Annotated in this window: 54 protein-coding genes and 1 other RNA gene (1 of these 55 only partly in view); 31 read left to right on the forward strand and 24 right to left on the reverse strand. The window is 64.9% G+C overall.

Going from position 1 to position 56076, the window contains the following annotated elements; translation table 11 throughout:
- A partial coding sequence (locus VI26_RS01205; protein WP_231580935.1) for an efflux RND transporter periplasmic adaptor subunit occupies nucleotides 1-1127 on the reverse strand: 1127 nt, incomplete at its 3' end.
- A 202-nt stretch (nucleotides 1128-1329) separates the two neighbouring features.
- Between VI26_RS01205 and VI26_RS01210 the strand changes: the two genes are divergently transcribed.
- The 5 genes from VI26_RS01210 to murA all read left to right on the forward strand — a co-directional run bounded on the left by VI26_RS01210 (nucleotide 1330) and on the right by murA (nucleotide 5310).
- A complete protein-coding gene (locus tag VI26_RS01210) occupies nucleotides 1330-1977 on the forward strand; it encodes a TetR family transcriptional regulator (RefSeq protein ID WP_048407930.1) in 648 nt (215 codons plus the stop codon).
- Nucleotides 1978-2123: 146 nt separating this feature from the next.
- On the forward strand, nucleotides 2124-3029 hold the full coding sequence (locus VI26_RS01215; RefSeq protein WP_048407931.1) for an ABC transporter ATP-binding protein: 906 nt from the start codon (nucleotides 2124-2126) through the stop codon (nucleotides 3027-3029).
- On the forward strand, nucleotides 3026-3781 hold the full coding sequence (locus VI26_RS01220) for an ABC transporter permease (protein WP_048407932.1): 756 nt from the start codon (nucleotides 3026-3028) through the stop codon (nucleotides 3779-3781). Before VI26_RS01215 ends, VI26_RS01220 begins: the two co-directional genes overlap by 4 nt.
- A 20-nt stretch (nucleotides 3782-3801) precedes the next feature.
- Nucleotides 3802-4050, forward strand: a complete 249-nt coding sequence (locus VI26_RS01225) for a BolA family protein (RefSeq protein ID WP_048407933.1) — start codon at nucleotides 3802-3804, stop codon at nucleotides 4048-4050.
- A 6-nt stretch (nucleotides 4051-4056) separates the two neighbouring features.
- Entirely contained in the window at nucleotides 4057-5310 is a 1254-nt protein-coding gene (gene murA, locus VI26_RS01230) for a UDP-N-acetylglucosamine 1-carboxyvinyltransferase (RefSeq protein ID WP_048407934.1), read from the forward strand.
- A 71-nt stretch (nucleotides 5311-5381) separates the two neighbouring features.
- On the opposite strand, the gene VI26_RS01235 is transcribed toward murA, so the two are convergent.
- From VI26_RS01235 to dapC, 9 genes are all read right to left on the reverse strand, one after another.
- Complete coding sequence (locus tag VI26_RS01235; protein ID WP_048407935.1) at nucleotides 5382-5717, reverse strand: zinc ribbon domain-containing protein YjdM; 336 nt, start codon at nucleotides 5715-5717, stop codon at nucleotides 5382-5384.
- A gap of 74 nt (nucleotides 5718-5791) precedes the next feature.
- On the reverse strand, nucleotides 5792-6601 hold the full coding sequence (locus tag VI26_RS01240; RefSeq protein ID WP_048407936.1) for a VacJ family lipoprotein: 810 nt from the start codon (nucleotides 6599-6601) through the stop codon (nucleotides 5792-5794).
- A 16-nt stretch (nucleotides 6602-6617) separates the two neighbouring features.
- Nucleotides 6618-6911, reverse strand: coding sequence for an STAS domain-containing protein (locus tag VI26_RS01245; protein ID WP_053074164.1), 294 nt, complete (start codon nucleotides 6909-6911; stop codon nucleotides 6618-6620).
- Nucleotides 6911-7540 (reverse strand): phospholipid-binding protein MlaC, encoded by a 630-nt coding sequence (locus tag VI26_RS01250; protein ID WP_048407937.1) that lies wholly within the window; start codon nucleotides 7538-7540, stop codon nucleotides 6911-6913. Before VI26_RS01250 ends, VI26_RS01245 begins: the two co-directional genes overlap by 1 nt.
- A gap of 87 nt (nucleotides 7541-7627) precedes the next feature.
- Entirely contained in the window at nucleotides 7628-8095 is a 468-nt protein-coding gene (gene mlaD, locus VI26_RS01255) for an outer membrane lipid asymmetry maintenance protein MlaD (RefSeq protein WP_048407938.1), read from the reverse strand.
- 11 nt (nucleotides 8096-8106) lie between these two features.
- Nucleotides 8107-8892, reverse strand: coding sequence for a lipid asymmetry maintenance ABC transporter permease subunit MlaE (gene mlaE, locus VI26_RS01260; protein ID WP_048407939.1), 786 nt, complete (start codon nucleotides 8890-8892; stop codon nucleotides 8107-8109).
- On the reverse strand, nucleotides 8885-9703 hold the full coding sequence (locus VI26_RS01265) for an ABC transporter ATP-binding protein (RefSeq protein ID WP_048407940.1): 819 nt from the start codon (nucleotides 9701-9703) through the stop codon (nucleotides 8885-8887). The genes mlaE and VI26_RS01265 overlap by 8 nt, the downstream gene beginning before the upstream one ends.
- A 348-nt stretch (nucleotides 9704-10051) precedes the next feature.
- Complete coding sequence (dapD, locus tag VI26_RS01270; RefSeq protein ID WP_048408028.1) at nucleotides 10052-10873, reverse strand: 2,3,4,5-tetrahydropyridine-2,6-dicarboxylate N-succinyltransferase; 822 nt, start codon at nucleotides 10871-10873, stop codon at nucleotides 10052-10054.
- Nucleotides 10874-10957: 84 nt separating this feature from the next.
- A complete protein-coding gene (gene dapC / locus VI26_RS01275; RefSeq protein WP_048407941.1) occupies nucleotides 10958-12151 on the reverse strand; it encodes a succinyldiaminopimelate transaminase in 1194 nt (397 codons plus the stop codon).
- Nucleotides 12152-12200: 49 nt separating this feature from the next.
- Between dapC and VI26_RS01280 the strand changes: the two genes are divergently transcribed.
- Nucleotides 12201-13115 (forward strand): DMT family transporter, encoded by a 915-nt coding sequence (locus VI26_RS01280; RefSeq protein ID WP_048407942.1) that lies wholly within the window; start codon nucleotides 12201-12203, stop codon nucleotides 13113-13115.
- Nucleotides 13112-13684 (forward strand): GNAT family N-acetyltransferase, encoded by a 573-nt coding sequence (locus tag VI26_RS01285; protein WP_048407943.1) that lies wholly within the window; start codon nucleotides 13112-13114, stop codon nucleotides 13682-13684. Before VI26_RS01280 ends, VI26_RS01285 begins: the two co-directional genes overlap by 4 nt.
- Nucleotides 13685-13696: 12 nt before the next feature.
- Here VI26_RS01285 and VI26_RS01290 read toward each other — a convergent pair whose 3' ends face one another.
- Nucleotides 13697-13918 (reverse strand): SlyX family protein, encoded by a 222-nt coding sequence (locus VI26_RS01290; protein WP_048408029.1) that lies wholly within the window; start codon nucleotides 13916-13918, stop codon nucleotides 13697-13699.
- A gap of 10 nt (nucleotides 13919-13928) precedes the next feature.
- Nucleotides 13929-15242, reverse strand: a complete 1314-nt coding sequence (locus VI26_RS01295; RefSeq protein ID WP_048407944.1) for a Na+/H+ antiporter family protein — start codon at nucleotides 15240-15242, stop codon at nucleotides 13929-13931.
- 324 nt (nucleotides 15243-15566) lie between these two features.
- Between VI26_RS01295 and VI26_RS01300 the strand changes: the two genes are divergently transcribed.
- Together VI26_RS01300 and VI26_RS24190 are read left to right on the forward strand one after the other, a co-directional pair.
- On the forward strand, nucleotides 15567-15863 hold the full coding sequence (locus VI26_RS01300; protein ID WP_048407945.1) for a DUF2325 domain-containing protein: 297 nt from the start codon (nucleotides 15567-15569) through the stop codon (nucleotides 15861-15863).
- Nucleotides 15860-16015, forward strand: a complete 156-nt coding sequence (locus tag VI26_RS24190; RefSeq protein WP_156183693.1) for a hypothetical protein — start codon at nucleotides 15860-15862, stop codon at nucleotides 16013-16015. Before VI26_RS01300 ends, VI26_RS24190 begins: the two co-directional genes overlap by 4 nt.
- Before the next feature lie 16 nt (nucleotides 16016-16031).
- On the opposite strand, the gene rlmH is transcribed toward VI26_RS24190, so the two are convergent.
- From rlmH to VI26_RS01325, 5 genes are all read right to left on the reverse strand, one after another.
- On the reverse strand, nucleotides 16032-16502 hold the full coding sequence (gene rlmH, locus VI26_RS01305; RefSeq protein WP_048407946.1) for a 23S rRNA (pseudouridine(1915)-N(3))-methyltransferase RlmH: 471 nt from the start codon (nucleotides 16500-16502) through the stop codon (nucleotides 16032-16034).
- 73 nt (nucleotides 16503-16575) lie between these two features.
- Nucleotides 16576-16944: a ribosome silencing factor gene (rsfS, locus tag VI26_RS01310; protein WP_048407947.1), complete on the reverse strand. Its 369-nt coding sequence runs from the start codon at nucleotides 16942-16944 to the stop codon at nucleotides 16576-16578.
- A 173-nt stretch (nucleotides 16945-17117) separates the two neighbouring features.
- Entirely contained in the window at nucleotides 17118-17756 is a 639-nt protein-coding gene (gene nadD, locus VI26_RS01315) for a nicotinate-nucleotide adenylyltransferase (RefSeq protein WP_048407948.1), read from the reverse strand.
- 4 nt (nucleotides 17757-17760) lie between these two features.
- Nucleotides 17761-18339, reverse strand: coding sequence for a carbonic anhydrase (locus VI26_RS01320; RefSeq protein ID WP_048407949.1), 579 nt, complete (start codon nucleotides 18337-18339; stop codon nucleotides 17761-17763).
- 252 nt (nucleotides 18340-18591) lie between these two features.
- Nucleotides 18592-19629, reverse strand: a complete 1038-nt coding sequence (locus VI26_RS01325; protein ID WP_048407950.1) for a DUF2804 domain-containing protein — start codon at nucleotides 19627-19629, stop codon at nucleotides 18592-18594.
- Nucleotides 19630-19786: 157 nt separating this feature from the next.
- Between VI26_RS01325 and VI26_RS01330 the strand changes: the two genes are divergently transcribed.
- The 10 genes from VI26_RS01330 (at nucleotide 19787) to VI26_RS01375 (ending at nucleotide 36859) form a co-directional block, all read left to right on the forward strand.
- Nucleotides 19787-20104, forward strand: coding sequence for a metalloregulator ArsR/SmtB family transcription factor (locus VI26_RS01330; protein ID WP_197081340.1), 318 nt, complete (start codon nucleotides 19787-19789; stop codon nucleotides 20102-20104).
- Nucleotides 20101-20532, forward strand: coding sequence for a YeeE/YedE family protein (locus tag VI26_RS01335; protein WP_197081341.1), 432 nt, complete (start codon nucleotides 20101-20103; stop codon nucleotides 20530-20532). Before VI26_RS01330 ends, VI26_RS01335 begins: the two co-directional genes overlap by 4 nt.
- 1 nt (nucleotide 20533) lies before the next feature.
- On the forward strand, nucleotides 20534-20962 hold the full coding sequence (locus VI26_RS01340; protein WP_048407952.1) for a DUF6691 family protein: 429 nt from the start codon (nucleotides 20534-20536) through the stop codon (nucleotides 20960-20962).
- A complete protein-coding gene (locus VI26_RS01345) occupies nucleotides 20959-22650 on the forward strand; it encodes a SulP family inorganic anion transporter (protein ID WP_048407953.1) in 1692 nt (563 codons plus the stop codon). The genes VI26_RS01340 and VI26_RS01345 overlap by 4 nt, the downstream gene beginning before the upstream one ends.
- A 218-nt stretch (nucleotides 22651-22868) precedes the next feature.
- Nucleotides 22869-24305 carry a M48 family metalloprotease gene (locus tag VI26_RS01350; RefSeq protein WP_053074165.1) on the forward strand — a complete coding sequence of 479 codons (1437 nt, stop codon included), beginning with the start codon at nucleotides 22869-22871 and terminating at the stop codon, nucleotides 24303-24305.
- A 312-nt stretch (nucleotides 24306-24617) separates the two neighbouring features.
- A complete protein-coding gene (gene aceE / locus VI26_RS01355) occupies nucleotides 24618-27281 on the forward strand; it encodes a pyruvate dehydrogenase (acetyl-transferring), homodimeric type (RefSeq protein ID WP_048407954.1) in 2664 nt (887 codons plus the stop codon).
- Between the two features lie 120 nt (nucleotides 27282-27401).
- Nucleotides 27402-29045, forward strand: coding sequence for a dihydrolipoyllysine-residue acetyltransferase (aceF, locus tag VI26_RS01360; RefSeq protein ID WP_048407955.1), 1644 nt, complete (start codon nucleotides 27402-27404; stop codon nucleotides 29043-29045).
- A gap of 134 nt (nucleotides 29046-29179) precedes the next feature.
- Entirely contained in the window at nucleotides 29180-30976 is a 1797-nt protein-coding gene (gene lpdA / locus VI26_RS01365; protein ID WP_048407956.1) for a dihydrolipoyl dehydrogenase, read from the forward strand.
- Nucleotides 30977-31290: 314 nt separating this feature from the next.
- Nucleotides 31291-33033: an autotransporter assembly complex family protein gene (locus tag VI26_RS01370; RefSeq protein ID WP_048407957.1), complete on the forward strand. Its 1743-nt coding sequence runs from the start codon at nucleotides 31291-31293 to the stop codon at nucleotides 33031-33033.
- Nucleotides 33034-33046: 13 nt separating this feature from the next.
- On the forward strand, nucleotides 33047-36859 hold the full coding sequence (locus VI26_RS01375; RefSeq protein ID WP_048407958.1) for a translocation/assembly module TamB domain-containing protein: 3813 nt from the start codon (nucleotides 33047-33049) through the stop codon (nucleotides 36857-36859).
- A gap of 17 nt (nucleotides 36860-36876) precedes the next feature.
- Here the strand turns inward: VI26_RS01375 and VI26_RS01380 are convergent, their stop codons facing one another.
- Nucleotides 36877-37827, reverse strand: a complete 951-nt coding sequence (locus VI26_RS01380) for a LysR family transcriptional regulator (RefSeq protein ID WP_048407959.1) — start codon at nucleotides 37825-37827, stop codon at nucleotides 36877-36879.
- A 171-nt stretch (nucleotides 37828-37998) separates the two neighbouring features.
- On the opposite strand from VI26_RS01380, the gene VI26_RS01385 reads away from it, so the two are divergent.
- Nucleotides 37999-39189, forward strand: a complete 1191-nt coding sequence (locus VI26_RS01385) for a M20 aminoacylase family protein (RefSeq protein WP_048407960.1) — start codon at nucleotides 37999-38001, stop codon at nucleotides 39187-39189.
- A complete protein-coding gene (locus VI26_RS01390; protein ID WP_048407961.1) occupies nucleotides 39186-40487 on the forward strand; it encodes an MFS transporter in 1302 nt (433 codons plus the stop codon). The genes VI26_RS01385 and VI26_RS01390 overlap by 4 nt, the downstream gene beginning before the upstream one ends.
- A 37-nt stretch (nucleotides 40488-40524) precedes the next feature.
- Here VI26_RS01390 and VI26_RS01395 read toward each other — a convergent pair whose 3' ends face one another.
- Nucleotides 40525-43704: an EAL domain-containing protein gene (locus VI26_RS01395; RefSeq protein ID WP_048407962.1), complete on the reverse strand. Its 3180-nt coding sequence runs from the start codon at nucleotides 43702-43704 to the stop codon at nucleotides 40525-40527.
- Nucleotides 43705-43810: 106 nt separating this feature from the next.
- Between VI26_RS01395 and rnpB the strand changes: the two genes are divergently transcribed.
- The 6 genes from rnpB (at nucleotide 43811) to purD (ending at nucleotide 49323) form a co-directional block, all read left to right on the forward strand.
- An RNA gene (gene rnpB, locus VI26_RS23010) (RNase P RNA component class A) lies at nucleotides 43811-44274 on the forward strand.
- A gap of 130 nt (nucleotides 44275-44404) precedes the next feature.
- A complete protein-coding gene (gene dusB, locus VI26_RS01400; RefSeq protein ID WP_048407963.1) occupies nucleotides 44405-45448 on the forward strand; it encodes a tRNA dihydrouridine synthase DusB in 1044 nt (347 codons plus the stop codon).
- A gap of 31 nt (nucleotides 45449-45479) precedes the next feature.
- A complete protein-coding gene (gene fis, locus VI26_RS01405; RefSeq protein WP_019100932.1) occupies nucleotides 45480-45716 on the forward strand; it encodes a DNA-binding transcriptional regulator Fis in 237 nt (78 codons plus the stop codon).
- Between the two features lie 74 nt (nucleotides 45717-45790).
- Nucleotides 45791-47368, forward strand: a complete 1578-nt coding sequence (gene purH, locus VI26_RS01410) for a bifunctional phosphoribosylaminoimidazolecarboxamide formyltransferase/IMP cyclohydrolase (RefSeq protein ID WP_048407964.1) — start codon at nucleotides 45791-45793, stop codon at nucleotides 47366-47368.
- Nucleotides 47369-47431: 63 nt separating this feature from the next.
- A complete protein-coding gene (pagP, locus tag VI26_RS01415; protein ID WP_048407965.1) occupies nucleotides 47432-47992 on the forward strand; it encodes a lipid IV(A) palmitoyltransferase PagP in 561 nt (186 codons plus the stop codon).
- Between the two features lie 53 nt (nucleotides 47993-48045).
- The gene (purD, locus tag VI26_RS01420; protein ID WP_048407966.1) at nucleotides 48046-49323 is read left to right on the forward strand and encodes a phosphoribosylamine--glycine ligase; all 1278 of its coding nucleotides are present in this window, start codon (nucleotides 48046-48048) and stop codon (nucleotides 49321-49323) included.
- 222 nt (nucleotides 49324-49545) lie between these two features.
- On the opposite strand, the gene rfbC is transcribed toward purD, so the two are convergent.
- From rfbC to rfbB, 4 genes are read right to left on the reverse strand one after another with little or no spacing between them, the layout of a single operon-like run.
- Nucleotides 49546-50091, reverse strand: coding sequence for a dTDP-4-dehydrorhamnose 3,5-epimerase (gene rfbC, locus VI26_RS01425; protein WP_048407967.1), 546 nt, complete (start codon nucleotides 50089-50091; stop codon nucleotides 49546-49548).
- Nucleotides 50092-50107: 16 nt separating this feature from the next.
- Nucleotides 50108-50995, reverse strand: coding sequence for a glucose-1-phosphate thymidylyltransferase RfbA (gene rfbA / locus VI26_RS01430; protein WP_048407968.1), 888 nt, complete (start codon nucleotides 50993-50995; stop codon nucleotides 50108-50110).
- The gene (gene rfbD, locus VI26_RS01435; protein ID WP_048407969.1) at nucleotides 50992-51918 is read right to left on the reverse strand and encodes a dTDP-4-dehydrorhamnose reductase; all 927 of its coding nucleotides are present in this window, start codon (nucleotides 51916-51918) and stop codon (nucleotides 50992-50994) included. Before rfbD ends, rfbA begins: the two co-directional genes overlap by 4 nt.
- Nucleotides 51911-52972, reverse strand: a complete 1062-nt coding sequence (rfbB, locus tag VI26_RS01440) for a dTDP-glucose 4,6-dehydratase (protein WP_048407970.1) — start codon at nucleotides 52970-52972, stop codon at nucleotides 51911-51913. Before rfbB ends, rfbD begins: the two co-directional genes overlap by 8 nt.
- Nucleotides 52973-53289: 317 nt before the next feature.
- On the opposite strand from rfbB, the gene VI26_RS01445 reads away from it, so the two are divergent.
- The 4 genes from VI26_RS01445 to yedA are packed head-to-tail and all read left to right on the forward strand — an operon-like array spanning nucleotide 53290 to nucleotide 55789.
- On the forward strand, nucleotides 53290-53496 hold the full coding sequence (locus VI26_RS01445; protein WP_048407971.1) for a hypothetical protein: 207 nt from the start codon (nucleotides 53290-53292) through the stop codon (nucleotides 53494-53496).
- A gap of 58 nt (nucleotides 53497-53554) precedes the next feature.
- The gene (locus VI26_RS01450) at nucleotides 53555-54145 is read left to right on the forward strand and encodes an L-threonylcarbamoyladenylate synthase (RefSeq protein WP_082150816.1); all 591 of its coding nucleotides are present in this window, start codon (nucleotides 53555-53557) and stop codon (nucleotides 54143-54145) included.
- Nucleotides 54146-54180: 35 nt separating this feature from the next.
- The gene (gene tolQ, locus VI26_RS01455; protein WP_369799179.1) at nucleotides 54181-54840 is read left to right on the forward strand and encodes a protein TolQ; all 660 of its coding nucleotides are present in this window, start codon (nucleotides 54181-54183) and stop codon (nucleotides 54838-54840) included.
- Nucleotides 54841-54892: 52 nt separating this feature from the next.
- Entirely contained in the window at nucleotides 54893-55789 is an 897-nt protein-coding gene (yedA, locus tag VI26_RS01460) for a drug/metabolite exporter YedA (RefSeq protein WP_231580936.1), read from the forward strand.
- 50 nt (nucleotides 55790-55839) lie between these two features.
- Here the strand turns inward: yedA and VI26_RS01465 are convergent, their stop codons facing one another.
- Nucleotides 55840-56076: the end of a cytochrome b gene (locus tag VI26_RS01465; RefSeq protein ID WP_048407972.1), read on the reverse strand. 291 nt of this gene lie beyond the right edge of the window; only the last 237 of its 528 coding nucleotides appear in the window; the start codon falls outside the window, past its right edge; it ends in the stop codon at nucleotides 55840-55842.

A 56076-nucleotide genomic window follows, 5' to 3' on the forward strand; every position in this document is an offset into this window, starting at 1 on the left:
GCGCCCGGGCGCAGTTTGATGATGTTGTCCACCACCACCTTGTCGCCGGCTTTCAGGCCGCTTTCCACCAGCACGTCCAGGCCCACATCCTGGGACACGGTGATGGGGCGCGGCTGCACCTTGTTGTCGGCGCCGACGACCCATACCATCTTGCCCTGCTGCGAGGTCAGCACCGCGCGCTGCGGCACGGCGATGGCGTTGCTGCGCTTGGCGCCTTGCAGGATCACGCGCACGAACTGGCCGGGCAGGATGCTGCCGTCCGGGTTGGCGAAGGTGGCGCGCGAACGGATGGTGCCGGTGCCAGCGTCCACCAGGCTGTCGGTGAAGTTGAGCCGGCCGCTCTTGTCGTAGGACGAGCCATCGGTCAGCTTCAGCTGCACATTGAAGTGGCCGTTGGCGGCCAGTTTCAACTGGCCGGAGTCCTGCATCTTGCGCAGATTCATCATGTCGCTGTCGGACATGCTGAAGTTGACGTAGATCGGGTCCAGCTGCGACACCTTGGTCAGCAGGCTGCCGTCGGCGGTGGTGGACACCAGGCTGCCCTCGGAGCGGGTTTCCTGGCTGGTCATGCCGGAAATCGGCGCGGTGACGCGCGCGTAGCCGAGGTTGATCTTGGCCTGTTGCACCTGGGCCTGGGCTGCGGCGACCGAGGCCTTGGCGGCTTCAAACGCGGCCAGGCTGTCGTCGCGGTCCTTCTGGCTGACCGCGTTTTCGCGGAACAGCGGAGTGATGCGGTCGTAGTCCTGCTTGGTGCGCGACAATTGCGCCTGCTGCACTTGCAGATTGCCCTGGGCCTGGTCCAGCGTGGCTTTCAGCGGTTCCGGATCGATCTGGAACAGCAGATCGCCCTGTTTCACCGGCTTGCCCTCGGTATAGGCGCGCTTGAGCAGAATGCCGCCCACACGGGCGCGCACTTCCACTTCACGCGAACCGGCGGCCTGGCCGACGAATTCGAAGGATACCGGCACATCGCTGGGCGCGATCTCGATCACGCCAACCGGCATCGGCGGCATGGCGCCGGCGTGTTGGTCGGGTTTCTTGCCGCAGGCCATCAAGCTGGCGGCCAGCGCGGTCAACAACAGCCAGTGCCCGCCTTTCTGGGCGAAGGTGTTTCCTTGCATCTTCATGGGATGTCCTCAGGAATGTGGATGTTAGATAGGAATTGTTATAAATAAAATGTACTGCATTTTTTCTTTGATAGTGGAATTCGATCACGAGTGAGTCGCGACATTTTACATACATGCGTGTACGTATGTAAAATGCTCGTAGCGACGCATTGTGATATGGTGCGGGCTTCCGACAGACCCTTTTAACAGCGATACGTTCAACATGGCACGCAAAACCAGGGAAGAAGCCGAACAAACGCGGTACTTGCTGCTGGATACGGCGGAGCAGCTTTTTAGCGAGAAGGGTGTCTCCAAAACGACACTGGCGGACATCGCCAGCGCGGCTGGACTGACGCGCGGCGCGGTGTATTGGCATTTCCAGAACAAGTTGGACTTGTACCGGGCGATGCTGGATAGGATGGGCGGGCAGTTTGATGACATCAGCGAGCAATTGTTGAAAACGGCACACTCAAGTCCGGCACTAGCCTTGTGGAACCACAGCCACCGGCTGCTGACCATGATAGGGGAAAACCAACAAGTCCGTCGTATTTTACTCATTCTGTTTATGCGGAGCGAGCATGTCGGCGAACTGGCCCCCATCCACGACGAGTGTGTCGCGCATATGCAAGAAACCCGCGAGCACCTGAGCACGGTGGTGCAGATGGCGGTGAACGCCGGGCAGACACTGCCGTATGTGCAGCCGGACACCGTGGCCGAAGTGCTGCAATCCATGCACCACGGCCTGATCAACCGCTGGTTGGCGGATGGCAGCCAGACCAATCTGGGCGAGAATGCCACACAACTGTTGCAATATGTCTACCGTGGAATTTTCTTGCCGGAAGTGATGGAGCAACTCTCCCCTCAAGCCTAGTGTCCGTTTGAGTTGGTTTTCTCGCTCGGCGCAGCGGTAAAACAAATATCAACAGACCTTTTCCAGCGCTATAATTGACCTTTTTTGTCAAACCATTAGCGCCGTTGGCGGCCCTGCCGCGCGGCGTTGTCGGTGTTAGCCCTCTCATGCCCCAGGCTATTGAAATTCAAGCGGTAAGCAAGCGCTATGGCCAGCTGCAGGCGCTGGATCAGGTCAGCTTCACCGTCGCCCCCGGCGAATTCTTCGCCCTGCTCGGCCCCAATGGCGCCGGCAAGACCACATTGATTTCCGCGATGGCCGGCTTGTCGCGGCCGGACAGCGGCAGCATCCGCATCATGGGCCACGACGTGGTCGGCGATTTCCGCGCCGCGCGCAAGGCGCTGGGCGTGGTGCCGCAGGAGCTGGTGTTCGATCCCTTCCTGTCGGTGCGCGAGACGCTGCGCTTTCAGTCCGGCTACTTCGGCCTGGCGCGCAACGACGACTGGATCGACGAACTGCTGTTCAAGCTGGGCCTGGCCGATAAGGCGCACAGCAATATGCGCGCGCTGTCCGGCGGCATGAAGCGCCGGGTGATGGTGGCGCAGGCGCTGGTGCACCGCCCGCCGGTCATCGTGCTGGATGAACCCACCGCCGGTGTCGACGTGGAACTGCGCCAGAGCTTGTGGGTGTTCGTGCAGGAACTGAACCGCGCCGGCCACACCATCGTGCTGACCACGCATTACCTGGAAGAAGCCGAGGCCTTGTGTTCGCGCATCGCGATGCTGAAAAAGGGTCGGCTGCTGGCGCTGGAGAGCAAGGACAAGCTGCTGGCGCACAGCGCGCGCCGCGAAGTGGCGCTGCTGCTGTCCGGCGAGCTGCCGGCGGCGCTGCAAACAATGAAACTACGCGACGAAGACCGCCGCGTGGTGTTGCAGCTGGAGCATCTGGGCCAGCTGGAAGCCGTGCTGGCCGCGCTGCGCGAAGCTGCGGTGGAAGTGCGCGAGCTCAATGTGGTGGAGACGGACTTGGAAAGCGTGTTCGTCAAGATGATGAATGGAGGGCCGCAGCCATGACCGGCTTCATGACCCTGTTCAAGAAAGAACTGGTGCGCTTCTGGAAAGTGGCGTTCCAAACCGTGGCCGCGCCGGTGCTGACCGCGCTGATGTACCAGCTGATCTTCGCCCATGTGCTGTCGCGCCATGTCGAGGCCTACCCGGGCATCAGCTACACCGCCTTCCTGATTCCAGGCCTGGCGATGATGTCGATGGCGCAGAACGCCTTCGCCAACAGCTCCAGCAGTCTGATTCAGTCCAAGATTACCGGCAACATCGTGTTCCTGCTGCTGCCGCCGCTGACCGCGCTGGAGTTCTTCGGCGCCTATCTGCTGGCCGCCATCGTGCGCGGCCTGGCCGTCGGCGCCGGCGTGCTGCTGATCACCGGCTGGTTCGGCCTGCCGCTGCCGGCCCAGCCGCTGTGGGCGCTGACCTTCGCCGTGCTCGGCTGCGGCGTGCTGGGCGCGCTGGGCATCCTGGCCGGCATCTGGGCGGAAAAATTCGATCAGCTGGCCGCTTTCCAGAACTTTCTGATCATGCCGCTGACTTTCCTGTCAGGCGTGTTCTATTCGATCAACAGCCTGCCGCCGTTCTGGTACGCCGCATCGCATCTGAATCCGGTGTTCTACATGATAGACGGCTTCCGCTACGGCTTCTTCGGCCAGGCCGATGTCAGCCCCTGGCTGTCGGCCGGCGTGGTGGGCGGCAGCTTCGCCGTGCTGGCGGGCCTGACGCTCTGGCTGATCAAATCTGGCTACAAACTGCGCCACTGAGCGCATCCACGGGATTTCTCATGATTACTCCGCAACAAGTCAAACAGTATATCGAGGCCGGCCTGGCCTGTACCCATCTGGAAGTGGAGGGCGACGGCCACCACTTCTACGCCACCATCGTGTCGGCGGCTTTCGAGGGCAAGCGCCTGATCGACCGCCACCGCCTGGTCAAGGAAGTGATCGCCACCCGCCTGGCCAGCAATGAAATTCACGCTCTGTCCATCGTCAAGGCCGCTACGCCCGACGAATGGCAAAAACTGCAAGGCTGATCCGTCATGGATAAATTGAAAATCATCGGCAACGGTCCGCTCAACGGCGAGATCCGCGTTTCCGGCGCCAAGAACGCCGCCCTGCCCATTCTGTGCGCCAGCCTGTTGACCGGCGACACCATGCGCTTCACCAATGTGCCGATGTTGCGCGATATCGCCACCACCCAGAAGCTGCTGCAAGGCATGGGCGTGCGGGTGATGACCGACAATGTGCACGAAATGGAAATCACCGCCGGTCACCTGGACAGCCTGGTGGCGCCGTACGATCTGGTGAAGACCATGCGCGCGTCCATCCTGGTGCTGGGCCCGACGCTGGCGCGCTTCGGCGAGGCCACGGTGTCCTTGCCGGGCGGCTGCGCCATCGGCAGCCGGCCGGTGGATCAGCACATCAAGGGCCTGGTGGCGATGGGCGCCGAGGTCAGCATCGAGCATGGCTATGTCAAGGCCAAGGCCCGCCGTCTGCGCGGCGCGCGCATCATCATGGACATGGTGACCGTGGGTGGCACCGAGAACCTGCTGATGGCGGCGACGCTGGCCGAGGGCACCACGGTGCTGGAAAACGCCGCGCGCGAGCCGGAAGTAACCGATCTGGCCAACTGCCTGGTGGCGATGGGCGCCAAGATCAGCGGCATCGGCACCGACCGCCTGGTGATCGAGGGCGTGGAGCGTCTGCACGGCGCCGATTACGCGGTGATGCCGGACCGCATCGAGGCCGGCACCTTCCTGGTGGCCGGCGCGATGACGCGCGGCCACATCGTGCTGCGCAACGCCGCGCCCAAGAGCATGGAGGCGGTGCTGGACAAGCTGGCTGAAACCGGCGCGGTGGTGGAGTGCGGCGACGACTGGATCTCGCTGGACATGAAGCGTCGCCCGCAGGCGGTTAACTTCCGCACCTTGCCGTATCCGGCTTTCCCCACCGATATGCAGGCTCAGCTGATGACGCTGAACTGCGTGGCCGAGGGTGCCGGCGTGGTGACGGAAACCATTTTCGAAAACCGCTTCATGCATGTGCCGGAATTGAACCGCATGGGAGCCAATATCGAGGTGGAAGGCAATACCGCCATCGTCAAGGGCGTGGAAAAGCTATCCGGCGCCACGGTGATGGCCACCGATCTGCGCGCGTCGGCCAGCCTGGTGATCGCCGGCCTGGTGGCCGAGGGCGAAACCATCGTCGACCGCATCTACCACCTGGATCGCGGCTATGAATACATCGAGAAGAAGCTGGGCGCGGTAGGCGCGCTGATCGAGCGCATCAGTTAAGCGCAAGCTTTGCACCGGTAATGAAAAACGCCACGGCTCAGGCCGTGGCGTTTTGTTTTGGCGCGCGGGATTTACGCTTTCTTGACGAACTCGGACTTCAGGCTCATCGCGCCGATGCCGTCGATCTTGCAATCGATGTCGTGATCGCCGTCGACCAGGCGGATATTCTTCACCTTGGTGCCCACTTTCACCACCAGGGAGGAGCCTTTGACTTTCAGGTCCTTGATCACGGTGACGCTGTCGCCGTCTTGCAGCACATTGCCGTTGGCGTCCTTGATCACGCGGGCTGCTTCCGCCGGCGCGGCTTGCTCGCTCCATTCGTGCGCGCATTCCGGGCAGACATACATCGCGCCATCCTGGTAGGTGTATTCGGATTTGCATTGCGGACAGGCTGGCAGATTGCTCATGGCGTTTCCTGTTTGAGAGGTAGATAGAAGAACGCTGCCGGCCTGTTGAGGCGCCGGCAGCGGAGAGAGCGGATTTACTGCGCGGCGGAGGCTGTGGTCTTGGCGACGGGGGCTGCTGCGACCGGCGCCGAGCTGTCCATCTTGCCGCCTGGGGAATCAAGCAGGTCGTCGAGGTTGAAACCGTCCGCCGGCTGGGTCGGATTAGGTAGGCCCAACTGCTGCGCGCGCAACTGCATATAGGCGTCGCGGGTATAGCTGTACGGATCCAGCGCCGCGGTGCTGAGCATCGCTTCCACGCCCAGGTAGCGGGCGCGGGTGTTCACGCCGTACAGGCCGTAGAAGCCCACCGCTTGCCAGGTGGTGTCGTAGAACATCTTTTCCGGGCCGGGGCCGGCCAGCGAGGCGGTCAGGCCGGCGCCGTCGCGCACGGTGGAGGGGCCGAAGAAGGGCAGCACCAGATAGTTGCTGTCATGCCAGCCCCAGGCGGCGAAGGTGTCGCCCAGCGTGGTCTTGTTGTTCTTCAGCCCGGCCTGGCTGGCGATGTCGATCAGGCCGAACAGGCCGAAGCCGGTGTTCATCGCCACCCGCATCACATCGTTCAGCGCTTTTTCCGGCTCGGCGCGCAAGGCGTTGGACAGCGCGCTGTAGACATCCTTGAGGTTGTCGAAGAAATTGCCTACGCCGGTGCGCACCGGTGATGGTGTGATGGCCTTGTAGCCCTCGGCCACCGGCTTGATCACGTAGCGGTCGGCGGTGTCGTTGACCTGGTACATCGCCCGGTTGTAGGGCTCGAAGCGGTCGTAAGGCACGCTGGGATTGCTGGCGCAGCCGGCCAGGGTCAGCGCCAGCGTCAAGCCGGCCAGCGCGGGTTTCAGGGGCGACATAAGTCCTCTCCGCATATCAATCCGCCGCCGTGGCGGACAGCAGCTCCGCCAGCGAGTACAGGTCCAGCAGGGCGCTGAGCCCGCTCGGCCAGTTTTCCAGAGCCAGCGGGTGGCCGGCCGCATCGGCGGCGCGGCGCGCGCCTAGCAACAGGGCCAGCGCGGCGGAGTCGGCGCTGGTGATGCCGGATAAATCCAGCCGCAGCGGCGCTTCACCGGCCAGCTTGGCCAGCGGCGCGGCGAGCGCGCCGCAGCTGTCCATATTCAGTTGGCCGCTGAGACGAGCGCGGCCAGGCGCGGTGTGTTCCAGCATCAGCCGTTGCCCTTGGCCGCCGGTGCGGCGGCTACCGGCGCCGCGTTTTTGTTCTGCAGCAGCTTGATCAGGCCGTCCACGCCGTTCTTGCGCACTTCCTCATTGAAGGAGTTGCGGTAGACGGTGACCAGGCTGGCGCCTTCCACGCTGACGTTATAGATTTTCCAGCCTTGCGCGCCCTTGTTCAGGGTGTAGTCCACCGCCACCGGGCTGGCGTTGCCCGGCAGCGTCACCGCGGTTTTCACCGTGGCGTCGCGGTCGCCGTTGCTCATCACCGGATTGGGCTTGACGTCGACCTGGGCGGTCTTGAAGCGGGTCATGGTGGCGGAATAGGTGCGCACCAGCAGGGTCTGGAACTGCTGGGTCAGTTGGGTGCGCTGCTCGGCGCTGGCCTGGCGCCAGCCCAGGCCCACGGCCAGCGCGGTCATGCGCTGGAAGTCGAACATCGGCACCGCCAGGGTTTCCGCCTGCTGGCGGATCTGCTTGGTGTTCTTGCCGTTGTCCTGCTTCAACACATCCAGAATCTGGCGGGAGGCGTCCTTGATCACATCGGTGGGGGCATCGCCGGCGGCATGGGCCACGGCGGACAGGCCGAACAGCAAACAGCAGAGTGCGAGTAGTTTTTTCATCGTTTTTCCAATCGGTAAGGCTGGCGGGGCGGGGTAGCGCCCGGAGCCAGCCGGTTTTCCAGTGGCGGGATGCCCCGTCAGCGCGCCTTATTTGTCGGCGCTTTTTTCGGTGAAGCCGGTCATGAATTTGCCGATCAATTGTTCCAGCACCATGGCCGAGGAGGTGATGGTGATGGTGCCGCCCGGGGCCAGATTGGTTTCCGAGCCGCCTTGCAGCATGCCGATATATTGTTCGCCCAGCAGGCCGGCGGTCAGGATGGACGCGCTGGCGTCGTCGCTGAGCTGATAGGCTTTATCTATGTTCAGAGTCACGCGGGCGCGATAAGTTTTCGGGTTGAGCCGGATGTCGGCCACGCGCCCGATCACCACGCCGGCCTCCTTGACCGGCGCCTTCACCTTCAGGCCGCCGACGTTGTCGAAGTCGGCATACAGCACGTAAGTCTGATTGGCGCTTTGCGGCACCAGGTTGGCGACCTTGAGCGACAGAAAGGTGACGGCGGCGATGCCCAGCGCCACAAAGATGCCTACCCACAAATCAATAGTAGAGCGTTTCATTCGGGTTTTTCCTAGAACATGAAGGCGGTCAGGATGAAATCCAGCGCCAGAATGACCAATGCGGAGGTGACCACGGTCCGGGTGGTGGCGGCGGAAATGCCGCTGGCCGTCGGAGTGGCGTCAAAGCCTTCGAACACGGCGATCAGGGTGACGGCGACGCCGAAGCACAGGCTCTTGATCAGGCCGTTGACCACGTCGAAGTGCAGGTCGACGTTGGCTTGCATCTGCGACCAGAAGGTGCCGACGTCCAGGCCTATCATCACCACGCCGACCAGATAGCCGCCGAAGATGCCGACCACGTTGAACAGCGCGGCCAGGATGGGCATGGAGATCACGCCGGCCCAGAAGCGCGGCGCCACCACGCGGGCGATGGGGTCCACCGCCATCACGCTCATCGCGTCCAGTTGCTCCGTGGTCTTCATCAGGCCGATTTCGGCGGTCATCGCGCTGCCGGCGCGGCTGGCGAATAGAAGCGCGGCCAGCACCGGGCCCAGCTCGCGCAACAGCGCCAGCGCCACCACCGCGCCCAGCGCGTCGGCGGAGCCGAACTTGGCCAGGGTGCTATAGCCTTGCAGGCCCAGCACCATGCCGACGAAGAGGCCGGACACCAGGATGATGATCAGCGACATCACGCCGGCGAAGTAGATCTCGCGTATGGTCAGCTGCGGCCGCAGCAGGCTCTGCGCGCTGCCGCGCAGGATGGCGACCAGGAAGCGGCAGGCGAAGCCCAGCCGCCAGACCGCGTTGATGGTGAGATGGCCGAGCTTGCGCAGCGGCGCGGTGATCAGATCAAGCATGGCTGTCTCCGCTGAGTCCCAGATCCGCGGCGAGCGAGCGCTCCGCCGGGTAGGCGTAGTGCACCGGGCCGTCGGCTTCGCCCCAGATGAACTGGTGCACCCAGGGCGAATCCGAATTGCGCACCTGATCCGGCGTGCCTTGGGCGACGATTTCGCCGCCGGCGACAAAGAGCACGTGGTCGACGATTTCCAGCGATTTGTGCACATCGTGGGTAACCATCACCGCGGTGGTGCCCAGCGCGTTGTTGAGTTTCTTGATCAGGTGGGCGATCACGCCCAGCGAGATCGGGTCCAGGCCGGTGAACGGTTCGTCGTACAGCATCAGCTGCGGGTCCAGCGCGATGGCGCGCGCCAGCGCCACGCGGCGCGCCATGCCGCCGGAGAGCTCGGCCGGCATCAGCTGCTGGGTGCCGCGCAGACCGACGGCTTCCAGTTTCATGGTCACCAGGTCGCGGACCATGCTGTCCGGCAGCTTGGTGTGCTCGCGGATGGGGAAGGCGACGTTGTCGAACACCGACAGATCAGTGAACAGCGCGCCGAACTGGAACAGCATGCCCATGCGGCGGCGGTGCTGATAAAGCTCGGCGGCGCTCATCTTGGCGATGTTCTTGCCGTCGACCAGCACTTCGCCGGATTGCGGGCGGTTCTGGCCGGAGATCAGGCGCAGCAGCGTGGTCTTGCCACTGCCGCTGCCGCCCATGACGGCGACCAGCTTGCCGCGCGGAATGGCGAGGCTGAGATTTTTCAGAATGGGCCGCTCGCCATAGGCGAAGCTGACGTTTCTGAACTCGATGAAATTGTCAGAAGACACAAAGTTTCCAGATTGCGTGCAAGAAGCCGCGGACGGCTTCGGTTGAAACGGCGGACCCGGAGCGGTGCGATGGCGGTCCGTTCAGGCAAAGCGGTTGTTGGCAGCGCTTGATTATCAGGCCGCTTGAGCCGGATGAGGCGCTGTTGGAAAGCGGCCGCTTTTTTTGCCGATTCTTTTCGAACTGGAGATTTTATAGATTTGTCGTGAAGTAGCCAAATTTCAGAGGTGGAAGCGATGCAAATATGCTGCATTGCAATGAGACCGGCGGACCCGCCGGTCTGCGGCAGAGGCGGACAGTTTCGGGAAAAACTGTCCGCCAGCGCCGGCAGGGCGGCGCCAGGCTCGCGTTTAGACGCCGCGCAGCAACTCGTTGATGCTGGTCTTGCTACGAGTCTGAGCGTCCACTTTCTTTACGATCACCGCGCAGTACAGGCTGTGGCTGCCGTCCTTGCTGGGCAGGTTGCCGGACACCACCACCGAACCCGGCGGCACGCGGCCGTAGCTGACCTCGTCGGTTTCGCGGTCGTAGATCTTGGTGGATTGGCCGATGTAGACGCCCATGGAGATCACCGAGCCTTCGCCGACGATCACGCCTTCGACGATTTCCGAACGCGCGCCGATGAAGCAGTTGTCCTCGATGATGGTGGGGTTGGCCTGCAACGGCTCCAGCACGCCGCCGATGCCGACGCCGCCGGACAGGTGCACGTTCTTGCCGATCTGGGCGCAGGAGCCGACGGTGGCCCAGGTGTCCACCATCGCGCCTTCGTCGACATAGGCGCCGATGTTGACGTAGGACGGCATCAGCACGGTGTTCTTGGCGATGAAGCTGCCCTTGCGCGCCACCGCGCCCGGCACCACGCGGAAACCGGCCTCCTGGAAGCGGGCCGGGTTCCAGTCGGCGAACTTGGTGTCGACCTTGTCGAAGTAGCGGTTGACGCCGTCGTCGGAGAGTTCATTGTCGCGGATGCGGAAGGACAGCAGCACCGCCTTCTTCACCCACTGGTTCACCACCCAGTCGGCGCCCTGTTTCTCCGCCACGCGAAGGCGGCCGGCGTCCAGCTCGGCGATCACCTGGCCGATGGCGGACTTCAGTTCGGCGGAAACGGTGGCGGGCGTGATCTCGGCGCGCTTCTCAAACGCTTCTTCGATCAGGGTCTGGATCGGATGCATGGTATTCAGTCCTTTGGCAATGTGGATGGAAGTCGTCATTCAATTCGCTTTCAAGCGGCCGCGCCGGAGGCGGGCCGTGTGGATTCAGGAGGTCTGGCGTTCGGCGAAGGCGACAATGCGCTCGACGCCGGCCACGCATTCTTCCAGCGTGGCCACCAGCGCGACGCGGACATAAGCGGCGCCGGGGTTGACGCCGTGGGCGTCGCGCGCCAGATAACTGCCGGGCAGCACGGTGACGTGTTCTTCGGCGAACAGCGCCTTGGCGAAGTCTACATCATTCCCGTTCGGCACCTTGGCCCACAGGTAGAAGCCGGCATCCGGGCGCCGCACTTCCAGGCCCATCGCCAGCCGCGGCGTGACCGCGTCGAACTTGGCGATGTATTGCGCCCGGTTGGACTCGACATGATCCTCGTCGTTCCAGGCCGCCACGCTGGCCGCCTGCACCGTCAGGCTCATCGCGCTGCCGTGGTAGGTGCGGTAGAGCAGGAATTTGGCCAAGAGCGCGGCGTCGCCGGCGACAAAGCCGGAACGCATGCCGGGCACATTGGAGCGCTTGGACAGGCTGGTGAACATCACCAGCCGCTCAAAGCCGCGGCCCAGCTTGCGCGCCGCCTCCAGCCCGCCCAGCGGCGGCCGGCCGAAGTGGATTTCGGAATAGCACTCGTCGCTGGCGATGACGAAGCCATAGCGGTCGGACAGCTGGAACAATGTTTCCCAATCGGCCAGCGACATCACCGCGCCGGTGGGATTGCCGGGGCTGCACACGATCACCAATTGGGTGCACTGCCACACCGCTTCAGGTACCTGGCTCCAGTCCGGCTGGAAGCGCTGTTCCGCCAGACAGTTGACATAATAGGGTTCCGCTCCGGCCAACAGTGCCGCGCCTTCGTAAATCTGGTAAAAAGGATTCGGGGATATCACGATAGGTGTTTGAGCGCCGCTGGCGTCTATCACCGTCTGCACAAAGGCAAACAAGGCTTCACGGCTGCCATTGACCGGCAGTATCTCGCTTTGCGCATCCAGATCCAGATCATAGCGTCGTCGCATCCATGCGGCGCAGGCCTGGCGCAGCGCCTCGCTGCCCAGTGTGGCCGGGTATTGCGACAAGCCGGCCAGATTGGCTATCAGCGCCTGCTCCACCAGTTCCGGCGTCGGGTGCTTGGGTTCGCCTATCGACAGATTGATGTGCGGCTTGTCCGCCGGCGGCGTCACGCCGGCGAGCAGCGCGCGCAGGCGCTGGAAGGGATAGGGCTGCAATTGGGCCAGGCGGGGGTTCACGGTGTCTCCAAAACGAGCGCAAACAAACAGAATATCTTAAGAACAAGCGATGACACCTGTAAAACAAAAATTTCTCGCCATCTGCGGCATTCTCACCACCGCATTGGTATGGGGGCTGATGTGGTATCCGTTCCGCAGCCTGAATCAGGGCGGCGTCAGCGTGGCGACCACCTCGCTGGTGGTCTATCTGGTGGCCATCGCGCTGGGGCTGATCACCTTCTTCGATGTCTACCGCCGCCAGTTCCGCTGGCAGCCGGTGCTGCTGTTGCTGGCCGCGGTGTTTGGCTGGTGCAACTACAGCTATACCTGGGCGGTGTCAGAGGGCCAGGTGGTGCGGGTGCTGCTGCTGTTCTACCTGTCGCCGCTGTGGACGGTGTTCCTGTCGCGGCTGATCCTGAAGGAGCGTTTGACCGGCAGCGGCTGGCTGGTGGTGGCGCTGTCGCTGCTCGGCAGCTTCATCTTCATCTACCGCCCAGGCTTGTTCGACGGAGAACTGCCGCTTAGCCACCGTTATGAGTGGCTGGCCTTGTCCGGCGGCATGGCTTTCGCATTGGGCAATGTGCTCAGCCGCAACGCCAGGGGCATTCCGGTGCCGGTCAAATCGGCGTCGATCTGGTTCGGCGTGGCGTCCATAGGCGCGATCAAGCTGGCGCTGGCCGGACAATTGGGCGGCATCCTGGAGATCCCGCCGCAAAGCTGGCTGGTGCTGGGTATTCTGGGCGTGACCCTGTTGTGCACCAGCGTGATATCGCAGCACGGCGTGTCCATTCTGCCGGCGACGCAGACGATGACGTTGATGCTGATGGAGTTGTTGTTCGCTGCGGCGTCGGCCTATCTATTGGCCGGAGAGGCGATGACGTCGCGTGAATGGCTGGGTGGCGCGCTGATCGCCAGCGCCAGCCTATTGTCGGGACGCATGAGCGCCAAGCCGGTGACGGCGCAATTGAAACAGGAGGCGGCATGATTACGATACGAGCGATGAAGGACAGCGATTTCGAACGCTTTTGGCCGGTGTTCCAAGCGGTGGTGGCGGCCAGGGAAACCTATGCCTTCGATCCGGAGCTGACACGGGAACAGGCTCGCGAGCTGTGGCTGCGGCTGCCGCTGCACACCCTGGTGGCGGAGGAGGACGGCGTGCTGCTGGGCTCGTATTTTCTCAAGCCCAATGCCGCCGGCCCGGGCGGCCATGTCTGCAATTGCGGCTATATGGTGGCCGAAGCGGCGCGCGGCAAGGGCGTGGCGCGGCTGATGTGCGAGCATTCGCAGCGCTTGGCGCTGGACAGCGGTTTCCTGGCGATGCAGTTCAACTCGGTGGTGGCCAGCAACGAGGTGGCTGTGGCCTTGTGGCGCAAGCTGGGCTACGAGCAGGTGGGACGGCTGCCGCGCGCTTACCGCCACGCGCGGCTGGGCTTGGTGGACTGCTTGGTGATGTACAAGTGGCTGGGGCCGGAGCCGGCCGACATGCCGGAGCCGGCGCCGTTGATCGGCCGCAAGAATATCGAGGCGGTGGTGTCGCGGCGCCGGGGTGCGTGAACCGCCTGCTCCTCAATAGTGCGGCGGAATCTCGTCGCGCAGGCTGAGGCCGGACGCGGCGTCGTCCGGCTGAGCCTGGCGGAATTGCTGGTAGAGCAGGCGCATTTGCTGCTGCAGCAATTCCATCTCTTTCTGCTGGCGCGCCACGGTGGCGTTCAGCGTGTCCAATAATTCGTCCTGGAAGGCGAGTTTCACTTCCATTTCGGCCAGGCGGGCATCGATTTGATCATCCATGCCGGCCATTCTACAACACCATCGCCGCAATCCAGCCGGCCGCCAGCACCGGCAAGTTGTAGTGCAGGAAGGTGGGCAGCACGGTGTCGCGGATATGGTCGTGCTGGCCGTCCACGTTCAGGCCCGAGGTCGGACCCAGCGTGGAGTCCGAGGCCGGCGAGCCGGCATCGCCCAGCGCGCCGGCGGTGCCGATGATGGCGACGGTGGCCAGCGGCGAGAAGCCCAGGTGCATGCACAGCGGCACGTAGATAGCGGTCAGGATGGGCACGGTGGAAAAGGACGAACCTATGCCCAAGGTCACCACCAGGCCCACCAGCAGCATGGCGAAGGCGGCCACGCCCTGATTGCCGGCGAACAGGCCGGCGCTGGCGCTGACCAGCGCGCCCACCTGGCCGGTGGCTTTCAGCACCTCGGCGAAGCCCTGGGCGGTGATCATGGTGAAGCCTATCATCGCCATCATCTTCATGCCCTCGTTGAACAAGCCGTCCGCATCCTTCCATTTCACCACGCCGACGGCGAGGAACAGCAGGAAGCCCGCCAGCGCGCCCATGATCATGGAGTCGGTATACAGCTGCACCGCGAAGGCCAGCGCGATGGCCAGCAGCGCGGTCGTGAGCGATTTGCGGCTGACCCGGGCATGGGTGCGTTCCACGTTTTCTATCTTGCCCAGCGCGTAGTGGCGCGGCTTGCGGTAGCTGACCAGCACCGCCCACAGCAGGCCGGCCACCATGCCCAGCGCCGGTATCGCCATCGCGTGCATCACATTGAGGCCGCGCACGTCCATGCCGGATTTGGCGATATTACCCAGCAGGATCTGTTTCAGGAAAATATCGCCGAAGCCGACCGGAAACACCATATAGGGCGTGACCAGGCCGAAGGTGATCACGCAGGCGACCAGGCGGCGGTCCAGATGCAGTCGCGCCATCACATAGAGCAGCGGCGGCACCAGCAGCGGAATGAAGGCGATATGGATGGGCACCAGGTTCTGGCTGGCGATGCTGACCACGGCCAGCAGCAGGATCAGCGCCCATTTCAGCCTGCCCTGGGCGCCGCCGCGTTCCAGCCGCTTGATCGCCAGGTCCGCCATCGCGTGCGGTAGGCCGGATTTGGCGATGGCCAGCGCGAAGGCGCCCAGCAGGGCGTAGGACAGAGCCACCGCGGCGCCACCGGTGATGCCGTTGTTGAACGCCTCCAGCGTGCGGGACAGGGACAGGCCGCCGCTAAGGCCGCCAACCAGGGCGCCGATCAACAGGCTGATGACGACGTGGGTGCGCAATAGCGCCAGCCCGAGCATGACCAGGACGGCCAGAAGAACTGCGTTCATTTGTATATACAGATCAAAGGGTTGGGCGAGTGTGCCGAGGGCGCGCAGCCTATCGGGTTTCGGTTTGGCTGTCGATGGTTTTGAGTTTTAGCTCGCCTCGGCGCTCGCCTTCGTCTGGCGGCGGAAGTGAGTCGATTTGTCTTTTCATTTCAGTATTTTATGTGGGCTGACGCCTGGCCTGGCCGCGATTGGGCGCGGTGTGGAATTTATATATTTGTTGGAAATAAAAAACTAATTTTATATATCTTTACTTGCGTGATGAGTCCGGCATAGAGTGGTTGCATGCCAAGGCGGCGAGCGGTGCCGCGCGAGAGGAGGTGGCTGATGAATGCCCTGCTGATAGGCGCGGACAGCCTGGGAAACATTCCGGCGGTTCTGCAAAGCTACAACATCCGGATTTCCCGCCACATCTGCGGGCGCAATGTCGCGCACCAGCGCAAGGCGCCGCTGCCGGGCAAGCCGGATCTGCTGATTCTGCTCACCGATTTCCTGGGACACAATGTGATGCGCAATTACCGCGACAGCGCCAATGCGCAAGGCATTCCCGTGGTGGCCTGCCGTCGTTCCGCCACCGCGGTGGAACTGCGCCTGCAACACGAGGGCTGGAGGAAGCTGTCATGATTTTTTCAGGCAATGAAAACTGGTTGAACGGCTTGGCGCGCGTCGAAGGCTCGGCGCTGCCGCAGGACGATGACACGGTGGCCGTGGAGTGGGTCCGGCTGGCACCGCAGAGCTTGCCGCCGGCGGCGGCGCAGGCCTCGCCGCCGGCTTGATCCGTCCGCGCGGTGTCTACTCGCGGTGGTAGGGGTGGTTGTTGAGGATGGAATAGGCGCGATAGATCTGTTCGGCCAGCATCACCCGCACCATGCCATGCGGCAGCGTCATCGCCGACAGCTGCAGCAGCACGTCGGCGCGCTGCTTCAATTCCGCCGCCAGGCCGTCGGCGCCGCCGATGATGAAGACCACGTCATCTCCGCCGGCCATCCATTCCTTCAGGCCTTCGGCCAGGCGCACCGAAGTCCAGTTCTTGCCGCGTTCGTCCATCACCACCAGTCGCGCGCGCGGCGGGATGGCGGCGAGCAGCCGCTCGTGCTCGGCGGCAATGCCTTTTTCGGCGGTGACGCCGCCGCCGCGCTTCTCCGGCTTGATTTCCTTCAGTTCCAGCGTGATGTCGCGGCCGAAGCGCTTGGCGTAATCGCCGTAGGCTTCGTCCACCCAGCGCGGCATCTTGGTGCCGACGGCGAGAATGGTGATTTTCATGAGTGTCAGGGCCAGTAAAAACACAAACGGGGACCAGGGTCCCCGTTGATTGCGGCTAGCGCTCGGTCTTGAGTCAGACCGCGGACCACGGGCGGCCGCCCGGCGGCAGGAAGCTGGGCTTCTGGCCGCCCCACAGCGCTTCGATGTCGTAGTAGTCGCGCACCGCCGGCAGCATCACGTGCACCACCACGTCGCCGGCATCCACCAGCACCCATTCGCCGCTCTCGTGGCCTTCGCTGCCGACGATGTCGACGCCGGCTTCCTTCAGCTTGACGTGCACGCTGTTGGCCAGCGCCTTGACTTGGCGGTTGGAGTCGCCGGTGGCGACGATCATGCGTTGGAACAACTGGGTCAGATTGCTGGTGTCCAGTTCAACGATGTCCTTGCCCTTGACGTCTTCCAGGGCCTCGATCGCCAGCTTGGCAATATCTTGCACTTCCATAATGTCCTTTTCCTGTGCGGCTGTCCGCGCCGACCGTGGCCGACGGCGAAGCTGTCGCGGAATGGCGGGCGGGGCCGGCGCGCGCGGCGCGTCCGGCAGGCCTGCCGTATTGCTTGCGTGAATGGTTGCCGGCCGCCTTGGGCGGCCTGGCGGAAAATGGCCGGACACGGCGGCTATATTGTCCGGTATAGCCGGTGTTGGCGGATATAGGCCAGCACCGCGGGGGGCAGCACGTCATCCACCGCGTCGCCGCGCGCCAGGCGCAGGCGGATGTCGGTGGCCGCGATGTCTACCGGCGGCAAGGCCAAGGGGCGGATTGTACCGGATGCGGTTCGATTTGAAAAATCAGAGACTTGCCGGGAGCGCCACAAGGGCTGTATCGGCGCCGGCAACGCCGCCGGGTCGAAGCCGGGGCGCAGCGCCACGGCCAGGTTGGCGAAATGCAACAGTTCGTCCCAGCGCTTCCAGGTGTGCAGCGTGGCCAGCGAGTCGCCGCCGATCAGAAACCACAGTTCGGCATCGGGGCCCGACTCGGCGCGCAGCTCCGCCAGGGTGTCTATGGTGTAGGCGGCGCCGGGGCGGCGCACTTCGCGAGCGTCCACCGCCAGTCGCGGGTAATCGTCCACCGCCAGCTCGGCCATGGCGAGGCGCTGCGCCGGCGTGGCGTGCGGGCCATGGCTGCGGTGATAGGGCCGGCCGGCCGGGACCAGCCTGACCTCGTCCAGCGCCAGTTCCGCGGCGAAGGCCGCGGCCATGCGCAGATGGGCGTTGTGGATGGGGTCGAAGGTGCCGCCGAACAGGCCCAGCCGCACCGGCTTACTCCTGCGCGTCGTCGTTCAGGTAGCCGTCGACGATGACTTCCAGCCGGCCGGTGGACGGGTGGATCACCATGCCGTGCACCGGCACGTCCTTGGGCATCAGCGGATGGTTGCGGATGGTGTGCACGGTGTGGCGCACGCTGTCGGACACGTTGTCGAAGCCCTTCAGCCAGCCGTCCAGGTCGATGCCGGCCGCGCGCAGCGTGGCGATGGTGTCTTCCGACACGCCGCGTTCCATCGCATGGTCCAGCACGCGCTGCGGATCGACCGCGCGCATGCCGCAGTCGCGGTGGGCGACCACGCAGATTTCGTCGGCGCGCAATTCGTACACCGCCATGATCAGGCTGCGCATCACCGAGCCCCAGGGGTGGGTGATCAGCGCGCCGGCGTTCTTGATCAGCTTGGCGTCGCCGTTCTTCAGGCCCATGGCCTTGGGCAGCAGTTCCACCAGGCGCGCGTCCATACAGGCCAGCACGGCCAGGCCTTTGCCTGGAAACTTGTCGGTCTTGAATTGCTCGTATTCGCGGTTTTCCACGAAGTGGCGATTGTGTTCAAGCAGAGCGCTTAATCTATCCATGATGGCAATCTCCTACAGAGAGTCGGTTCATGAGCGTTCTGGCGCGGTACAAAATGATCATGGACAGACTCTGACGATTGGTTTGGTCGCTTAGAGAAAATACTCGGTTGCGGGCGCATCCTACCACTGTTGTTCCGGCCGGTCTTGTATTTTCGCAAGCGTGGAATTGCCCTGCTTATGGCAGGGAATTGCAATGAACGTCAGACAATGGCGGCGAATGGGCGCTGGCTTGCCGCATCGAGCGGGCTACGTTCACCAACGCGACAGATGGTCCTCGGTCACGCCCAGCAAATCGCGCACCAAGTGAACGGCGCCGCTGTCCGGGTCGCGGATCTGGCCGTTGAAGCGGCCGATGGGCTGTACATAGCGGCTGGCGGCGATCAGCAGGTTCTTGTCCTCGCGGCGCGCGCCTTCCGGGGTGAAGTCCAGTTCCAGCAGGCCGTTGTCGCTCTGCATGCGCCAGCCTTGCAAAGGGTCCTCCGGCTGGTAGTCGAAGCTGACCGGTCCCAGCCGGATCAGCTTGCCATGCAACCAGGCGGCGTTCTCGGTGTCGCCCATATAGCCTTGTTGCAGATTGAAGCCCAGTTCCAGCGCGTGCGCGCTGGCCCAGCGCCAGCGGGTTTCCCGCGCCAGCAGGCCGTTGGAGTAGTCGAGCGCCGCCACCGCGCCGTCCAGCGAGTAGCGTTGGTCCTGGCAATCGGCGAAGCCGCTGATCCTGAGCCCGCCGCTCTTGTGAGTGGAGTGGGCCAGCCAGTTGGCCGGCGCGATCACCGCCAGCACCGGCGGCATCTCCGTCAATTGAATGTGCGCGGCCACTTTGAGCTGCGGCGCGTCCACCGCCAGTTCCAGGCGCTCGCCGTTGCGGCGGAAACTCAGCCGGCAGCGGCCGGCGTGGAAGGAGGCGTCGCCGAAGGCGCGGTCTTCCACCTGGGTGGACAGGCCGGGCAGGCCGTTGGCGCTGACGGCGGCGATGACCTCGCCACGCTTGCGATCGAACAGGTAGGCGAAGGCGGTGCCGGTCCAGCCCACATCGACGATGGCGACGCCGATGAAGAAGGCCGGATGGGCGATGGCCGCGTACTGCCAGCGCTTGTGGTGCAGTTTGCGCGTCAGGCGCTGGTAGGGAGTGGCTTTCAGCGCGCGCCAGTCCAGCCGGTCGATGATGCCCTGATACATGCCGAAGGCGGGAATGCCGCGTTCGTGCACCAGTTGCCTGGGAGCGGAGGGGAGGGCGGGCGATGCCGCGGCGCTGACGGGCCGGGCTGGAGCCGCAGCTTGAAATAGGTTCATGGCCTTGAGTCTACAACAGTTTTTCCGGTGGCGAGGGTGACTGATAGGCCATGTGGCGACATGGAAACACTGTGGCGATACGGTGACAGTTAGTTGATTTACATTATATTATAAAACATAATGTTCGCAGCGCCGCAGTCGCGGCGGGGGAATGAATATGGATTTGAATCTGCTGCGCGCCAATGCCGGCCGCGCCGCCTTGCTGCTGAAGGGCCTGGCCAACGAGGACCGGCTGCTGCTGCTGTGCCAGCTGGTGGATGGGGAAAAATCGGTGTCGGAACTGGAGCGCCTGACCGGCATTCACCAGCCAACGCTGTCCCAGCAACTGGGCGTGCTGCGCAATGAGGGCCTGGTGACAACGCGGCGCGATGGCAAGTGGGTGTATTACAGCGTGGCCAGCCAGGACGCGCTGGCGCTGCTGAACGCCTTGCACGCCTTGTTCTGCGCGGACGGTTCGGTGGGAGAGGCGCAATGATCTTGGACTGGCAGGCGTTCACGCCGTGGCAGGCGCTGTTGGGCGGCGCGCTGATCGGCTTGGCGGCGGCGTGGCTGGCCTTGTTGCATGGCCGCGTCGCCGGCATCAGCGGAATGGTGTCCGGCCTGCTGGAGCGGCGGACGGATTGGCGCGCCCGATTGGCCTTTGTGCTGGGCTTGATGGCGGCGCCGGTCTTGTGGCGGCTCGCGGTTGGCGGCTTGCCGGTCAGCCTGGTCGAGGCCGGCGGCGGCCGCTTGCTGCTTGCCGGCATTTTGGTGGGCGTCGGCACGCGTCTGGCGTCCGGTTGCACCAGCGGCCATGGCGTTTGCGGCTTGGCGCGGCTGTCGCCGCGTTCGCTGGCGGCGACGATGGCCTTCATGTGCGCCGGTTTCGTCACGGTGGCCATGTTTAGGCATTGGGGGGCGTGAGATGGCCGCGGAGTGGAAGCGTTTATCGTCGATGGCGGGCGCCGGACTGTTGTTCGGCCTGGGCCTGTTGTTGTCCGGCATGGCCAATCCGGCCAAGGTGCTGGCTTTTCTGGATCTGGGCGGCGCTTGGGACCCCAGCCTGGCGCTGGTGATGGTCGGCGCGATCGCCGCGGCCTGGCCGGCCTTCCGTCTGGCCGAGCGCCGCCCGCGCGGGCTCTTGGGCGAGCCGGCGCAGTGGCCGGCCAAGACGCCGCTGACGCGACGGCTGATAGGCGGCAGCCTGCTGTTCGGCACCGGCTGGGGCCTGGCCGGCATCTGCCCTGGGCCGGCCTTGCTGCTGGGGGGCATGCTGTCGCCCCAAGGCGGCTTGTTCCTGTTGGCGATGGCGGCCGGCATGGGGCTGGCCGGGCGCTTGGAACAGCGCGGGTGAAGCGCTGCTTACCGGCCTGGCTGAGCGGCTATCGGCGTGAATACTTGGCCGGCGATCTGAGCGCCGGCCTGGTGGTGACCTTGTTGCTGGCGCCGCAGGGTCTGGCTTACGCCTTGGTGGCCGGACTGCCGGCCGAGGCCGGTTTGTACGCCAGCATCGCCCCCTTGCTGATCTACGCGCTGGCGGGGCGCAGCCACGCGCAGTCGGTGGGGCCGATGGCGATGACCTCCTTATTGGTGGCGGCGACGCTGGCGCGGCTGGCCGAGCCGGGCTCCGGCGATTATCTGGCGCTGGCCATCGGCCTGGCGCTGATGTCGGGTCTGATGCTGGCGGTGCTGGGCCTGTTGCGCTTGGGTTTCATCGCCGATCTGCTGTCCGAGCCGGTGCTGGCTGCCTTCACCTCGGCGTCGGCCTTGCTGATCGTGCTGTCGCAATTGGGGCCCTTGCTGGGCGTGTCGTCCGGCGGCGCTGCACTGCCGCAACTGCTGTCCGGCCTGTGGCGGGCTGTCGATGACATCAACCGTGTCGCTCTGCCGTTCGGCGCATCGGCGCTGGCTTTATTGCTGTTGGCGCGCTGGCGCGGGGACGCCTGTTTGCGCCGCTGCGGCCTGACGGCTGCGGCGCGGCAGCTGTGGTTGCGGCTGGCGCCCTTGCTGGCGGTGCTGGTGGGCATGGCGCTGGTGGCAGGCCTGGATCTGAGCGCGGCGCTGCCGGTGGTGGGCGCGGTGCCGTCGGGTTTGCCGGCGCCGGCCTGGCCGGCTCTGAGCCTGGCGCAGTGGTCGCAGTTGGCCTTGCCGGCTTTTTTCATCGCCTTGGTCAATTATGTGCAGAGCCTGGCGGTGGTGCAGACGCTGGCGCAGCGGCGCGGCGAGGAGGTGGACCCGGACCGGGAGCTGTTGGCGCTGGGCCTGTGCAATATCGGCGCCGGCTTGTCCGGCGGTTTCCCGGTCACCGGCGGGCTGACCCGTTCCCTGGTCAATGCCGAGGCCGGCGCCCAGACTCAGCTGGCCTCGGTGATCGCCGCGCTGGGCCTGCTGCTGCTGGCCGGCTTTGCCGCCGCCTGGCTGGCCTTGCTGCCCTTGCCGGTGTTGGCGGCGATGATCATCGCCTCGGTGGCGGGCATGATACGTTTCGACAGCCTGCGCCTGGCCTGGCGCACTGACCGCGCCGACGCGGCGGCGTTCGCGCTGACCTTCGCGCTGGTGTTGTGGCTGGGGGTGGATTCCGGCATCGTCGCCGGCGTGCTGACCTCGCTGGCCGCCATGTTGTGGCGCAGCAGCCGGCCGCATATCGCTGAACTGGGGCGGCTGCCGGGCCGCCATCACTTCCGCAACCGCTTGCGCTTCCCGGTGGAGCATCTGCCCGGCGCGCTGTTTCTGCGCGTGGACGAAAGCCTGTTTTTCGGCAATGCCCGCCAGGTGCGCGGCGAGGTGCTGGCGCGGCTGGCCGCGCGGCCGGATGCGTCCAGATTGCTGCTGATCATGAGCGCGGTCAACCGTATCGATACCAGCGCCTTGCTGATGTTGGCGCGTCTGGACGCGGAACTGGCGGCGCGCGGCGTGACGCTGCATCTGGCCGAAATCAAGGGGCCGGTGGCGCAGCGGATGGAGGGCGGCGGCTTGCTGGCCGGTTTCAGCGGCCGCGTGCACTTGAGCGCGCAGGCGGCGTGGGAGGCGCTGGCCGCCTAGAGCCTGTTTACGATCCGCTGCACTGTGCCAGACGCCGCACGGTGAGTGCCCCATCGAAATGCTCAGATGCCATGTACGCATTCCGCTTTATCTGCGGTTGTCGCCTTGCCTCGCACTTGCGCGCGAGATTCTACGCCGGCCCTTGCCTCAATACTCTTTGACAGTTGATGTTGCGCCGCCTCATGCAACTTGTGGGCGAACCTGGCTATCATAGCCGGATGAGCAAACAGACCCTGCTGGCCGGCGTGCTGGCGCTGACCCTGCTGCACCCTCCCGTCTCTTATGCCGATCTGCCCGACCTGGGCGAGGTGTCCGACGCCTCGCTGACGCTGGCGGACGAGAACCGCATCGGCCGCCAGGCCTGGCGCGCGATGCTGGAGGCCGGCGACATCGTCGACGATCAGGAAGTCAACGACTACCTCAACGATATCGGCGGCCGGCTGTCCAGCGGCGTCAAGCTGCCCGGCGTCGGCTTCACCTATTTCTGCGTCAACGACAGCGGGATCAACGCCTTCGCGATGCCCGGCGGCTATATCGGCATCAATATCGGCCTGCTGCTGGCGACCCAGAGCGAGGGCGAGCTCGCCTCGGTGCTGGGGCATGAAACCGCCCACGTCGCGCAGCGCCACATCGCGCGGATGAAGGCGGCCAGCAGCGCCACCAGTCCCTTGCTATTGCTGGGCACCATCATCGCCGCCGCGCTGGCGGCCAAGGCCGGCAGCGGCCAGGGCGCGATGGGGGTGGTGTCCGCCGGCATGGGCTTGTCGATTTCCAATCAATTGGCGTTTTCACGCGATTTCGAGCGCGAGGCCGACCGTGTCGGCATGCAGTACATGAGCCAGGCCGGTTTCGATGTGCGCAGCATGCCGGCCTTCTTTCAGCGGCTGCAGCAGAACGAACGTTACAGCGACAACGCGGCGCTGGCTTTCCTGCGCACCCACCCGGTGACGGTGGAGCGGATCAGCGAGGCCGAGAACCGGGCGCTGGACTACCCGGTGAAGATGCGCGCCGACAGTAGCGACTATCTATTGGTGCGCGAGAAGCTGCGCGCCTCGGTGATGACGCCGGACGAAGGCTTGCGTTTTTACGAAGCCGCGCTCGATCGCGGCCTGTATCTGAACGAGGGCGCGCAATGGTATGGCCTGGCCCAGGTCAAGCTGCGCCAGCGCGATATCGCCGGCGCGCGCCAGGCCTTGGCCAAGGCGCGGAACAAGCTGCCGGATCATCCCATGCTGCATGGTCTGGAGGTGGCGATAGAACGCGAGCGCAAGGACTGGCCCGCCGCCCGCAAGGCGGTGCGCGCCGGGCTTGACCGTTTCCCGCGGAGCCAGTCGCTGCAGTTGCTGGACATCGATATCGCCATCGCCAGCGGCGACAATCAGGGCGCGCTGAGCCTGATCAAGAGCCGTTTGAGCCAGCGGCCGGATGATCCGGCGCTATACCGGCGCCAGGCCGGGCTGTACGTGGACCGCGACCCGTTGCGCTATCACGCGGCCCTGGGCAATGCCTTCTATTATGAACAGCGCTATCAGCCGGCGATGGAGCAGTTCCAGCTGGCCAGCAAGGCCAAGGGCGACGACTTCTATCTGCGCTCTTCAATCGAAGCGCGCATCCGCGAGCTGGACCGACGGGTGCGGGAAGAGAAGAAGAAGTAGGCGCGCAACTGAAACAAATGTTTCAATTTGCGACAGTAAATCGCAAAAAAACAACATGGTGCGGCGCAATAATCGATGTTTTCCACCCGGAAACAAGCGTTAGTACGCTTGACCTATTCCTTTGTGAAAGCGGGAAGACGTACACTTGCTCAAGATACGACGCTCTTTTCGAAAATGAACATTTTTATTTGCGATTGCGTTCGTTTATAATCTGAAGCTAATAAATAGGTTCGAATTCGAGCCGATTGCAATAACGCGGGGCCGCGCAGTGCTACATACGGCCCCCGATCCACCTTGCTGTGAGGACCAGAGATGGCTGCAACTTTCCCTGACGATATCGATCCGTTGGAAACCCAGGAATGGACTGAAGCGCTGGAGTCGGTGCTGGACGCCGAAGGCCCGGAGCGCGCGCATTACCTGCTGGAACAACTGGTTGAGCGCACCCGCCGCCGCGGCGCCCATCTGCCGTTTGACGCCACCACCGCATACCAGAACAGCATTCCGCTCGGCAAAGAAGCGAAGTCGCCGGGCAACCACGAGATGGAGCATCGCATCCGCTCGATCAATCGCTGGAACGCCGCCGCCTTGGTGCTGCGCGCCGGCAAGAAGGATCTGGAACTGGGCGGCCACATCGCCTCCTTCCAATCCTCCGCCACCCTGTACGACGTCGGTTTCAACCACTTCTGGCGCGCCCAGAACGATCAGCAGGACGGCGATCTGATCTACTTCCAAGGCCACATTTCCCCGGGCGTGTACGCGCGCGCCTTCATGGAAGGCCGCCTGTCCGCCGAACAGCTGGATAGCTTCCGCCAGGAAGTGGACGGCAACGGCCTGTCCTCCTACCCGCACCCGTGGCTGATGAAGGACTTCTGGCAGTTCCCGACCGTGTCGATGGGCCTCGGCCCCTTGATGGCCATTTATCAGGCCCGCTTCCTCAAGTACCTGGAAAGCCGCGGCCTGGCCAAGACCCATGGCCGCAAGGTGTGGTGCTTCTGCGGCGACGGCGAGATGGACGAGCCGGAATCGCTGGGCGCGATCTCCATGGCCGCCCGTGAAGGTCTCGACAACCTGATCTTCGTGATCAACTGCAACCTGCAGCGTCTGGACGGCCCGGTGCGCGGCAACGGCAAGATCATCCAGGAACTGGAAGGCGACTTCCGCGGTTCCGGCTGGAATGTGCTGAAAGTGATCTGGGGCTCGCGTTGGGACCCGCTGCTGGCGATGGACAGCAAGGGCCTGCTGAGAAAGCGCATGGACGAATGCGTGGACGGCGATTACCAGACCTTCAAATCCAAGGACGGCGCTTACGTTCGCGAACACTTCTTCGGCAAATACCCGGAGCTGCGCGAAATGGTCGCCAATATGTCCGACGACGAGATCTGGGCGCTGAACCGCGGCGGCCATGACCCGCACAAGGTGTACGCCGCCTATCACGAGGCGTCCAACAACGCCAACGGCCGTCCGACCGTGATCCTGGCCAAGACCATCAAGGGTTACGGCATGGGCGCGTCCGGCGAAGCCAAGAACATCGCGCACCAGGCCAAGAAAATGGACCTGGATTCGCTGCGCAACTTCCGCGACCGTTTCGGCATTCCGGTTTCCGATGAAGACCTGGCTAACGTGCCGTACTACCTGCCGGCCGAAGACAGTCCGGAAATGAAGTATATGCGCGAGCGCCGCACGGCGCTGGGCGGCTACCTGCCGGCGCGCAAGCCGGTGACCACCGCGCTGCAAGTGCCGGCGCTGTCCGTGTTCGACGCGCAGCTGCAAAGCTCGGGCGACCGCGAGTTCTCCACCACGATGGCCTTCGTCCGCATGCTGGGCACCATCATGAAGGACAAGAACATCGGCCAGCGCGTGGTGCCCATCGTGCCGGACGAGTCCCGCACCTTCGGCATGGAAGGCATGTTCCGCCAGTACGGCATCTGGTCCACCCAGGGTCAGAACTACGTGCCGCAGGATCATGACCAGCTGATGTTCTACAAGGAATCCAAGGACGGTCAGATTCTGCAGGAAGGCATCAACGAGCCGGGCGCGATGGCCGACTGGATCGCCGCGGCGACCAGCTACGCCAACAGCAGCCAGCCGATGATTCCGTTCTACATCTACTACTCGATGTTCGGCTTCCAGCGCATCGGCGACCTGGCCTGGGCCGCCGGCGACATGCGCGCCCGCGGCTTCCTGCTGGGCGGCACCGCCGGCCGCACCACGCTGAACGGCGAGGGCCTGCAGCACGAAGACGGCCACAGCCACATCCAGGCCGGCCTGATCCCGAACTGCATCAGCTACGACCCGACCTTCGCCTACGAACTGGCGGTGATCGTGCAAGACGGCCTGCGCCGCATGTACGCCGAGCAGGAAGACGTCTTCTACTACCTGACCCTGATGAACGAGAACTACGTTCACCCGGCGATGCCGGCGGGCGCGGAAGAGGGCATCCTGAAGGGCATGTACCTGCTGCAGGACGGCGGCGACGCCAAGGTCAAGGTGCAGCTGATGGGCTCCGGCACCATCCTGCGCGAAGTGATGGCCGCGGCCGACTTGCTGAAGGCTGATTTCGGCATAGCCGCCGACATCTGGAGCGTGACCTCCTTCAACCAGCTGCGTCGCGACGGCATGGAAGCCGAGCGCCACAACCTGCTGAACCCGACCGCCGAAGCGCGCGCCTCCTACGTGGCGCAGCAACTGTCCGGCCGTCAAGGTCCGGTGGTGGCCGCGACCGACTACATCCGCAACTACGCCGACCAGATCCGCGAATACGTTCCGGGCCGTTACGTGGTGCTGGGCACCGACGGCTTCGGCCGCTCCGACAGCCGCGCCAACCTGCGCTCCTTCTTCGAGGTGGATCGCTACCACGTGGCGCTGGCGGCGCTGTCCGCGCTGGCGCGCGACGGCAAGATCGAAGCGTCCAAGGTGGCCGAGGCGATCGCCAAGTACGGCATCAAGACCGACAAGCTGCCTAGCTGGAAAGTGTGATCGCAAAGCGGAAGCCCCGGTTCAGGCCGGGGCCTTCCGCCTTTGCATGGCAAGCGAATCTGTAGCGGATATCCGGCGGCAAGCCCCGACAGGGGCTTCCGCCTTACGAATGGAAAGCTCATGAGCAATCTGATCGAATTGAAAGTGCCCGACATCGGCGGTCACAGCAATGTAGACATCATCGAAGTATTCATCGTCCCGGGCCAGACCGTGTCCGTGGACGACTCCCTGATCACGCTGGAAACCGACAAGGCCACCATGGAAGTGCCGGCGGAAACCGCGGGCGTGATCAAGGAAGTCAAAGCCGTCGTCGGCGGCAAGATCTCCGAAGGCGACGTGATCGCCATCCTGGAAGTGGGCGCCGCCGCGTCCGCGCCGGCCCCAGCGGCCGCAGCCCCGGCTCCCGCCGCCGCCCCGGCCGCTGCTCCGGCTCCGGTGGCAGCCGCTCCCGCCGCCGCGCCGGCGGCTTCCGGCCGCAGCGAAATCCGCGTGCCGGACATCGGCGGCCATAACGGCGTCGACGTGATCGAAGTCACCGTCAAGGTCGGCGATGACATCGCCGTCGACGACAGCCTGATCACGCTGGAAACCGACAAGGCCACCATGGAAGTGCCGGCCTCCGCCGCCGGCCGCGTGGTGGAAGTCAAGGTGAAAGTGGGCGACAAGGTCAGCGAAGGCGATCTGATCGTGGTGGTGGAAGGCGCTGTCGCAGCCGCCGCCGCCCCGGCAGCCGCCGCGCCGGCTCCGGCAGCAGCCCCGGCCGCTCCGGCCCCGGTGGCCGCCGCGCCCGCCGCCGCCCCGGCTCCGGTCGTTGCCGCGTCCGCCGCCATCGACGAAGCCCCCTTCTCCAAGGCCCACGCCGGTCCGTCGGTGCGCCGTCTGGCGCGCGAACTGGGCGTGGACCTGGGCAAGGTCAAGGGCAATGGCCGCAAGGGCCGCATCACCGACGCCGACGTCAAAGCCTTCGTCAAGGGCGTGATGCAGAACCCGGCGGCGCTGGCCCCGGCCGCCGCGGCCTCCTCCGGCGGCGGTCTGGATCTGCTGCCGTGGCCGAAAGTCGATTTCGCCAAGTTCGGAGCTATCGAAACCAAGCCGCTGTCCCGCATCCAGAAGATTTCCGGCGCCAATCTGTCGCGCAACTGGGTGATGATCCCGCACGTCACGTTCAACGACGAGTGCGACATCACCGAGCTGGAAGACTTCCGCAAGACCGTGGGCAAGGAATGGGAAAAGTCCGGCCTGAAGATCAGCCCGCTGGCCTTCATCATCAAGGCCGCCGCCGAAGCGCTGAAAGCCTTCCCGAACTTCAACAGTTCGCTGGATGGCGATAACCTGGTGCTGAAGCAGTACTACCACATCGGTTTCGCCGCCGACACGCCTAACGGCCTGGTAGTGCCGGTGATCAAGGACGCCGACAAGAAGGGCCTGCGCCAGATCGCGCAGGAACTGACCGATCTGTCCAAGCTGGCGCGCGAAGGCAAGCTCAAGCCCACCGACATGCAGGGCGCGACCTTCACCATTTCCAGTCTGGGCGGCATTGGCGGCACCAGCTTCACGCCCATCGTCAACGCGCCGGAAGTGGCCATCCTCGGCGTCTGCAAATCGCAGATCAAGCCGGTGTGGAACGGCAAGGAATTCGCGCCGCGCCTGATGTGCCCGCTGTCGCTGTCCTTCGATCACCGCGTGATCGATGGCGCCGCCGCCGCGCGCTTCACCGTGCATTTGGGCAAGCTGCTGACTGACGTACGCCGTCTGATCCTGTAACGGCGGGGCGTTCCGCCCTTCTGTCGCAGGATGTAGGGGAAACGCCCGCGCGGCGGGCTTTCTCGCTACAGAATCAGCCCAGACTCGAGGCGGCCGGCTCCGCGCCGGCCGCTCAACATTGCGGATGGAAAACCATGAGCAATCTGATCGAATTGAAAGTCCCGGACATCGGCGGCCACGGCAACGTGGACGTGATCGAAGTCTTCGTCAAGCCGGGCGATGTGATCGCAAAAGAAGCCAGCCTGATCACGCTGGAAACCGACAAGGCCACGATGGAAGTGCCGGCGGAAGCCGCCGGCACCGTCAAGGAAGTGCGCGTCGCCGTGGGCAGCAAAGTGTCCGAAGGCGATCTGATCGTGGTGATTGAAGCCGCCGGCGCAGCCGCGGCTCCGGCTGAAGTGAAGCCGGTAGAAACCACCGGCGTCGCGTCCGCCACCACCCAGGCCGGCTTCGCGCCGCAAGCCGCTCCGGTCGCCGCCAGCCATGGCGGCGGCGCCGACATCGAGTGCGATGTGATGGTGCTGGGCGGCGGCCCCGGCGGTTATTCCGCCGCCTTCCGCGCGGCCGACCTGGGCCTGAAAGTGGTCATCGTCGAGCGTTACGCCACCCTGGGCGGTGTGTGCCTGAACGTGGGCTGCATCCCGTCCAAGGCGCTGCTGCACAATGCGGCGGTGATCGACGAAGTCAGCCACCTGGCCGCCAACGGCATCAAGTTCGGCAAGCCGGAAGTGGACATCGACATGCTGCGCGGCTACAAGGAAAAGGTCATCGCCAAGCTGACCGGCGGCCTGGGCGGCATGGCCAAGGCGCGCAAGGTGGACATCGTACGCGGCAATGGTCATTTCATCGATCCGCACCATATCGAAGTCTCGCTGACCACCGGCAAGGGCCGTGAAGAGAGCGGCGAGAAGAAGATCATCAAATTCAAGAACGCCATCATCGCCGCCGGTTCCCGCGTGGTGAAGCTGCCGTTCATTCCGGACGATCCGCGCGTGGTGGACTCCACCGGCGCGCTGGAACTGAAGGGCGTGGCCAATCGCATGCTGATCATCGGCGGCGGCATCATCGGCCTGGAAATGGGCACCGTCTACTCCACGCTGGGCGCGCGCCTGGACGTGGTGGAAATGATGGACGGCCTGATGCAGGGCGCGGACCGCGACCTGGTCAAAGTGTGGCAGAAGTGGAACGCCCACCGTTTCGACAACATCATGCTCAACACCAAGACCGTGGCCGTGGAGCCCAAGGACGACGGCGTGTGGGTGACTTTCGAGGGCGATCAAGCGCCGAAAGAGCCGCAGCGCTACGACCTGGTGCTGTACGCCACCGGCCGCGCGCCGAACGGCAAGCTGTTGGGCGCCGAGAACGCCGGCATCGCGGTGACCGACCGCGGCTTCATCCCGGTGGACAAGCAGCAGCGCACCAATGTGCCGCACATCTTCGCCATCGGCGACATCGTCGGCCAGCCTATGCTGGCGCACAAGGGCGTGCATGAAGGCCATGTGGCGGCGGAGAACTGCGCCGGCCAGAAGTCCTACTTCGACGCGCGCGTGATTCCGGGCGTGGCTTACACCGATCCGGAAGTGGCTTGGGTCGGCGTCACCGAGGACGAGGCCAAGAAGCAGGGCCTGAAGATCGAGAAGGGCGTGTTCCCGTGGGCCGCCTCCGGCCGCGCGATCGCCAACGGCCGCGACGAGGGCTTCACCAAGCTGATCTTCGACGCCGAAAGCCACCAGATCATCGGCGGCGGCATCGTCGGCCCGCATGCGGGCGACATGATAGGCGAAGTCTGCCTGGCCATCGAAATGGGTTGCGACGCCACCGACATCGGCAAGACCATCCACCCGCACCCGACCATGGGCGAGTCCATCGGCATGGCGGCGGAAGTGGCGCACGGCACTTGCACCGACTTGCCGCCGCAGCGCAAGAAGTAAGCGCGGCAGGGCAGGAAATAGGGCAGGCCTCCGGGTCTGCCCTTTTTTATGCGCATCGTTTTAAATGATGGGCGGCAAAACTATTAGCTATCCCGCTGGTCTCACCGCCTTGCGCCTGATGGCGCGCGTGGGTGGTCGGGTATGAGAAAAATGGATGGCTGCCGCTTGCGGATATGAATTATAATTGAATGTAAATTAAGCTTTTGGTTTAAGAACGCCCGGATTGGGCTGTGCGATTTTGAAGCCGCCCAGCCGCTTCTCGCCAGCCGCCGCAAGTTTCGTTACCATGGCCTCGACACCAAACGAATCGGACCATGCCAAGCTCCCGCCTGCTTATTTCATTGATCTTATTGCTGATGGCGACGTCCGCCTGGGCCAAGCTCGACTACAGCGTGCGCATAGACGCGCCTTCCGGCCTGTCCGGCTTGCTGCAAGACAATCTGGAATTGGTCACCAGCCGTCTGGAAGAAGAAATGGACGAGACGCTGTTGACCGAATTGCTGCGCAGCACGCCGGAGGACGCGCGCAAGCTGCTGGAGACCGAGGGCTATTTCGACGCGCGCGTCAATGTGCGCGAAGAGAGCGCCCGGCGCTACGTGGTCGAGGTCAAGCCCGGCGAGCCGGCCTTGATCGAGGATGTCACCATCCGCCTGAACGGGCCTATCCGCGCCGAGGGCGATTTCCAGCAGCGCTACGCGGCGGTGCTGGAGGCTTGGTCGCTGCCCATGGGCGCGCCTTATCGCCAGTCCGATTGGGATAGCAGCAAGCGCGCGGTGATGCGCTTGATCACCGCCGATCGCTTCCCCAAGGCGCATATCAGCAAAAGTCAGGCCGCCATCGATCCGGCCACTCGCCGCGCGACGCTGGAGGTGGAGATCGACAGCGGCCCGCTGGTCCGTTTCGGCGACATCCACGTCAAGGGCATGAAGCGCTATCCGGAGAAAATCGCCACCGGCCTGGCCGATTTCTCCGCCGGCTCGCCTTATCAGTTGAAGAAGATTTTCGACTACCAGTCGGCGCTGGAGCAGGCGCCGCACTTCTCTAACGTGGTGGTCAGCGCCGACCTGGCGCAGATTGATCCGGACACCCTGCAGGTGCCGGTGGAGGTGGACGTCACCGAAATGCCGCGCCAGAAGCTGGAACTGGGTCTGATCTACGACTCCGGCGACGGCCCCGGCGTGCGCGTAGGCTACGACCACTACAATATCTTCCGCCGCGGCTATACCGGTTCGCTGGTGACCAGCTGGAAGAAAAACCAGCAATCGCTGTCGCTGGGCCTGGGTTTTCCGCGCCAGTCCGACGGCTATTCCCATTCCATCACCAGCGCCTTCAAGACCGACGACATCCAGGGCCTGAAAACCCGCAGCAGCGATGTCGGCGGCTGGCGCACCCGTACTCGCGGCAATATCGAGGCGCGCCTGGGCCTGCAATACCTGCTGGAAAGCGAGGAGGCCGGCGGCGTGTCGAATAAGGACACCCGCGCCTTGCAGCTGGTCTACGGCTGGACCCAGCGCGCGGTGGACGACCTGATGCGGCCGCGCTCCGGCGTGCTGCTGGACTTCCAGCTTTCCGGCACCGTCGGCAGCGCCTTGTCCTCCACTTCCTATGTGCGCGGCTACGCCCGCACCGTCGGCTACTGGTCTCCCTTCCCCAAGTACGGCACCTTCGTCGGCCGGCTGGAACTGGGCCAGGTATGGGCCAGCGATCAGGACGCGGTGCCGTCCTCCATCCTGTTCCGCGCCGGCGGCGCCAACAGCGTGCGCGGCTATGATTACCAAAGCCTGGGCCTGGCCGGCCCCAATGGCTCGGTGCTGGGCGGCCGCGTGGTGGCCACCGGCAGCCTGGAATATCAAATCCCGATCAAGCCGGACTGGTATCTGGCGCTGTTCACCGACGCCGGCAACGCCAGCCAGAGCTGGAAGGGCTTCCAGGTGGAGCGCGCCAACGGCGTCGGCCTGCGCTGGATGAGCCCGGTGGCGCCGCTGTCCTTCGACTTCGCCAAGGCCGAGCGCGACGGCAAGATACGCTGGAACCTCAGCCTGGGCCTGGCCTTCTGATTCGAATGCATTCATGAGCGCAACCGACACTCCCCAAACTCCCGACACCGCGCCGCCGCCGCCGGCCGCGCCCAAGCGTCGCCGCTGGCGCTGGCTGCTGTGGCTGCCCCTGTTGTTGATCGCGCTGTTGCTGGCCGCCAGCGCCTGGCTGACCGCCAGCCGCGCCGGCTTCGCCTGGCTGATGCAGTCGCTGGGCGGCCTCAGCGGCAACGCCGTCAGCGTCAAGCAGGCCGAAGGCACGCTGTGGGACGGCTTCAAGCTGAGCGATGTGCGCGTGCGCAGCGCCGGCAGCGATGTCGACATCGAGTCCGTGCAACTGGACTGGAACCCAAGCGCGCTGTGGCAGCGCCAGCTGTGGCTGCGGCAGCTGGCGGTGGGGCACGTCAAGGTGGCGGTCAAGCCGACGCCGGCCACGCCGCCCGGCGGCGCGCCGGAATCGCTGGCCTTGCCCCTGTCCATCCGCCTGGACAAGCTCAGCGTCGCCAGCCTGACGCTGGAGCCGGCCAAGCTGCGGCTGTACGGCCTGGAGGCCGGTTATGTCTACGACGGCCGGCGCCACGATCTCAAGCTCAAGCGCCTGGGCTCGCCCTGGGGCGAGGCCGAGGCCGCGCTGCAATTGGCCGACGCCAAGCCCTTCGCGCTGCAAGGCAAGCTCAGCGCCGGCGGTGAATTGGACAAGATTCCCTACCAGGCCAAGCTGGCGCTGGGCGGCAGCCTGTTGCAGCTGAGCTTTGACGGCGAGCTGGCCGGCAAGGGCCTGGTGGCCGACGTCAAGGGCGATCTACTGCCCTTCGCCAGCAATCCCTTTAACAGCTTTACCCGGCTGGATGCGCGCATGGCCGGCATCAATCCGCAGGCCATCCTGCCGGAATGGCCGCGCGCCAAGCTCAGCCTGGCGGTGTTCGCCGAGCCGGACGCCGGCCAGCGCGTCAAGGGCGGCCTGACCCTGCTCAACGAGCAGGCAGGTCCCTTGTCCGAGCAAAAGCTGCCGCTGTCCTTGCTGGCCGGCGAATTCCGCGCCGACGACAAGGCGCTGGAGCTGTTCAACACCCATGCGCGGATCGCCGACGGCGAAATCGGCCTGGCCGGCCAGGTGCGGCCGGACCAGCTCAAGCTGGCGCTGGACATTTCCAAGCTGGGGCTGCGGCAATTGCACGCCAGCGCGCCGGATGATCGCCTGGACGGCCGGGTGACGCTGGAAGGCCCGCTCGCTGGTCCGAACATCATCGCCCAGCTCAAGGGCAAGACCTTGCAGGCCAAGGCCGATGTCGGTTTCGCGCCGGCGCCGCATGCGGCGCTGCTGATCCGGCAAGCGGAATTGACCGCCGGCGTTGGCACCCTGACGCTGGCCGGCCAGCTGGGCCTGGATGGCAAGCAGCTATTCGATTTCAGCGGCAAGCTCAACCGCGCCGATCCGTCCAAGCTCAAGCCCGGCCTGCCCAGCGGCGATCTCAACGCCAGCTTGCAGGCCAAGGGCCAACTGGCCAGCCCGCTGAGCGTGGCGGCCAAGCTGCAATTCGCGCCCAGCAAGCTATCCGGCGCGCCGCTCAGCGGCGGCGCCGATGTGCTGCTGCAAGGCGAGCGGCTGAAGTCGCTCAGCGCCGATCTGAGGCTGGCGCAGAACCGGCTGCAGGCCAATGGTGCTTACGGCGCCATCGGCGACAAGCTCAAGCTCTTGATCGACGCGCCCAATCTCGGCCTGATCGGTCCCGGCTTCTCCGGCGTGATCAAGGGTCAGGGCGAGCTGGCCGGCACGCCCAAGGCGCCGCTGATCAGCGCCAATCTGCAGGCGGACCGGCTCAAGCTGCCGGGCAATATCGCGCTGCAAAGCCTGCAGTTCAGCGGCAACGTCAAGGCCGACCAGAACAGCCCGTTCCAGCTCAAGCTGGACGTGGCTGCGCTGCAGGCCGGCGGTTTCCGCGCCGAGCAGCTGCGCGCCAGCGCCAGCGGCACCCGCGCGCGCCACGGCTTGCAGCTGGACGGCCGTTTCCGCCTGGCCGACCACCCGTATGCGCTGCAACTGGCGGCCAGCGGCGGCCTGCGCGGCGAGGCCGGCCCCTGGGCCGGCACCCTGAGCAAGCTGGAATTGAACGGCCGGCCCGGCCTCAGCCTGCTGGCGCCGGTGGCGCTGGAACTGGGCGAACAGATCAAGGTGGGCAATGCCCGATTGGCGGCGCTGGGCGGCAGCATCACCCTGGCCGAACTCAATCGCGGCGCCAACGGCGCGCTCAGCACCCGCGGCTCGGCGCGCGGCCTGCGGCTGGCGGAGCTGGGTCCCTTGCTCAGCCTGCCGCTGAAGCAGGACCTGAGTTTCGATTCCGACTGGAACCTGAACCTGGCGGCCAATGCCAAGGGCCAGTTCGTGCTGCGCCGCGCCGGCGGCGATGTGCAACTGCCGGGCGACAAGGGCAAGGGCGTGGCGCTGGGGTTGAAGACCGCGGTCGCCACCCTGACGCTGGACGGCGGGCGCGCGCTGTTCGACCTGAATCTGGACAGCCGTTACGCCCAGTTGCAGGGCAAGGGCTCGATACCGTGGAACGGCGGCGCCATCGACGCCAAGTCCCCGCTCAACGCCACGGTCAGCGCCAGCGTACCCTCGCTGGCGACGCTGGCCAGCTTCGCCGGCCCCTCGCTGGAACTGGGCGGCCAGATCGGCGCCAATATGGCGCTGACCGGCGCGCTGAGCCAGCCTATGGCACAGGGGACGATACGCGGGGACAAGCTCTTGCTGGCCGACCGCCGCACCGGTATCCGCCTGGGCGACGGCAGCCTGCAGGCGCGGCTGGACGGCCGCAAGCTGGTGCTGGAGCGCTTGCGTTTCGCCGGCGGCGAAGGCGAGGTGGCGGCCAGCGGCGCGCTGGATCTCAGCGGCGATACCCCGGACGCGCGCGTGGCGGTGGAGTTGCGCAAGTTCGGCGTGTTCGACCGGCCCAACCGCCGCCTGGTGGTGTCCGGCCGCACCGAGTTGGCGATGGTGGCCGGAAAATTGTCGCTGACCGGCCATATCCGCGCCGACCAGGGCCGCATCGGCCTGCCCAAGTTCGGCGCGCCCAGCCTGGGCGACGATGTGCTGGTCAAGGGCCGGCCGGAGCCGGAGCCGTCGGCCTTCGCCAGCATGCCGCTGACGGTGGCGCTGGATCTGGACCTGGGCGACCGCTTCCGCTTCTCCGGCCAGGGCCTGAACGTGGACCTGACCGGTTCGGTGCGCGTCAGCGCCAATCCCGGCGAAGCGCCCGGCGCCAAGGGCCAGGTGCGCGTGGTCAAGGGCCGCTACAAGGCCTATGGCCAGGACCTGGACATCGAGTATGGCGCCATCACCTTCAATGGCCCCTTGGACAATCCCTTGCTGAATGTGCGCGCCAAGCGCCGGCTGTCGCCGGTGGGCGCCGGGGTGGAAGTCAGCGGCTCGGTATCCATGCCCAAGGTGCGGCTGGTCGCCGACGAGCCGATGTCGGAGAAGGACAAGCTGGCCTGGCTGGTGCTGGGCCGGGCGGCGAGCGGCGATCGCGACGACAACGATCTGGCGGCGTCCGCCGGCATGATGCTGGCCGGTTCGCTGAATGATCAGATCGGCCTGTTCGACGACCTGGGCGTGTCCAGCCGCAAGGAAAAGACGCTGGCCAACGGCACGGTGAGCCCGGCGGAACAGGTGGTGACGGTGGGCCGTCAACTGACCCGCGAGCTCTATCTGGGCTATGAGTACGGCGTGACCAGCGCCAATCAGGCGGTGAAGATGGTGTACCAGCTGAGCAAGGGCTGGTCGGTGGTGATGCGGGCCGGCACCGACGCCTCGGTGGAGTCGCGTTACACCCTGCGTTTCGATTGAGCGCGCCGCGGCGGGCTTTAAAACCGCAGCGTCAGCATCCGCGCCAAGGCCCGGTCCTCCGGCCGAGCCGAGCGCATGCGTTGGCGCAGCGTCTGCTGCAGACAGGCGATGAAACAGCTGGCGGCATAGCCATGAACGCGTCCCTGGCGGCCGATCACCCCTATGGTGATGTCCTCTAGCCGTTCCCGCAGCGGCAAGGCCTGCGCCTTGCCGGCGAAGTCCGGACACAATAGCAGCGGCTCCGGGCCGTAGCTGAGCATGCCGGCCTGCACCAGGCCGGCCAGCAGCGCGACCGACTGTGCGCAGACCAGCCGTTCCGGCGCGATGCTCAGGCTATGGCGGGTGAACAGCGCATTCAGCACCTGGCGATAACTGGCCGGGCTGTAATTGACCACCCAATCCTGTTCCAGCAACTCGGCCAAGGACTGCGCGCGCAACGCCGGGTGGCCGTGGCGGGCGATGACCTGGCAGGCGTGGCTGAATAGCGGCTGCCAGAGAAACTCCTGATTGGACAGGTCGCCGGGCAATGGGCCGATCGCGCAGTCCATCTGGCCGTCGCGCAGCCGTGGCAGCGCCACCGCCTGCAGGGCTTCGAACAGCTCCAGCCGTATCGACGGCAGCCGTTGGCGGAATTGCAACACCACTTCCGGCAGCAGGGTGCGCGCCAGCCAGGGTGTGACGCCTATGCATAGCCTGGCGTCGTGCCGGCCGCGCAGTGCGTCCATCTCATCGCGAGCGCGCTCGATCTGCGTCGAGATCTGGCGCGCATGGGTCAGCAGCGCCTGACCGGGTTCGGTCAGCCGCGCGCCGCTGGCGTGACGTTGCAGCAAGGGCAGCTGTTGGTCTGCCTCCAGTTCGCGCAAGGCCTTGCTGACGGCGGCCTGGGACAGGCCCAGCATGCGCGCGGCGGCGCGGATGCCGCCGCCGTCGGCCAGCGCGATCAGCGCTTGTAATTGTTGCAGCTTCATCTCTCCTCCCTGTCGACAACCAAAAGTGTTCTCGATCACTTTTTCACATCTATTCACCTATTAAGTATTGCGTCTAGTCTTGTCCGTCGTCGCTGTCGCGGCATCGCCTTGGTTTTCGGTCGCCGCGACAGTGTGCGGCAAGCCGTAAATACCTACCAAGGAGACCACGCCATGAACGACCGCGTCCTGCCCGGCATTCGCGACATCGCCCCGGCGATGATAGCGCTGCGCCACGATATCCACGCCCATCCCGAGCTGGGCTTCGAAGAGGTGGAAACCCGCCGCCGTGTGATCCATTGCCTGCGCGATTGCGGCTACGAGATCCATGAAGGACTGGGACTGACTGGCGTGGTCGGCACCCTGCGTCGCGGTGAGGGGCTAACGATAGGCCTGCGCGCCGACATGGACGCGCTGCCGATACACGAGGCCACCGGCCTGCCCTGGGCCAGCCGCGTGGATGGAAAAATGCACGCCTGCGGCCACGATGGCCATACCGCGATGCTGCTGGCGGCGGCCTGCGAGCTGGCGCGGCGCGAATCCTGGCGCGGCACGGTGCATCTGATATTCCAGCCGGCGGAGGAGGGCCATGGCGGCTCCGGCGCCAAGCGCATGCTGGACGACGGCCTGTTCCGGCTGTTTCCCTGCGACGCCATCTTCGCGATGCACAATATGCCGGGTTTTCCGGCTGGCCAGCTGGGCTTTCGTCCCGGCCCCTTCATGGCTTCCACCGATACCGCGCTGATCCGCATCCAGGCCACCGGCGGCCATGGCGCGGTGCCGCACAAGGCGGTGGACCCGGTGGTGGTGGCCGCGTCGCTGGTGATGGCGCTGCAAAGCGTGGTGGCGCGCAATGTGTCGCCGCTGGACATGGCGGTGGTGACGGTGGGGGCCATCCTGGCCGGGGAGGCACCGAACGTGATTCCGCACAGCGCCGAAATGCGCTTGAGCATCCGCGCCTTGAATCCCGAGGTGCGCGCGCTGCTGCGCCGGCGCATCGAGACGCTGGCCGAGGCTCAGGCCGCCGGTTTCGGCGCGCGGGCGGAAGTGGATTACCAGCTTGGCTACCCGGTGCTGGTCAACGATGCGGCCGCCACCGCGCTGGCGCGGCAGGTGGCGCTGGACTGGCTGGGCGAGGATGGGCTGGTGGCGGAGATGCCGCCGCTGACCGGCAGCGAGGATTTTTCCTTCTGGCTGGAGCAGGTGCCGGGCTGCTACCTGATCATAGGCAATGGCGACGGCGAGGGCGGTTGCATGGTGCACAACCCCGGCTATGACTTCAACGACCAGATCCTGCCCTTGGGCGCCAGCTATTGGGTCCGGCTGGTGGAGCATTATCTGGGCGCAGCGGAGGGCGGGCAATGACGGCGGCCGAAGCGACGCTGGCCGCGCGTCCGGCCGCGCCCAGCCGCCGCGCGATCACCGCCATCACCGTGGGCAATGCGCTGGAGTTCTACGACTTCATCGTCTACAGCGCACTGGCCACCTTGATGGGGCGCTTGTTCTTCCCGTTCAGCGACGAGCCGTTGCTGCAGCTGATGCTGTCCTTCGCGGTGTTCGGCACCGGCTTCGTCAGCCGGCCGATAGGCGGCATCGTCATCGGTCTGTACGCGGACCGCAAGGGCCGCAAGCCGGCGCTGCGGCTGAGCCTGTGGCTGATGGCGATAGGCTCGCTGCTGTTCGTGGTGGCGCCGACCTATGCCCAGGCCGGCTTGCTCGGGCCGGCGCTGGTGGTGCTGGGGCGGCTGGTGCAGGGTTTCGCCGTCGGCGGCCAGGTGGGCGCGGCCACCTCGATGCTGATGGAGTACGCCGACGACAAGTCGCGCGGGTACTACTGCAGCTGGCAGTTGTTCAGCCAGGGGCTGGGGACGCTGGCCGGCACCCTGGTGGTGAGCGTGTTGAGCGGACTGCTGCCGGCGGCGGCGATGGACACCTGGGGCTGGCGGCTGGTGTTCGCCATCGGGGTGCTGGCGATTCCGGTGGGCGAGTATATCCGCAGCCAGCTGGACGAAACCGCCGCCATCGCGGTGGCGCCGCAGGCGGCGGCGACGACCGAGCCGGCCGGCGCCTTGCTGCGCCAGCACTGGCGGCAACTGCTGGCCGGGGTGTTGCTGACCATAGGCGGCACCGCGCCCACCTTCATCGTTGGCCACTACCTGGCCAACCACGCGGTGACGGTGCTGGGCATGCCGCTGGCGGTGGCGATCTGGGCGGCGTCGACCGCGGCCTTGCTGCAGGTGCTGTTGTCGGTGGCGGCCGGACGCTGGAGCGACCGCATTGGCCGGCGCCCATCCATCCTGTGGCCGAGGCTGGTCCTGCTGCTGCTGATCTACCCCGGTTTCATGCTGGTCAACGCCGTGCCCAGCTGGCCGGTGCTGCTCTTGGTGGTGGCGCTGCTGACGGTGCCGCTGGTGCTGACCGCGGTGCCCAGCATCGCCTTGCTGCCGGAGTTGTTTCCACGCCGCATCCGCGCCAGCGGCATGTCCATCGTCTATTGCGTGGGCGTGATGATTTTCGGCGGTTTCGCCCAGTTCTTCGCCGCCGGCCTGATCAAGCTGACCGGCAACCCCAATGCGCCGGCGCTGTACGCGGTGCTGTGCATGCTGGTGTCGCTGATAGGCCTGAAGATGGTGCCGGAGACGGCGAACCGGCCGCTGGATTGAGCTTGGGCTGCTGGCCCGGCGTGAGGCCGGGCCGGCGTCACACCGACAGCCGCTGGCGCAGCGTGTCCATGCGCTGCTCCATCGCTTCCGCCGACAGCGGCGCGCCCAGCAGATAGCCCTGCATCGCCGAGCAGCCGAGCTTGCCCAGATAGGCCTGTTGCTGCGGATGCTCGACGCCCTCGGCCAGGGTGTCCATGCCCAGCGCGTTGGCCAGGTGCACGATGGCGGAGACGATGGCGGCGTTTTCCTCATCCTGCGGCAGGTCGATGATGAAGGAGCGGTCTATCTTGATGGTGTCCGGCGCGAAGCGCTTCAGATAGGCCAGGCTGGAATAGCCGGTGCCGAAGTCGTCTATCGACAGCCGCACCCCCATCGCCTTGATCACCGCCAACTGGCGCGCGGCGAAGTCGGCGTCTTCCATCAGCGTGCTCTCGGTGACTTCGACTTCCAGGCAGTAGCCGGGCAGGCCGCTGGCCTGCAGCGCGTCGCGCACATCGTCTACGAAATCCGGCCGCGTCAGCTGCCGCGCCGAGACATTGACCGCCATGCGCACCGGGCGCAGGCCGCTTTCATACCATTGCGCCGCCTGGTGGCAGGCCTCGCGCAGCACCCAGCGCCCCAGCGGCACCACCAAGCCGGTGTCCTCGGCGATGGGGATGAAGCGCGAGGGCATGATCAGGCCGTGCTCGGGATCGCGCCAGCGCACCAGCGCCTCGCAGCCCAGCAGGCGCTCGCCGCTCATATTGAATTGCGGCTGGTAGACCAGGTAGAGCTCGCCGTGCTCGATGGCGCGGCGCAGCCGGGTTTCTAGGTGCAGCCGCTCCGCCACTTCCACATTCATTTCCCGGGTGTAGAAGCGGAAGGTGCTGCGGCCGTGCGCCTTGGCGTGGTACATCGCCAGGTCGGCGTTCATCAGCAGGTTCTGGATGTCGCGGCCGTCGTCCGGCATCAGGCTGATGCCTATGCTGCAGCTGACGCTGAGCTGGTGGGAGCCGAGTTCGAACGGCTGCTGCATCGCGGCCAGCACCCGCTCGGCCACTTGCGCGGCCTCGCCGGGCTGGTCGATGGCGGGCAGGATCAGCACGAATTCGTCGCCGCCGGTGCGGCCGACGGTGTCCAGCGCGCCCACCGCGGCGCCCAGGCGGCTGGCCGCCTGTTTCAGCAGCTCGTCGCCCAGGCTGTGGCCCAGGGTGTCGTTGATGTTCTTGAAGTGGTCCAGATCGACGAACAATACCGCCAACTGTCCCTGGCGCAGCTCGGCCTGGCGGATCGCCTGCTGCAGCCGGTCGTTGATCAGCACGCGATTGGGCAGATCGGTCAGCGCGTCGTATTCCGCCAGATGCTGTACCCGCGCCTCCTGCTCCTTGCGCTCGGATATATCGGTGAACAGCGCCACGTAATGGCTGATCTCACCCTGCTCGTTCAGCAACACGCTGATGTTCAGCCATTCCGGGAAGATGTCGCCGTTCTTGCGGCGGTTCCAGATCTCGCCGGACCACTGGCCGCGCTGGCGCAGCTGCTGCCACATGTTTTCGAAGAAGGCCGGATCGTGGCGACCGGAGGCGAGCAGGGCCGGGGTCTGGCCCAGCGCTTCGGCCTCCTCGTAGCCGGTGATCGCGCAGAAGGCGCGGTTGACCGCCAGGATGCGATTGTCCGGGTCGGTGACCAGGATGGCTTCATTGCTGGATTCGAACACCTTGGCGGCCAGCCGCAGCTGGCGGTCGGTCTGGCGGCGCGCGGTGATGTCGCGGCCGGTGGCGCACAGATAGTCTTCGCCCTGATAGCCCAACTGGTTGACGGTGACTTCCAGGTACTGGGTTTCGCCGCAGCACTGCAGCTTGGTCTCGAAGGTCCGTGGCAGTTCGCCGGCTGGCAGGTGGAACAGCGCGCGGGTCAGCTCCTCGGCGTCGCAGCCGCAGTCCAGCCGCTGGCGCGCCGCCTGATTGCAGTAGACGATGGCGCCGCCGGCGTCGCGCAGCGCGATCAGGTCGGTGGCGTTGTCCACCATGAAGTGGCTGAGGCGCAGATCGCGCGAGCGCTGTTCCAGCGAGTGGTGGCTTTGTTCCAGGTCCTGGCGATAGCGCTGCACCAGCACATTGAGCCAGCGCAGGAAGCACCAGCAGAAACCGCCGGCGCTGAGCAGGGCCACCAGGGTCAGCAGCAGGGTGGCGGCGATGCGCTCGCGCAGGCTGCGCTCCAGTTCCTGGCGCGCGCGCTGGCTGCTGTCTTCTATCGACTGCACATGCAGGCTGGCCACCAGGGTCCAGTCCCAGCCGGGCAACTGGCGCGCATAGGACAGATAGCGTTCGCCCTGCGGCGCGTCCAGGCTGCTGATCAGGTATTCCATGAAGCCGCCTTGCTTGCCGCGGCGCATCAGTTCGGCGATGCGGCCGCGGTCGGCGCCGGGCAGGGTCGAATAATGCTTGCCGTTCATTGTCGGATTGGCCGGGTCCAGCAGGATCACGCCGCGGTGATCGATGATCATGAAGTCGCCGCTGTCGTGGCCGAAGCGCATGCGCGCCAGCATTTCCAGGCCCTGCTTCTGCATGTCGGCCTCGACATTGTTCAGGTATTCGCCGCTGCCTATCAGCCAGTCATAGGGCTGGAAGCGGCGCGCATAGGCCACTTTCTCGCTCATCTCGCCGCTGCCGGGCTGGTACCAGCGATAGGAGCTGAAGCCGCGGCGCTGTTCGTTGGCCACCGATTCGATCAGCGCGCGCATGATGTAGCGGCCCTGGTCGTCGCGGTTGGCCAGCAGCGAACCGCCTTCCAACTGCGGCGCGGTGGGCAGCAGCACGCAGCTGCCGTCCAGGCCATCGATGAAAAAATAGCCGCGGCCGTCGAAGTAGCGCAGCGGCCGCAAGGCCTCCACGATCAGGCGCTGCACCTGGCGCGGCGGCCGGCGCAGGTGTTCCTGGCGCCAGATGGCGTCGGCCAGCGTCCAGGCCTGGTCCACCTGCTCGCGCAGTCTTTGCTTCAGGGTGTCGTTGGTGCGTTCGCGCAGCGCGGACAGGGTTTGCGCGGCGTGGTCGGCGTAGGAGCGCAGATAGTCGCGCGCGCGCGCGTAAGCGTCCTGGCGTATGGTGTGCTGGCGGGCCTGGAAATCGTTCCAGCTGGTCAACAGGAAATAGCTGGACAGCGTCAGCGCCAGCATGAACACAATGGCGAGCGTGCCAAACAATTGCAAACGGGACAGCTTGGCCTGGTTCAACTCCATTTTTTTGTCGTTATCGCTCGATGGACCCGCCAGTATAAGGGATTATCGCGTTTGTCATGGCAAAATGTCGGGCCAGCGGGCGTGGAATCGGGTAGAATGTCGCCCGGAAGTTGGCCAGACAGTCGCCGCGCGAATTCGCAAGAAGGAGCGGGGAGGAAAGTCCGGGCTCCGTAGAGCAGGATGCCGGTTAATGGCCGGACGCCGTGAGGCGATGGAAAGTGGCGCAGAGAGCTGAACCGCCGATGGCCGGAAGAAGCGTCCGCAAGGGCGTGGATTCTTTATTTCGCCGCGTAAGCGGCGAGACGGATCAGGCAAGGGTGAAAAGGTGTACTGGCCGGGCGAGAGCCCGGTCGGACAGGTAGGGTGTGGTGCCCTATTCTGCGGTAAGAGCGCACCGCGGACGTGGTAACACGGACGGCAGGCAAAACCCCATCCGGAGCAAGACCAAATAGGGGGAATTATCGTTGCTCGCGTTTGTCCCCGGGTAGGTCGCTTGAGCCTGTCGGTAACGGCAGGCCTAGAGGAATGACTGTCCAACGACAAGACCCGGCTTATCGGCCAACTTCCACCTCATCCCTCGCCGGCCCATGGTTTGCCGCTATGGTGCTTGCTCAAAAAATAAGCAAAAAAAATCCACCCGCCGGGAAAAAGGCTTTACAATACCGGCCCTTCAGTCTGCTATCTCCAGAGTTGTCTCCGCATGCGCATTGGTTCGTACTCATTGAAAAACCGGCTTATCGTGGCGCCCATGGCCGGGGTGACGGATAGACCGTTCCGCATGCTGTGCAAGCGCCTGGGCGCCGGCATGGCGGTATCGGAAATGATCACCTCCAACAAGGCCTTGTGGACCACCGCCAAGACCTTGCGCCGCGCCGACCACGCCGGCGAGGTGGAGCCGATCTCGGTGCAGATCGCCGGCTCCGATCCGGCGCAGATGGCCGAGGCGGCGCGGCTGAATGTGGAGCGCGGCGCGCAGATCATCGACATCAATATGGGCTGTCCAGCCAAGAAGGTGTGCAATGTGGCGGCCGGCTCGGCCTTGCTGCGCGACGAGGCGCTGGTGGCGCGCATCCTGGACGCGGTGGTCAGGGCGGTGGATGTGCCGGTGACGCTGAAGACGCGCACCGGCTGGAGCCCGGAGCATCGCAATGCGCTGCGGGTGGCGAAAATGGCCGAGGATTGCGGCATCGCCGCGCTGGCCTTGCATGGCCGCACCCGCGAGGACATGTACCGCGGCGCGGCCGAGTACGACACGATACGCGAGGTGAAGCGGCAGATCGGGATTCCGCTGATCGCCAACGGCGACATCGACACCCCGCAGAAAGCACAGTGGGTGCTGGAACATACCGGCGCCGATGCCATCATGATAGGACGGGCGGCCCAGGGCCGGCCGTGGATTTTCCGCGAAATCCAGCATTTCCTCGAGCATGGCGAGTGCCTGCCGCCGCCGGCGGTGAGCGAGGTGCGCCAGCTGTTGCTGGAACATCTGGATGAGCTATACCGGTTTTACGGCGAATACTCGGGCTGCCGCATCGCCCGCAAGCACATCGCCTGGTACACCAAGGGACTGCAGGGCGGCAACGCTTTCCGCCAGCAGATGTACCAACTCGAGACCACGGCGGAGCAGCGCTTGGCCGTGGCGGCCTATTTCGACCGTTTGGCCGGGGACTCCGAACGGCTGGTGTATTTGGATGGCGCTGGGGAAGCGTTGGACCACGACCTGGAGACGGTGGTGGATGGCTAACTCCAATCAAGACTTGGATAAAATAATAACCATGCAGAACAATGACCATATCTCGCAGTCGGTGCGGCTGGCGATGGAGCAGTATTTTCGCGATCTGGACGGGGAGAATCCCTCGGCCATCTACGACATGGTGCTGGCTTGCGTGGAAAAGCCATTATTGGAGGTGGTGCTGATACACACCCAGGGCAACCAGACGCGAGCGGCGGAGTTGCTGGGCTTGAACCGCAACACCCTGCGCAAGAAGATGAAATCTTATGATTTGATATGAAGACAAACCGGCCACACCGTAACAGGATGGCCGGTTTTTTTTGTGTTCCTTTTTAGTTAACGCGGTAGAGAACCATGAGCAAAATCGAACGCGCGCTGATCAGCGTCTCCGACAAGACCGGCATTCTGGAATTCGCCCAGGCCCTGGCCGCCCAGGGCGTGCACATCCTGTCCACCGGCGGCACCGCCAAGCTGCTGGCCGACGCCGGCGTGCCGGTGACCGAAGTGTCCGACTACACCTGCTTCCCGGAAATGCTGGACGGCCGGGTCAAGACCCTGCACCCGAAAGTGCACGGCGGCATCCTGGGCCGCCGCGACCTGCCGGAACACGTGGCCAAGATGGCCGAGCACGAGATCGGCAATATCGATCTGGTTTGCGTCAATCTCTACCCCTTCGAAGCCACCATCGCTAATCCGGACTGTGCGCTGGAAGACGCGATCGAGAACATCGACATCGGCGGCCCAACCATGGTGCGCTCCGCCGCCAAGAACTGGGCGCATGTGGCCATCGTCACCGACGCCGCCGACTACGCGACGCTGGCCGCTGAAATGAGCGCCAACGGCGGCGCGCTGTCCAAAGCCACCCGCTTTGAACTGGCCAAGAAGGCCTTCACCCATACCGCCGCCTATGACGGCGCGATCTCCAACTACCTGACCAGCCTGGCCGACGGCGCGCTGGCGGGCAAGCCGGAACGCGTGGTCTTCCCCAAGCGCCTCAACGCGCAGTTCGTCAAGGTGCAGGACATGCGCTACGGCGAGAACCCGCACCAGGCCGCCGCCTTCTACCGCGACCTGGACCCGGCCGCCGGCTCCATCGCCCATTATCGCCAGCTGCAGGGTAAGGAGTTGTCCTATAACAATATCGCCGACGCCGACGCCGCCTGGGAGGCGGTGAAGACCTTCGACGATACCGCCTGCGTCATCGTCAAGCACGCCAATCCCTGCGGCGTGGCGGTGGCGGCGGACACGCTCAGCGCTTACCGGCTGGCCTTCGCCACCGACACCACCAGCGCCTTCGGCGGCATCATCGCCTTCAACCGCCCGGTGGACGCCGCCACGGTGGAAGCGGTGACCGGCCAGTTCCTGGAGGTGTTGATCGCTCCGGCCTTCACCGACGAGGCCAAGGCCGTCATCGCCGCCAAGAAGAATGTGCGCGTGCTGGAAATCCCGTTGCAGGCCGGAGCCAACCGTTTCGAGCTGAAGCGCGTCGGCGGCGGCGTGCTGGTGCAGAGCCCGGACATCCGCAATGTCGGCCCGGAGGAGTTGCGCGTGGTGAGCAAGCGGCAGCCGACGCCGCAGGAGCTGTCCGACCTGCTGTTCGCCTGGCGCGTGGCCAAATACGTGAAGTCCAATGCAATTGTTTTCTGCAAGAATGGTCAGACCGTAGGTATCGGCGCCGGTCAGATGAGCCGTGTCGACTCCACCCGCATCGCCGCGCGCAAGGCGGCCGACGCCGGCTTGAGCCTGCAGGGCGCGGTGGCGTCGTCCGATGCCTTCTTCCCGTTCCGCGACGGCATCGACGTGATCGCCGAACAGGGCATCAAGGCCATCATCCAGCCGGGCGGTTCGATGCGCGATGAGGAAGTCTTCGCCGCCGCCGACGAGCATGGCATGGCGATGGTATTGACCGGCGTGCGTCATTTCCGCCACTGAGCCGTTTTATCAACCGGGGAGCCGGCTAGCCGGCATCCCCAGCTTATTGACGCTGTTTTCCTGATGAGATCTATTGCATTCTGTTTGGGCGCCGGGCTGCTGGCGCTCGGCAGCCCGGCGGCGTTGGCCGCCGACAACACGGCCGCCGAACCCGGCTTTTGGCAGCGCAGCCGCGACAATGTCGAGGCGACCTGGCGTTCCGAGCGCTACGAACTGTACGTGCCGGCCGTGACCTGGCATAACCGCGCCTTCTACGACAGGGCGAAAATCGACTCCTTCAACGAGCGGCCCTGGGGTCTGGGCTTTGGCCGTTACCGCTACGACGCCGATGGCGATTGGCACGCGCTGTATGCGATGGCCTTCCTGGACTCGCACAAGGATGTCGAACCCTTCGTCGGCTACGCCTACCAGAAAACCTGGTGGCCGCTGGACGGCTGGCGGCTGGGCGCCGGTTTCACCGCCGGCGTCACCGCGCGTTCGGACTATAGCTATATCCCGTTGCCGGCGGTGCTGCCGCTGGTGTCGGTGGAGTATCGCCGGCTGGCCTTGCAGGCCACCTATATCCCGGGCGGGCACAATAACGGCAATGTATTGTTCGCCTGGCTGCGTTGGCAGCTCGATTGAGTGAAGAATCCGGCGCGTTGCGGCGCGCCGCTAAGAACAGATGGAGCATTGACATGAAAGTAATGGTTATCGGCTCCGGCGGGCGCGAACACGCGCTGGCCTGGCGCATCGCCAAATCGCGCCGGGTGTCCAAGGTCTTCGTCGCGCCCGGCAACGCCGGCACCGCGCTGGACCCCAATCTGACCAACGTCGAGCTCGGCAGCGTGGCGGAATGGGTGGCTTTCGCCAAGCAGGAGAAGATCGAACTGACGGTGGTGGGACCGGAGGCGCCGCTGGCGGCCGGCGTGGTCGATGCCTTCCGCGCCGAGGGGCTGCGGATTTTCGGCCCCACGCAATATTGCGCGCAGTTGGAAAGCTCCAAGGATTTCGCCAAGGCCTTCATGAAGCGCCACGGCATCCCCACCGCCGGCTACGAAACCTTCAGCGACGCTAGCGCCGCGCATGCCTATGTCGACGCCAAGGGCGCGCCCATCGTGATCAAGGCCGACGGACTCGCCGCCGGCAAGGGCGTGGTGGTGGCGCTGACGCTGGACGAGGCGCACGCGGCCATCGACGATATGCTGGTGGGCAACAAGATGGGCAGCGCCGGCGCGCGGGTGGTGATCGAGGACTTCCTGCAGGGCGAGGAGGCCAGCTTCATCGTGATGGTGGACGGCGACCACGTGCTGCCGATGGCCACCAGCCAGGACCACAAGCGTCTGCTGGACAACGACCAGGGTCCCAACACCGGCGGCATGGGCGCGTATAGCCCGGCGCCGGTGGTGACGCCGGCGGTGCACAACCGGGTGATGCGCGAAATCATCCTGCCGACGGTGTTGGGCATGAAGAAGGACGGCCACAGTTATACCGGCTTCCTTTACGCCGGCCTGATGATAGACGCGCAGGGCAACCCGCACACTATCGAATTCAACTGCCGCTTCGGCGACCCGGAAACCCAGCCCATCATGGCGCGGTTGAAGTCCGACTTCACCGTATTGCTGGAGGCCGGCGTCAACGGCCGCCTGAACCAGGTGGAGGCGGAGTGGGACCGCCGCGTGGCCTTGGGCGTGGTGCTGGCGGCCGAGGGTTATCCGGAAGCGCCGCGCAAGGGCGATCTGATCAGCGGCTTGCCGGCCGAGAGCGAGGACGGCATGGTGTTCCACGCCGGCGTCAGCCTGGACGCGGATAAGCAGCTGCGCAGCAACGGCGGCCGCGTGCTGTGTGCGGTGGGCCTGGGTGACAGCGTCAAGATGGCGCAGGGCAAGGCATATGCCTTGGCCGATCAGGTCCATTTCGCCGGCAAGCAGCTGCGCCGTGACATCGGCGCGCGCGCGATAGGCCGCAAACACTGAGAATCTGTTTACGATCAGTTGCGCGTCGGCGGGATAGTTAGACAAGGGCGTTGAAAACACCTTCAGAATGCTCATGTACCGTTTGTACACTCCGCTTCTTCCGCTGTTTTCGCCTTGCCTCGCGCTAGCTCGCGAGATCGTGAACAGGTTCTGAGTCCCGCCGCTTGATAGAGAAACAGCGCCGCTTGCGGCGCTGTTTTCATTTCCGGGCTTGGATCCGACTCAGCCCAGTTCGGCCTGACGCAGGCCTGGCGCGTCGCAATCCTTGGCCGACAGCTGCGGTTCTCCGTCCAGCGGCCAGGCGATCGCCAGCTCGGGATCGTTCCAGGCTATGGTTCGCTCCAATTCCTTGAACCAGTAATCCGTGGTCTTGTACAGAAACTCGGCGCTGTCCGACAGGGTGACGAAGCCGTGGGCGAAGCCGGGCGGCACCCACAGCTGGCGCTTGTTGGCGGCGGACAGGTGCACGCCCACCCATTGGCCGAAACTGGCCGAGCCGCGACGGATGTCGACGGCGACATCGAAAACTTCGCCGGCGATCACCCTAACCAGCTTGCCCTGGGCATGCGGCGCCAACTGATAGTGCAGGCCGCGCAGCACGCCCTTGCTGGAGCGGCTGTGATTGTCCTGCACGAAGGGTGCGGCGCAGCCGATGGCGGCTTCGAAGCGCTGCTGATTGAAGCTTTCGAAGAAGAAGCCGCGTTCGTCGCCGAACACGGCGGGTTCGATGATTTTGACGTCGGCAATAGCGGTATCGATGATGTTCATAAGCGGCTCGTAAGTATCAATAGACGATCTGGTCCAGCATCGCCAGCAGATAGCGGCCGTAACCGGTCTTCTGCAGCGGCTTGGCCAGTTGGCGCACCTGCTCGTCGTCTATCCAGCCGAAGTGGTAGGCGACTTCTTCCGGGCAGGCCACTTTCAGGCCCTGGCGGCTTTCTATGGTGGCGATGAACTGGCTGGCTTCCAGCATGGATTCATGGGTGCCGGTGTCCAGCCAGGCGTAGCCGCGGCCCATGGTCTGCACCGACAACTGGCCTCGCTGCAAATAGACATTGTTGATGTCGGTGATTTCCAGCTCGCCGCGCGGAGAGGGTTTGATGGACTTGGCGATATCGACCACCTGCTCATCGTAGAAGTAGAGGCCGGTCACCGCGTAATTGGACTTGGGTTGCGCCGGCTTTTCCTCTATCGACAGCGCCTTGCCGTCGGCGTCGAAGGCGACCACGCCGTAGCGCTCCGGATCGTTGACGCGGTAGGCGAACACGCTGGCGCCGCTGTGCATGGCGTTGGCGTCCTGCAGCAAGGCGGAGAAATCGTGGCCGTAATAGATATTGTCGCCCAGCACCAGCGCTGATGGTGCGCCGGCCAGGAAGCCCTCGCCGATGATGAAGGCCTGGGCTAGGCCGTCTGGGCTGGGCTGTACCGCGTAGCTCAGTCGCAAGCCCCATTGGCTGCCGTCGCCCAGCAACTGCTCGAAGCGCGGCGTGTCCTGCGGGGTGGAGATGATCAGGATTTCCTGGATGCCGGCCAGCATCAGCGTGGTCAGCGGATAATAAATCATCGGCTTGTCGTAGATCGGCAGTAATTGCTTGCTGACGGAAATGGTGGCCGGGTATAGCCGGGTGCCGGAGCCGCCGGCTAGGATGATGCCTTTGCGTGCTTGAGTCATTGCTTGTCTTTCTGTTGCGGCTGGGCGCCAAGTTCGGCGAGTACGTGTTTGACGCCGTCTTCCCAGCGTGGCAGCGCGAGGCCGAAGGTTTGCTGCAGCTTGGCGCAGTCCAGCCGGGAGTTGGCCGGCCGCGGCGCCGGCAGCGGGTAGTCCGCCGTGGCGATAGGCGCGATGTCGGCTGGCCTCAGCCGCAGCGCGCAGCCTTGTTTTACCGCTTCGGCGGTCAGCAGTTGAGCATAGCCGTGCCAACTGGTTTCACCCTGCGCCGCCAGGTGGTAGCTACCGTAGGCGAAGCCGGCCGGATCGCGCAAGTAAGCGCGCAGCAGCGCCACGGTGATGTCGGCGATCAAGGCGGTGGAAGTGGGCGCGCCGATCTGATCGGCCACCACGCTCAAGCTGTCGCGCTCTCGGGCCAGACGCAGAATGGTTTTCAGGAAATTGCCGCCGTGGGCGCCGAACACCCAGCTGGTGCGCAGGATCAAATGCCGCGGCGCGGCGGCGCGCACCGCTTGCTCGCCGGCCCATTTGCTCTGGCCGTAGACCGAGCGCGGCTCGGCCGCATCGTCTTCGCGCCAGGGGCGTTCGCCGGCGCCGCTGAACACGTAATCGGTGGAATAGTGCAGCAACAGCGCCTGGCGCCGCGCCGCCCATTGCGCCAGCAAGGCCGGCGCGGCGGCGTTGACCGCGTGGGCTTGTTCGGGTTCGCTCTCGGCGCGGTCCACCGCGGTGTAGGCGGCGGGATTGACGATGATGTCGGGCTGGTGGCGTTCCAATGCCTGGCGGATGCTGTCGGCCTGGCCCAGGTCCAGCTCAGCGCGGCTCAGCGCGATGACTGTGCCCAGTGGCGCCAGCGCGCTTTGCAACTGGTGGCCAAGCTGGCCGTTGATCCCGGTCAGCAGAATGGTGGGCGCGTGCTCAGCCATAGTGTTGGTTCACCCAGTCGCGATAGGCGCCGCTGCTGACATTGGCGACCCAGTCCTGATGTTGCAGATACCAGGCCACGGTTTTGCGGATGCCGCTGTCGAAAGTTTCCTGCGGCCGCCAGCCCAGTTCGCGCTCCAGCTTGCGCGCGTCTATCGCGTAGCGGCTGTCGTGGCCGGGGCGGTCGGCGACGAAGGCGATCTGCTCGGCGTAGCGGCGCGCCGGGTCGGCGTGCGGCGCCAATTCGTCCAGCAAGGCGCAGATGGTTTTGACCACGTCCAGATTGGTTTTCTCGTTCCAGCCGCCGACATTATAGGTTTCGCCGGGCGTGCCGGCTTCCAGCACCCGGCGGATGGCGCTGCAATGGTCTTTGACGTAGAGCCAGTCGCGCACCTGGCTGCCGTCGCCGTAGATAGGCAGCGGCTTGCCGGCCAGGGCGTTGAGGATGACCAGCGGGATCAGCTTCTCCGGGAAGTGATAGGGGCCGTAGTTATTGCTGCAATTGGTGGTCAGCACCGGCAGGCCGTAAGTGTGGTGCCAGGCGCGCATCAGGTGATCGGACGCCGCCTTGGACGCGGAGTAGGGGCTGTTCGGCTGGTAGCGGTGATTTTCCGTGAATGGCGCGTCGTCGGGGCTCAGCGAGCCGTAAACCTCGTCGGTGGACACGTGCAACAGGCGGAAGCCGGCGCGCTGCGCGTCCGTCAGCTGGCCCCAGTAGCCGCGCACGCTTTCCAGCAGATTGAAGGTGCCGACCACATTGGTCTGGATGAAATCGCCCGGTCCGTGGATGGAGCGGTCGACATGGCTTTCCGCGGCGAAGTTGATCACCGCGCGTGGGCGGTGCTCGGCCAGCAGGGCGTCGACCAGCGCGCGGTCGCCGATATCGCCGCGCACGAAGACATGGCGCGGGTCCTGTTCCAGGGATTTCAAGGTGTCGAGATTGCCGGCATAGCTGAGCGCGTCCAGGTTGACGACGGTTTCGTCGCTCTGCGCCAGCCAGTCCAGCACGAAATTGCCGCCGATGAAGCCGGCGCCGCCGGTTACCAAAATTGTCATATTGTTTTTACTTCCATGTTCGCAATGCAAAGTTAGCCGTTGTTTCGAGCTTGGCTGAGCAATCTGCTGTTATCGGCAAAAATAATGGATTCGAGATGATTGAGGGTTCTAATCATATAGGTACTCCAAGCCATGCTTCAAATATTGGGCCGATTCGTTCATCCGAGCATTGCTCGCGTGTGCCGATATTTTATGTGGTTTTTACCCAATCATTATGGAATTCGACATCGCTTTGATGTCGCTTAGCCTAAATTCGGAAGTGGTAGTAGCGCCCTTCCATATTGGTTGGGTGCGCCAGTCTGAGTCGGGGAGGGCACATGATAGTCCATCACATCGCACCGGCGGCAGCGCCGGAAGCCGAAGGCCGATGGCGCAAGGTTGCGCATTTCCTGCGCCATGAGCGCCGCTGCTGGCGCCGGCTGGCGTATTGGTTGAAACAATTCCACAGCGACAGGCCGCCGCTGCGTTGCTATGCCTGGCGCCCGGCGCCGGAAGACGACGATGGGGATGCGTTGAAGCGCTAGGTCGCCGCCGCGGACAGCGGTACAATGCGGCTTTATTTTCGTATCGCCGCCCATCATCATGAAGTTCACCCCCGGCCGGGTGCGGCCCTTGCCCCGGCTGCCCGGACGCCCGTTGCAGCTCAAAGCCCGCGCCGCGCTGAAACAGGGCGAGGTCATCGCCTATTCCACCGAGTCCTGCTACGGCCTGGGCTGCAATCCGCTGGATGTGCGCGCCATCCGCAAGATTCTGGCGATCAAGGCCAGGCCCAATCACAAGGGGCTGATCGTGATCGCCGCCGATGTCGGCCAGATCCGCCACCTGATCCGCCCGCTGTCCGCCGCTCAATACGCGGAACTGGCGCGCTACTGGCCGGGTCCATATACTTTTTTGCTGCCGGCCTCGCGCCGGGTGCCGCCGGCGCTGCGCGGCAAGCACGACAAGATCGCGGTGCGCGTCACCGCCCATGGCGAGGCCGCCGCGCTGTGTCGCAGCCTGGGCACGGCGCTGGTGTCCACCTCGGCCAACCGCGCCGGCCAGCAATCGCTGAAAACCGCGCGCGCCTGCCAACAGGCTTTCCGCCAGCGAGTGCTGACCCTGCCGGGCCGCATCGGCAAGCGGCGCAAACCGTCCACCATCATTGATTTGGAAACAGGCCGCGTATTGCGCTGAGCCTGGCGATTACAAGAGGAGTTGCCGTGCAACAGATTTCTTTCCTGAGCCTGATCCTGGACGCCAGCTTGATGGTGCAATTGGTGATGGCCGGCCTAGCCTTGATGTCGGTGCTGTCCTGGGCGTTGATTTTCAACAAGATCGCGGTGCTGCGCGCGGCGCGGCGCAATAGCGACGAGTTCGAGCGCAATTTCTGGAGCGGCGCGGACTTGAATCGTCTGTATGAGGATGCCAGCCGCCGCAACGACACCGTGGGCATGGAGCGCATCTTCCAGTCCGGTTTCGCCGAGTTCCTGAAACTGCGCGGCCGCAACGGCACCGAGCTGTCCGACATCATGGCCGGCTCGCGCCGGGCGATGAAGGCGGCGGCGCAGCGCGAGCTGGACACTTTGGACAGCCATACTTCCTTCCTCGCCACCGTCGGCTCGGTCAGCCCTTACATTGGCCTGTTCGGCACGGTGTGGGGCATCATGCATGCCTTCATCGGCTTGGGCAATGCCGGCCAGGCCACCTTGTCCACGGTGGCTCCGGGCATCGCCGAGGCATTGGTGGCCACCGCCATCGGCCTGTTCGCGGCGATTCCGGCGGTGGTGGCGTATAACCGCTTCGCCACCGACGTCGACCGCTTGGCCACCCGCTTCGACAGTTATATGGAAGAGTTCTCCAACATCCTGCAGCGCCTGGCCACGCGTTGAGTCGGCCGCGTCCGCGGCAAAATTAGACTTGCCACGGACATTCCCATACGGCATGGTATCCGGTTCCACCTTCCCGAGCCGCACCATGCCGTTTTCGCGCATCCCCCCGCTGACCCTCGCCGCTTTCTTCGCCCTGTACGTGATCTGGGGCTCAACCTATATGGGCATACGCATAGGCATCGAGTCCTGGCCGCCGATGATGATGGCCGGCCTGCGCTTTTCCCTGGCCGGCTGGCTGATGCTGGCCTATCTGTGGCTGCGCAAATACCCGGTGCCGAACGCGCGCGAGCTGGGCGGCGCCGCCTTGCTCGGCGTGCTGATGCCGGCGGTGGGCAACGGCTTGGTCACCGTGGCGGAGAAAGACGTGTCCTCGGGCGTGGCCGCCTTGGTGATCGCCACCGTGCCGCTGTTCACCCTGTTGTTCGCGCGCATGTTCGGTCAAAAGGCGCGCAAGGTGGAATGGGCCGGCATTGGTCTGGGCGTTTGCGGCATGGTGCTGTTGAATATGGGGGCCAATCTGAAGGCCAGCCCCAGCGGCGCAGCGCTGTTGCTGCTGGCCTCCGCCGGTTGGGCGCTGGGTTCGGCCTGGAGCCGCCATCTGGCTCAGCCCAAGGGACCGATGGGCAGCGCCTGGATGATGATCTTCGGCGGCGCGGCCTTGTTGCTGGCCAGCCAGGCTTATGGCGAGAAGCTGCAGGCGATGCCGACTCTGTCCAGCTGGCTGGCCTTGTTTTACCTGGCGGTGTTCGGCTCCATCATCGCTTACAGCGCCTATCTGCACTTGCTGAAGACGGTGTCTCCGGCCGCCGCCACCAGCTACGCCTACGTCAACCCGGTGATCGCGGTTTTGCTGGGCGTGGTCTTCCTCGGCGAGCACATCGGCCTGCACGAGATGCTGGCGATGAGCGTGATCGTGGCGGCGGTGGTGTTGATCAGTTGGCGGCGTTAGAGCCTGTTCAACGCCGTATCGCCGAAGCGCAGCAGACTTTGAACAGATTCTTAGCCCGTCAGTAGCGACATACGCCGTAGCAGGCGCCGGCCCTGGCGCTGGTGTTGAATCACCGCGCCGATATGGGCGGTCAATAGCAGGGCCAAGAGAACGTTGCTGGCGAAGTGCAGCCTGGCCAGCGCTTGGGTGCTTGCTCCGGCCTCCAGGCTGGGCGGCAGCGTGATCAGGCCGAACACGTCGACCGGCCGCTCCATCATCAACCAGCCGCTGGCCAGCGATAAACCACT

It is taken from the genome of Chromobacterium sp. LK1 (assembly GCF_001043555.1).
Taxonomy (GTDB): Bacteria; Pseudomonadota; Gammaproteobacteria; order Burkholderiales; family Chromobacteriaceae; genus Chromobacterium; species Chromobacterium aquaticum.

Bases quoted from the DNA above. Each gene is read 5' to 3' on its own strand.
- VI26_RS01210 (WP_048407930.1), top strand. From the start codon at position 1,330: ATGGCACGCAAAACCAGGGAAGAAGCCGAACAAACGCGGTACTTGCTG.
- VI26_RS01215 (WP_048407931.1), top strand. From the start codon at position 2,124: ATGCCCCAGGCTATTGAAATTCAAGCGGTAAGCAAGCGCTATGGCCAG.
- VI26_RS01220 (WP_048407932.1), top strand. From the start codon at position 3,026: ATGACCGGCTTCATGACCCTGTTCAAGAAAGAACTGGTGCGCTTCTGG.
- VI26_RS01225 (WP_048407933.1), top strand. From the start codon at position 3,802: ATGATTACTCCGCAACAAGTCAAACAGTATATCGAGGCCGGCCTGGCC.
- murA (WP_048407934.1), top strand. From the start codon at position 4,057: ATGGATAAATTGAAAATCATCGGCAACGGTCCGCTCAACGGCGAGATC.
- VI26_RS01235 (WP_048407935.1), bottom strand. From the start codon at position 5,717: ATGAGCAATCTGCCAGCCTGTCCGCAATGCAAATCCGAATACACCTAC.
- VI26_RS01240 (WP_048407936.1), bottom strand. From the start codon at position 6,601: ATGTCGCCCCTGAAACCCGCGCTGGCCGGCTTGACGCTGGCGCTGACC.
- VI26_RS01245 (WP_053074164.1), bottom strand. From the start codon at position 6,911: ATGCTGGAACACACCGCGCCTGGCCGCGCTCGTCTCAGCGGCCAACTG.
- VI26_RS01250 (WP_048407937.1), bottom strand. From the start codon at position 7,540: ATGAAAAAACTACTCGCACTCTGCTGTTTGCTGTTCGGCCTGTCCGCC.
- mlaD (WP_048407938.1), bottom strand. From the start codon at position 8,095: ATGAAACGCTCTACTATTGATTTGTGGGTAGGCATCTTTGTGGCGCTG.
- mlaE (WP_048407939.1), bottom strand. From the start codon at position 8,892: ATGCTTGATCTGATCACCGCGCCGCTGCGCAAGCTCGGCCATCTCACC.
- dapD (WP_048408028.1), bottom strand. From the start codon at position 10,873: ATGCATCCGATCCAGACCCTGATCGAAGAAGCGTTTGAGAAGCGCGCC.
- VI26_RS01280 (WP_048407942.1), top strand. From the start codon at position 12,201: ATGACACCTGTAAAACAAAAATTTCTCGCCATCTGCGGCATTCTCACC.
- VI26_RS01285 (WP_048407943.1), top strand. From the start codon at position 13,112: ATGATTACGATACGAGCGATGAAGGACAGCGATTTCGAACGCTTTTGG.
- VI26_RS01290 (WP_048408029.1), bottom strand. From the start codon at position 13,918: ATGGATGATCAAATCGATGCCCGCCTGGCCGAAATGGAAGTGAAACTC.
- VI26_RS01295 (WP_048407944.1), bottom strand. From the start codon at position 15,242: ATGAACGCAGTTCTTCTGGCCGTCCTGGTCATGCTCGGGCTGGCGCTA.
- VI26_RS01300 (WP_048407945.1), top strand. From the start codon at position 15,567: ATGAATGCCCTGCTGATAGGCGCGGACAGCCTGGGAAACATTCCGGCG.
- VI26_RS24190 (WP_156183693.1), top strand. From the start codon at position 15,860: ATGATTTTTTCAGGCAATGAAAACTGGTTGAACGGCTTGGCGCGCGTC.
- rlmH (WP_048407946.1), bottom strand. From the start codon at position 16,502: ATGAAAATCACCATTCTCGCCGTCGGCACCAAGATGCCGCGCTGGGTG.
- rsfS (WP_048407947.1), bottom strand. From the start codon at position 16,944: ATGGAAGTGCAAGATATTGCCAAGCTGGCGATCGAGGCCCTGGAAGAC.
- VI26_RS01320 (WP_048407949.1), bottom strand. From the start codon at position 18,339: ATGGATAGATTAAGCGCTCTGCTTGAACACAATCGCCACTTCGTGGAA.
- VI26_RS01325 (WP_048407950.1), bottom strand. From the start codon at position 19,629: ATGAACCTATTTCAAGCTGCGGCTCCAGCCCGGCCCGTCAGCGCCGCG.
- VI26_RS01330 (WP_197081340.1), top strand. From the start codon at position 19,787: ATGGATTTGAATCTGCTGCGCGCCAATGCCGGCCGCGCCGCCTTGCTG.
- VI26_RS01335 (WP_197081341.1), top strand. From the start codon at position 20,101: ATGATCTTGGACTGGCAGGCGTTCACGCCGTGGCAGGCGCTGTTGGGC.
- VI26_RS01340 (WP_048407952.1), top strand. From the start codon at position 20,534: ATGGCCGCGGAGTGGAAGCGTTTATCGTCGATGGCGGGCGCCGGACTG.
- VI26_RS01350 (WP_053074165.1), top strand. From the start codon at position 22,869: ATGAGCAAACAGACCCTGCTGGCCGGCGTGCTGGCGCTGACCCTGCTG.
- aceE (WP_048407954.1), top strand. From the start codon at position 24,618: ATGGCTGCAACTTTCCCTGACGATATCGATCCGTTGGAAACCCAGGAA.
- aceF (WP_048407955.1), top strand. From the start codon at position 27,402: ATGAGCAATCTGATCGAATTGAAAGTGCCCGACATCGGCGGTCACAGC.
- lpdA (WP_048407956.1), top strand. From the start codon at position 29,180: ATGAGCAATCTGATCGAATTGAAAGTCCCGGACATCGGCGGCCACGGC.
- VI26_RS01370 (WP_048407957.1), top strand. From the start codon at position 31,291: ATGCCAAGCTCCCGCCTGCTTATTTCATTGATCTTATTGCTGATGGCG.
- VI26_RS01375 (WP_048407958.1), top strand. From the start codon at position 33,047: ATGAGCGCAACCGACACTCCCCAAACTCCCGACACCGCGCCGCCGCCG.
- VI26_RS01380 (WP_048407959.1), bottom strand. From the start codon at position 37,827: ATGAAGCTGCAACAATTACAAGCGCTGATCGCGCTGGCCGACGGCGGC.
- VI26_RS01385 (WP_048407960.1), top strand. From the start codon at position 37,999: ATGAACGACCGCGTCCTGCCCGGCATTCGCGACATCGCCCCGGCGATG.
- VI26_RS01390 (WP_048407961.1), top strand. From the start codon at position 39,186: ATGACGGCGGCCGAAGCGACGCTGGCCGCGCGTCCGGCCGCGCCCAGC.
- VI26_RS01395 (WP_048407962.1), bottom strand. From the start codon at position 43,704: ATGGAGTTGAACCAGGCCAAGCTGTCCCGTTTGCAATTGTTTGGCACG.
- dusB (WP_048407963.1), top strand. From the start codon at position 44,405: ATGCGCATTGGTTCGTACTCATTGAAAAACCGGCTTATCGTGGCGCCC.
- fis (WP_019100932.1), top strand. From the start codon at position 45,480: ATGCAGAACAATGACCATATCTCGCAGTCGGTGCGGCTGGCGATGGAG.
- purH (WP_048407964.1), top strand. From the start codon at position 45,791: ATGAGCAAAATCGAACGCGCGCTGATCAGCGTCTCCGACAAGACCGGC.
- pagP (WP_048407965.1), top strand. From the start codon at position 47,432: ATGAGATCTATTGCATTCTGTTTGGGCGCCGGGCTGCTGGCGCTCGGC.
- purD (WP_048407966.1), top strand. From the start codon at position 48,046: ATGAAAGTAATGGTTATCGGCTCCGGCGGGCGCGAACACGCGCTGGCC.
- rfbC (WP_048407967.1), bottom strand. From the start codon at position 50,091: ATGAACATCATCGATACCGCTATTGCCGACGTCAAAATCATCGAACCC.
- rfbA (WP_048407968.1), bottom strand. From the start codon at position 50,995: ATGACTCAAGCACGCAAAGGCATCATCCTAGCCGGCGGCTCCGGCACC.
- rfbD (WP_048407969.1), bottom strand. From the start codon at position 51,918: ATGGCTGAGCACGCGCCCACCATTCTGCTGACCGGGATCAACGGCCAG.
- rfbB (WP_048407970.1), bottom strand. From the start codon at position 52,972: ATGACAATTTTGGTAACCGGCGGCGCCGGCTTCATCGGCGGCAATTTC.
- VI26_RS01445 (WP_048407971.1), top strand. From the start codon at position 53,290: ATGATAGTCCATCACATCGCACCGGCGGCAGCGCCGGAAGCCGAAGGC.
- VI26_RS01450 (WP_082150816.1), top strand. From the start codon at position 53,555: ATGAAGTTCACCCCCGGCCGGGTGCGGCCCTTGCCCCGGCTGCCCGGA.
- yedA (WP_231580936.1), top strand. From the start codon at position 54,893: ATGGTATCCGGTTCCACCTTCCCGAGCCGCACCATGCCGTTTTCGCGC.